The organism is Streptomyces sp. ISL-100 (genome assembly GCF_018614615.1).
Taxonomy (GTDB): domain Bacteria; phylum Actinomycetota; class Actinomycetes; order Streptomycetales; family Streptomycetaceae; genus Streptomyces.
In genome coordinates this window covers 1-53,231 of the sequence record NZ_JAGGOK010000077.1, presented here as the reverse complement: position 1 = coordinate 53,231, position 53,231 = coordinate 1, and the positions used below count along the sequence as shown (strand labels likewise).

General features: G+C 70.4%; 52 protein-coding genes and 1 pseudogene. 29 read left to right on the top strand and 24 right to left on the bottom strand.

What is annotated here, in order from left to right; all coding sequences use genetic code 11:
* The 4 genes from J7E89_RS32420 to J7E89_RS32405 form a co-directional block, all read left to right on the top strand.
* The coding region (locus tag J7E89_RS32420; protein ID WP_214978589.1) for a hypothetical protein at positions 1 to 371 on the top strand (371 nt) is incomplete at its 5' end.
* 85 nt (positions 372 to 456) lie between these two features.
* The gene (locus tag J7E89_RS32415) at positions 457 to 1,458 is read left to right on the top strand and encodes an SCO0930 family lipoprotein (protein ID WP_214978587.1); all 1,002 of its coding nucleotides are present in this window, start codon (positions 457 to 459) and stop codon (positions 1,456 to 1,458) included.
* A gap of 230 nt (positions 1,459 to 1,688) precedes the next feature.
* Entirely contained in the window at positions 1,689 to 2,501 is an 813-nt protein-coding gene (locus J7E89_RS32410) for an SAM-dependent methyltransferase (RefSeq protein ID WP_214978597.1), read from the top strand.
* Positions 2,498 to 4,645, top strand: a complete 2,148-nt coding sequence (locus J7E89_RS32405; RefSeq protein ID WP_374196939.1) for a putative bifunctional diguanylate cyclase/phosphodiesterase — start codon at positions 2,498 to 2,500, stop codon at positions 4,643 to 4,645. The genes J7E89_RS32410 and J7E89_RS32405 overlap by 4 nt, the downstream gene beginning before the upstream one ends.
* Here J7E89_RS32405 and J7E89_RS32400 read toward each other — a convergent pair.
* The gene (locus J7E89_RS32400) at positions 4,615 to 5,535 is read right to left on the bottom strand and encodes a LysR family transcriptional regulator (RefSeq protein WP_214978585.1); all 921 of its coding nucleotides are present in this window, start codon (positions 5,533 to 5,535) and stop codon (positions 4,615 to 4,617) included. The genes J7E89_RS32405 and J7E89_RS32400 overlap by 31 nt on opposite strands.
* A gap of 93 nt (positions 5,536 to 5,628) precedes the next feature.
* Between J7E89_RS32400 and J7E89_RS32395 the strand changes: the two genes are divergently transcribed.
* From J7E89_RS32395 to J7E89_RS32360, 9 genes are all read left to right on the top strand, one after another.
* Complete coding sequence (locus tag J7E89_RS32395) at positions 5,629 to 6,336, top strand: succinate dehydrogenase (RefSeq protein WP_214978583.1); 708 nt, start codon at positions 5,629 to 5,631, stop codon at positions 6,334 to 6,336.
* Between the two features lies 1 nt (position 6,337).
* Positions 6,338 to 8,305: a fumarate reductase/succinate dehydrogenase flavoprotein subunit gene (locus tag J7E89_RS32390; protein ID WP_214978582.1), complete on the top strand. Its 1,968-nt coding sequence runs from the start codon at positions 6,338 to 6,340 to the stop codon at positions 8,303 to 8,305.
* Entirely contained in the window at positions 8,302 to 9,051 is a 750-nt protein-coding gene (locus J7E89_RS32385) for a succinate dehydrogenase/fumarate reductase iron-sulfur subunit (RefSeq protein WP_214978574.1), read from the top strand. Before J7E89_RS32390 ends, J7E89_RS32385 begins: the two co-directional genes overlap by 4 nt.
* Before the next feature lie 83 nt (positions 9,052 to 9,134).
* The gene (locus tag J7E89_RS32380) at positions 9,135 to 9,575 is read left to right on the top strand and encodes a type VII secretion target (RefSeq protein ID WP_214978572.1); all 441 of its coding nucleotides are present in this window, start codon (positions 9,135 to 9,137) and stop codon (positions 9,573 to 9,575) included.
* A gap of 62 nt (positions 9,576 to 9,637) precedes the next feature.
* Positions 9,638 to 10,795 carry a WXG100 family type VII secretion target gene (locus J7E89_RS32375; RefSeq protein WP_251061392.1) on the top strand — a complete coding sequence of 386 codons (1,158 nt, stop codon included), beginning with the start codon at positions 9,638 to 9,640 and terminating at the stop codon, positions 10,793 to 10,795.
* Entirely contained in the window at positions 10,719 to 11,243 is a 525-nt protein-coding gene (locus J7E89_RS41340; RefSeq protein WP_251061391.1) for a hypothetical protein, read from the top strand. Before J7E89_RS32375 ends, J7E89_RS41340 begins: the two co-directional genes overlap by 77 nt.
* 11 nt (positions 11,244 to 11,254) lie before the next feature.
* Positions 11,255 to 11,722 carry a protease inhibitor I42 family protein gene (locus J7E89_RS32370; protein WP_214978570.1) on the top strand — a complete coding sequence of 156 codons (468 nt, stop codon included), beginning with the start codon at positions 11,255 to 11,257 and terminating at the stop codon, positions 11,720 to 11,722.
* Entirely contained in the window at positions 11,719 to 12,141 is a 423-nt protein-coding gene (locus tag J7E89_RS32365) for a hypothetical protein (protein WP_251061390.1), read from the top strand. Before J7E89_RS32370 ends, J7E89_RS32365 begins: the two co-directional genes overlap by 4 nt.
* Before the next feature lie 11 nt (positions 12,142 to 12,152).
* On the top strand, positions 12,153 to 12,638 hold the full coding sequence (locus J7E89_RS32360) for a protease inhibitor I42 family protein (RefSeq protein WP_214978568.1): 486 nt from the start codon (positions 12,153 to 12,155) through the stop codon (positions 12,636 to 12,638).
* 35 nt (positions 12,639 to 12,673) lie between these two features.
* Here the strand turns inward: J7E89_RS32360 and J7E89_RS32355 are convergent, their stop codons facing one another.
* Positions 12,674 to 15,076, bottom strand: a complete 2,403-nt coding sequence (locus tag J7E89_RS32355; protein WP_214978566.1) for an excinuclease ABC subunit UvrA — start codon at positions 15,074 to 15,076, stop codon at positions 12,674 to 12,676.
* Between the two features lie 857 nt (positions 15,077 to 15,933).
* Here J7E89_RS32355 and J7E89_RS32350 point away from each other — a divergent pair.
* On the top strand, positions 15,934 to 16,296 hold the full coding sequence (locus tag J7E89_RS32350) for a hypothetical protein (protein ID WP_214978564.1): 363 nt from the start codon (positions 15,934 to 15,936) through the stop codon (positions 16,294 to 16,296).
* Here J7E89_RS32350 and J7E89_RS32345 read toward each other — a convergent pair.
* Positions 16,293 to 17,345, bottom strand: coding sequence for an MsnO8 family LLM class oxidoreductase (locus J7E89_RS32345; RefSeq protein ID WP_374196938.1), 1,053 nt, complete (start codon positions 17,343 to 17,345; stop codon positions 16,293 to 16,295). The two genes, J7E89_RS32350 and J7E89_RS32345, sit on opposite strands and share 4 nt — an antisense overlap.
* 68 nt (positions 17,346 to 17,413) lie before the next feature.
* Here J7E89_RS32345 and J7E89_RS32340 point away from each other — a divergent pair, with 68 nt between their 5' ends.
* Positions 17,414 to 17,905, top strand: coding sequence for an HAD family acid phosphatase (locus J7E89_RS32340; protein ID WP_214978560.1), 492 nt, complete (start codon positions 17,414 to 17,416; stop codon positions 17,903 to 17,905).
* 12 nt (positions 17,906 to 17,917) lie between these two features.
* On the opposite strand, the gene J7E89_RS32335 is transcribed toward J7E89_RS32340, so the two are convergent.
* The 5 genes from J7E89_RS32335 to egtA all read right to left on the bottom strand — a co-directional run bounded on the left by J7E89_RS32335 (position 17,918) and on the right by egtA (position 22,848).
* On the bottom strand, positions 17,918 to 18,133 hold the full coding sequence (locus J7E89_RS32335; protein ID WP_214978558.1) for a dodecin: 216 nt from the start codon (positions 18,131 to 18,133) through the stop codon (positions 17,918 to 17,920).
* A gap of 365 nt (positions 18,134 to 18,498) precedes the next feature.
* Positions 18,499 to 19,464: an L-histidine N(alpha)-methyltransferase gene (gene egtD, locus J7E89_RS32330; protein ID WP_214978555.1), complete on the bottom strand. Its 966-nt coding sequence runs from the start codon at positions 19,462 to 19,464 to the stop codon at positions 18,499 to 18,501.
* Positions 19,461 to 20,216 (bottom strand): ergothioneine biosynthesis protein EgtC, encoded by a 756-nt coding sequence (gene egtC, locus J7E89_RS32325; protein ID WP_214978553.1) that lies wholly within the window; start codon positions 20,214 to 20,216, stop codon positions 19,461 to 19,463. Before egtC ends, egtD begins: the two co-directional genes overlap by 4 nt.
* On the bottom strand, positions 20,216 to 21,574 hold the full coding sequence (gene egtB, locus J7E89_RS32320) for an ergothioneine biosynthesis protein EgtB (RefSeq protein ID WP_214978551.1): 1,359 nt from the start codon (positions 21,572 to 21,574) through the stop codon (positions 20,216 to 20,218). The genes egtC and egtB overlap by 1 nt, the downstream gene beginning before the upstream one ends.
* Complete coding sequence (gene egtA / locus J7E89_RS32315; RefSeq protein ID WP_214978549.1) at positions 21,571 to 22,848, bottom strand: ergothioneine biosynthesis glutamate--cysteine ligase EgtA; 1,278 nt, start codon at positions 22,846 to 22,848, stop codon at positions 21,571 to 21,573. The genes egtB and egtA overlap by 4 nt, the downstream gene beginning before the upstream one ends.
* 160 nt (positions 22,849 to 23,008) lie before the next feature.
* Here egtA and J7E89_RS32310 point away from each other — a divergent pair, with 160 nt between their 5' ends.
* Positions 23,009 to 23,869, top strand: a complete 861-nt coding sequence (locus J7E89_RS32310; RefSeq protein WP_214978547.1) for a TIGR02452 family protein — start codon at positions 23,009 to 23,011, stop codon at positions 23,867 to 23,869.
* Between the two features lie 359 nt (positions 23,870 to 24,228).
* Entirely contained in the window at positions 24,229 to 24,459 is a 231-nt protein-coding gene (locus J7E89_RS32305; protein WP_214978545.1) for a hypothetical protein, read from the top strand.
* On the opposite strand, the gene J7E89_RS32300 is transcribed toward J7E89_RS32305, so the two are convergent.
* A complete protein-coding gene (locus J7E89_RS32300; RefSeq protein WP_214978543.1) occupies positions 24,444 to 24,899 on the bottom strand; it encodes a type II toxin-antitoxin system PemK/MazF family toxin in 456 nt (151 codons plus the stop codon). The two genes, J7E89_RS32305 and J7E89_RS32300, sit on opposite strands and share 16 nt — an antisense overlap.
* Positions 24,900 to 25,146: 247 nt before the next feature.
* Entirely contained in the window at positions 25,147 to 25,368 is a 222-nt protein-coding gene (locus tag J7E89_RS41335; protein WP_251061389.1) for a hypothetical protein, read from the bottom strand.
* Between J7E89_RS41335 and J7E89_RS41330 the strand changes: the two are divergent.
* A pseudogene (locus J7E89_RS41330) lies at positions 25,307 to 25,618 on the top strand (glycosyl hydrolase family 18 protein); the annotation flags it as partial. The gene J7E89_RS41335 and the pseudogene J7E89_RS41330 sit on opposite strands and share 62 nt — an antisense overlap.
* 455 nt (positions 25,619 to 26,073) lie before the next feature.
* Here J7E89_RS41330 and J7E89_RS32290 read toward each other — a convergent pair.
* The 4 genes from J7E89_RS32290 to J7E89_RS32275 all read right to left on the bottom strand — a co-directional run bounded on the left by J7E89_RS32290 (position 26,074) and on the right by J7E89_RS32275 (position 30,201).
* Positions 26,074 to 26,769, bottom strand: a complete 696-nt coding sequence (locus J7E89_RS32290) for an alpha/beta fold hydrolase (RefSeq protein ID WP_214978541.1) — start codon at positions 26,767 to 26,769, stop codon at positions 26,074 to 26,076.
* A 55-nt stretch (positions 26,770 to 26,824) separates the two neighbouring features.
* Positions 26,825 to 28,075: an MFS transporter gene (locus J7E89_RS32285; RefSeq protein ID WP_214978539.1), complete on the bottom strand. Its 1,251-nt coding sequence runs from the start codon at positions 28,073 to 28,075 to the stop codon at positions 26,825 to 26,827.
* A gap of 244 nt (positions 28,076 to 28,319) precedes the next feature.
* On the bottom strand, positions 28,320 to 29,504 hold the full coding sequence (locus J7E89_RS32280) for a cytochrome P450 (RefSeq protein WP_214978537.1): 1,185 nt from the start codon (positions 29,502 to 29,504) through the stop codon (positions 28,320 to 28,322).
* The gene (locus J7E89_RS32275; protein WP_308315673.1) at positions 29,494 to 30,201 is read right to left on the bottom strand and encodes a tRNA-dependent cyclodipeptide synthase; all 708 of its coding nucleotides are present in this window, start codon (positions 30,199 to 30,201) and stop codon (positions 29,494 to 29,496) included. Before J7E89_RS32275 ends, J7E89_RS32280 begins: the two co-directional genes overlap by 11 nt.
* Positions 30,202 to 30,550: 349 nt before the next feature.
* Between J7E89_RS32275 and J7E89_RS32270 the strand changes: the two genes are divergently transcribed.
* On the top strand, positions 30,551 to 31,573 hold the full coding sequence (locus J7E89_RS32270) for a LacI family DNA-binding transcriptional regulator (RefSeq protein ID WP_214978534.1): 1,023 nt from the start codon (positions 30,551 to 30,553) through the stop codon (positions 31,571 to 31,573).
* 142 nt (positions 31,574 to 31,715) lie between these two features.
* Here J7E89_RS32270 and J7E89_RS32265 read toward each other — a convergent pair whose 3' ends face one another.
* Positions 31,716 to 33,350, bottom strand: a complete 1,635-nt coding sequence (locus tag J7E89_RS32265; RefSeq protein WP_214978532.1) for an IclR family transcriptional regulator C-terminal domain-containing protein — start codon at positions 33,348 to 33,350, stop codon at positions 31,716 to 31,718.
* A 123-nt stretch (positions 33,351 to 33,473) separates the two neighbouring features.
* On the opposite strand from J7E89_RS32265, the gene J7E89_RS32260 reads away from it, so the two are divergent.
* The 3 genes from J7E89_RS32260 to J7E89_RS32250 are packed head-to-tail and all read left to right on the top strand — an operon-like array spanning position 33,474 to position 37,288.
* Positions 33,474 to 34,658, top strand: coding sequence for a thiolase family protein (locus J7E89_RS32260; RefSeq protein WP_214978530.1), 1,185 nt, complete (start codon positions 33,474 to 33,476; stop codon positions 34,656 to 34,658).
* Positions 34,659 to 34,662: 4 nt separating this feature from the next.
* Positions 34,663 to 35,838, top strand: a complete 1,176-nt coding sequence (locus tag J7E89_RS32255; RefSeq protein ID WP_214978528.1) for a 4-hydroxybenzoate 3-monooxygenase — start codon at positions 34,663 to 34,665, stop codon at positions 35,836 to 35,838.
* 13 nt (positions 35,839 to 35,851) lie between these two features.
* The gene (locus J7E89_RS32250; RefSeq protein WP_214978526.1) at positions 35,852 to 37,288 is read left to right on the top strand and encodes a benzaldehyde dehydrogenase; all 1,437 of its coding nucleotides are present in this window, start codon (positions 35,852 to 35,854) and stop codon (positions 37,286 to 37,288) included.
* A 55-nt stretch (positions 37,289 to 37,343) separates the two neighbouring features.
* Here J7E89_RS32250 and trxA read toward each other — a convergent pair whose 3' ends face one another.
* On the bottom strand, positions 37,344 to 37,733 hold the full coding sequence (gene trxA / locus J7E89_RS32245; RefSeq protein WP_214978524.1) for a thioredoxin: 390 nt from the start codon (positions 37,731 to 37,733) through the stop codon (positions 37,344 to 37,346).
* A 116-nt stretch (positions 37,734 to 37,849) separates the two neighbouring features.
* On the opposite strand from trxA, the gene J7E89_RS32240 reads away from it, so the two are divergent.
* Positions 37,850 to 39,298, top strand: a complete 1,449-nt coding sequence (locus J7E89_RS32240; protein WP_214978522.1) for an NAD(P)/FAD-dependent oxidoreductase — start codon at positions 37,850 to 37,852, stop codon at positions 39,296 to 39,298.
* Positions 39,299 to 39,561: 263 nt separating this feature from the next.
* Positions 39,562 to 39,768: a cold-shock protein gene (locus J7E89_RS32235; protein ID WP_214978515.1), complete on the top strand. Its 207-nt coding sequence runs from the start codon at positions 39,562 to 39,564 to the stop codon at positions 39,766 to 39,768.
* 107 nt (positions 39,769 to 39,875) lie between these two features.
* On the opposite strand, the gene J7E89_RS32230 is transcribed toward J7E89_RS32235, so the two are convergent.
* The 4 genes from J7E89_RS32230 to J7E89_RS32215 form a co-directional block, all read right to left on the bottom strand.
* Entirely contained in the window at positions 39,876 to 40,658 is a 783-nt protein-coding gene (locus J7E89_RS32230; protein ID WP_214978513.1) for a VOC family protein, read from the bottom strand.
* A gap of 217 nt (positions 40,659 to 40,875) precedes the next feature.
* Complete coding sequence (locus J7E89_RS32225; protein ID WP_214978511.1) at positions 40,876 to 41,220, bottom strand: hypothetical protein; 345 nt, start codon at positions 41,218 to 41,220, stop codon at positions 40,876 to 40,878.
* Between the two features lie 154 nt (positions 41,221 to 41,374).
* The gene (locus J7E89_RS32220; protein WP_214978509.1) at positions 41,375 to 42,358 is read right to left on the bottom strand and encodes a hypothetical protein; all 984 of its coding nucleotides are present in this window, start codon (positions 42,356 to 42,358) and stop codon (positions 41,375 to 41,377) included.
* Between the two features lie 117 nt (positions 42,359 to 42,475).
* Positions 42,476 to 43,414, bottom strand: a complete 939-nt coding sequence (locus J7E89_RS32215; RefSeq protein WP_214978507.1) for an alkylmercury lyase family protein — start codon at positions 43,412 to 43,414, stop codon at positions 42,476 to 42,478.
* 78 nt (positions 43,415 to 43,492) lie between these two features.
* Here J7E89_RS32215 and J7E89_RS32210 point away from each other — a divergent pair, with 78 nt between their 5' ends.
* On the top strand, positions 43,493 to 43,924 hold the full coding sequence (locus J7E89_RS32210; RefSeq protein ID WP_214978505.1) for a heavy metal-responsive transcriptional regulator: 432 nt from the start codon (positions 43,493 to 43,495) through the stop codon (positions 43,922 to 43,924).
* 152 nt (positions 43,925 to 44,076) lie between these two features.
* Here J7E89_RS32210 and clpX read toward each other — a convergent pair whose 3' ends face one another.
* Positions 44,077 to 45,396: an ATP-dependent Clp protease ATP-binding subunit ClpX gene (gene clpX / locus J7E89_RS32205; RefSeq protein ID WP_214978503.1), complete on the bottom strand. Its 1,320-nt coding sequence runs from the start codon at positions 45,394 to 45,396 to the stop codon at positions 44,077 to 44,079.
* A gap of 138 nt (positions 45,397 to 45,534) precedes the next feature.
* On the opposite strand from clpX, the gene J7E89_RS32200 reads away from it, so the two are divergent.
* Complete coding sequence (locus J7E89_RS32200; protein WP_214978501.1) at positions 45,535 to 46,677, top strand: TetR/AcrR family transcriptional regulator; 1,143 nt, start codon at positions 45,535 to 45,537, stop codon at positions 46,675 to 46,677.
* A 149-nt stretch (positions 46,678 to 46,826) separates the two neighbouring features.
* Here J7E89_RS32200 and J7E89_RS32195 read toward each other — a convergent pair whose 3' ends face one another.
* On the bottom strand, positions 46,827 to 47,717 hold the full coding sequence (locus J7E89_RS32195) for a GNAT family N-acetyltransferase (protein WP_214978499.1): 891 nt from the start codon (positions 47,715 to 47,717) through the stop codon (positions 46,827 to 46,829).
* Positions 47,718 to 47,855: 138 nt separating this feature from the next.
* On the opposite strand from J7E89_RS32195, the gene J7E89_RS32190 reads away from it, so the two are divergent.
* Complete coding sequence (locus tag J7E89_RS32190) at positions 47,856 to 48,830, top strand: zinc-binding dehydrogenase (protein WP_214978497.1); 975 nt, start codon at positions 47,856 to 47,858, stop codon at positions 48,828 to 48,830.
* A gap of 44 nt (positions 48,831 to 48,874) precedes the next feature.
* On the opposite strand, the gene J7E89_RS32185 is transcribed toward J7E89_RS32190, so the two are convergent.
* On the bottom strand, positions 48,875 to 50,227 hold the full coding sequence (locus J7E89_RS32185) for a phosphoribosyltransferase family protein (protein ID WP_214978495.1): 1,353 nt from the start codon (positions 50,225 to 50,227) through the stop codon (positions 48,875 to 48,877).
* Positions 50,228 to 50,517: 290 nt separating this feature from the next.
* Here J7E89_RS32185 and J7E89_RS32180 point away from each other — a divergent pair, with 290 nt between their 5' ends.
* Positions 50,518 to 51,039, top strand: coding sequence for an ATP-binding protein (locus J7E89_RS32180; protein WP_214978493.1), 522 nt, complete (start codon positions 50,518 to 50,520; stop codon positions 51,037 to 51,039).
* 127 nt (positions 51,040 to 51,166) lie between these two features.
* Positions 51,167 to 52,132, top strand: coding sequence for a pirin family protein (locus J7E89_RS32175; protein ID WP_214978491.1), 966 nt, complete (start codon positions 51,167 to 51,169; stop codon positions 52,130 to 52,132).
* Positions 52,133 to 52,442: 310 nt separating this feature from the next.
* Here J7E89_RS32175 and J7E89_RS32170 read toward each other — a convergent pair whose 3' ends face one another.
* Positions 52,443 to 53,180: a hypothetical protein gene (locus J7E89_RS32170; protein ID WP_214978489.1), complete on the bottom strand. Its 738-nt coding sequence runs from the start codon at positions 53,178 to 53,180 to the stop codon at positions 52,443 to 52,445.
* Positions 53,181 to 53,231 lie beyond the last annotated feature (51 nt).

Genomic DNA, 53,231 nt, shown 5'->3' with positions numbered 1-53,231 from the left:
GTGGTGGCGGTGGCGGTGGCGCCGGGGTGGGCGTCGGCGGGGGCTTCGGTTTCGGGCCCGCCGTGCAGGTCGCGCTTCCCGCGACGGCGACCGCCGAGCCCGACGACATCTCACTGCTGGGTAAAATGGAGGCGTACGAACAGTTGTCGGCGGCGGCCGGTACGGGGCTCAGCAGCAGCCAGACCAAGGTGGTGGCGGCCAACAGGCGTCCTGGGGACGGAGGGTGCACGTTCGGGATCATCGTCCGGGCGGACCACCGGCACGCTGCGGTCCCGCTCAATTCGCCTGATGGGTGGGACTTTCGCGGCTTTGCGTTTGAGATGGCCGGGCGCGCCGCGAAGGTCATTGGGAAATTTCTGCGAACGCGTTGAACACCGGGACACTCCCCGCCCGTACCTAGGGCCATGAGCGACGCACAACGGCGTCGCAACACACCCTCGGTGCACAGGAGTCCACATGAAGACCTGGCGGAACGTCTCGCTCGCGGTGACGGCGGCGGCTGTGATGGCGCTGACGACGGCGTGCGGTCAGGACACGGCGACCGAGTCCCCCAACGGCCAGGCGGTGGGAAATGCCAACCCGGCGCAGCAGCCCGCCGACACCGGCTACGGCTCCGACAAGGGCGGTTACGGCGACGACGCCGCCGGCGGGGCCGCCGCACCCAAGGCCGCGGGACAACTCGCCGTCTGGGACAGCAAGAAGCTCGGCGAGGTCCTCACCGACAGCGAGGGTTTCACGCTCTACCGGTTCGACAAGGACACCGCCAGCCCGCCGAAGTCGAATTGCGAGGGCGACTGTGCGAAGGCCTGGCCGGTCGTGCCGGCCGGCGACGCCACGGCCGCCCCTGGTACCGACGCCTCGATGCTCGGCGAGGTGGCCAGGGCCGACGGCACCAAACAGCTCACCATCGGCGGCTGGCCCATGTACCGCTTCGCCAAGGATGCCAAGCCCGGCGACGCCAAGGGCCAGGGCGTCGGCGGCACTTGGTTCGCCTCCGCCCCCGACGGCAAGAAGGCCGCACCGGGCGCGGCGGCCGGTGGCGCCGGTGACGAGGGAGATGCCGGTGACGCGGGCGAGGCCGAGAACCCCGCCGACCTCGCGGGCATGTCCGTACGCAAGGACGCCAAGCTCGGCGACGTCGTGGTCGACTCCAACGGCATGACGGTCTACCGGTTCAAGAAAGACTCCGCCTGGCCGATGAAGACCGCCTGCACCGGCGCCTGCCTCGACAAGTGGCCGGTCGTCCCGCCGGTCGAGAAGAACGACACCGAAGGCATCCTCAAGAAGGGCTTCGTCACCTTCGACCGCCCCGACGGAATCAAGCAGCAGACGATCGACTGCTGGCCCCTCTACACCTTCTCGGGCGACGCGAAGCCGGGTGACACCAACGGCCAGGGCGTCGGTGGCACTTGGTACGCGGTCTCGCCCGAGGGCAAGCTGGTCGGCGCGCCCAAGTAGCTCCGACAGCGTCCCCACGCTGTGGCGCCCGGCCCGGCCGGCCCGTCTCTCCGCCCCGCCGCGGAAGGGACGGGCCGGTCATTTATGCCGCACATGCCTGCGGCGTGTGACCGAGAACGGACCGCGAATTTCCGTTTTTGCTCGCTCTGATGCCTGCCGATCAGTAGCCTCGGCTCGAACACCGGTCTTGCTCATGACCGGATGTCCCGTGGCGATGAGTTGGAGACATGATGGAGCGACCCGCCTGGGCACCACAGGGCATCGACCTCACGGTGCCGAGCGTGTCCCGGATTTACGACTTCTACCTGGGCGGTTCGCACAACTTCGAGGTCGACAGGCAAGCAGCCCGCAAGGCAATGGAGTTCATGCCGGGCCTCCCGAAGATCATGCAGGCGAACCGGGCGTTCATGCGCCGCGCGGTGCGCTTCGCGGCCGACGAGGGCATCACCCAGTTCCTCGACATCGGATCGGGCATACCGACCTTCGGCAACGTCCACGAGGTTGCCCAGGCGGCCAACCCCGAGGCCCGCGTCGCGTACATCGACCACGACCCGGTCGCCGTCGCGCACAGCCAGGCCGTGCTCGCGGGCAACGACCGGGCCGGTGTGGCGGCTGCCGACCTGCGCAAGCCGCAGGAGATCCTCAACAGCCCCGTCGTCGGCGAACTCATCGATCTGGACCGGCCGGTGGCGCTGCTGCTCGTCGCCGTACTCCACTTCGTCGAGGACGCCGACGATCCGCAGGCCGCCGTCGACACCCTGCGCGACGCCCTCGCGCCCGGCAGCGTCCTGATCCTCACTCACGCCTCGTACGAAGGAATCCCGCTCACCCAGGAGCAGGCGGGCGGCACGGTCGGGGTCTACAAGAACATCAAGAACCCGCTGATCATGCGCTCGCGCGAGCAGGTCATGCGGTTCTTCGAGGGATTCGAGATGGTCGAGCCGGGACTGGTCGCGATGCCCGAGTGGCGGCCTCAGACCCCGCTCGCGCAGGAGGATCCATTCGCCTTCTCGGGCTTCGCAGGAGTGGGACGCAAGGCGTGAGCGTGCCATCGCAGGCACCGGTGGACGACAGACTCGGGCGGTTTGCCACCATCTGGAGCCGGGCGATCTTCCCCGTCACCGCAACCTCCATGACCCGGCCCGAGGTTGAGCGGCACCTGCTGCCACTCGCGCGGCAGTTGAGCGCCGCGCTGCACCGCCGGCCCTTCGACACGGCGCCGGCGCACGAGGTCGGTGCCGCTCTGGTCGCCGCCCACTGCACCGACCCGGAAGCCCTCGTCCGTACGCTCGGAGTCGTCGACTCCTACCTGGTGCTGTACTGCGCCGGGGAGGAGGACTCGCCCGCCGAGGCCGAGGAGCACCGGGCCCGCTGCGCCCGGCTCCAGCACGCCATCGCCGCCGGCTTCGCGCAGGCCCTGCGTGAGCGCACGCTCGCCGAGCAGGAGGCGGTCGCACGGTCGTCCCTGGTGGCGAGCAGCGAGGCGCAGAAGGCGCTGCACGACACCGAGACGCGCTTTCGCGCGGTCTTCGAGGGAGCGGCGGTCGGCATCGGCATCGCGGATCTCGAAGGCAACATCCTGGAGGTCAACGAAGCGCTCATGCGCATGTTCGGCGGGCTCGACCACTACATGCGCGGCCGGAAGGTCAGCGAGTGGGTGCACCCCGAGGACACGCCGCACGTCTGGAAGCTGTACGGCGAGCTGGTGCGCGGCGAGCGCGAGAACTACCGCGTGGAGAAGCCGTACTACCGCACTGACGGCACGGTCCTGTGGACCAATCTGACGGTCTCGCTGCTGCGCGACGCCGACGGCCGGCCGCAGTACCAGCTGGCGCTCATGGAGGACACCACCGAGCGGCGGCTGCTCAACCTGCGACTCCGCTACGAGGCGACTCATGATGCCCTGACCGGTCTGCCGAACCGCACGCTCTTCTTCGAGCGCCTGGAGAAGGCCCTGTCCGCGGGCGACGGCATGCGCTTCGGCCTGTGCTACCTCGATCTCGACGGCTTCAAGGCGGTCAACGACAGCCTCGGCCACTCGGCCGGCGACCGGCTGCTCGTCGAGGTCGCCGACCGCCTCCAGAGCTGCGCGACAGCGCCCGGCGAGATGGTGGCCAGGCTCGGCGGCGACGAGTTCGTGGCGCTCACCACCGGCCCCGACACCCGCCAGGAGGTCGACGAGCTCGCCGCCCGCATCCTGAACGCGCTGGCGGCCCCGATCCGCATCGAGGGCCGGGATCTGACCGTACGCGGCAGCATCGGCATCGTCGAAGGCCCGGCCGGCGAACGCGGCCCGGCGGAGGTGCTGCGGAGCGCCGACATCACCATGTACCGCGCCAAGTCGGCGGGCGGCAACCGCTTCGAGACCGCCGACGCCGAGGCGGACGCCCGCGCCATCACCCGGCACGGGCTCACCAACGCCCTGCCCGCCGCGCTGGAGCGCAACGAGTTCTTCATCGAGTACCAGCCGCTCGTGCACCTCGGCGACGGCAGTGTGCACGGCGCGGAGGCGCTGGTGCGCTGGTGCCATCCGCAGCACGGCGTTCTCGGCCCCGACCGGTTCATCCCGCTCGCCGAGCACACCGGGCTGATCGTCCCGCTCGGCCGCTGGGTGCTCGAAGAGTCCGTACGCCAGGCCAGATTCTGGCAGGAGCGGCACACGGACGGCGGTCCGCTGCGCATCAACGTGAACCTCTCACCGATGCAGCTCCACCACCCCCGTCTCGTCGCCGACACAGTGGACGTGCTGGAGCGCGCGGGTCTCGAACCGGGCGCTTTGTGTCTGGAAGTCACCGAGTCGGCGCTGATCGGCGCCGACGACGACCTGCTCAAGCCGCTGCGCCAGCTCGCCGAGATGGGAGTGGACATCGCGCTCGACGACTTCGGCACCGGATACTCCAACCTCGCCAATCTGCGCAGGCTGCCGGTGAGCGTGCTGAAGCTGGACCGTTCCTTCACCCGGTCCATGCAGCAGCACCCGGCCGACGACGTCGACCTGAAGATCGTCGAGGGCATCGTGTCCCTGGCGCACAGCCTGAAGCTGGCCGTCACGGTGGAGGGTGTGGAGACGGGCGCGCAGGCCGCGCAGTTGCGCGAGCTCGGCTGCGACACCGCGCAGGGCTGGTACTACGCCAGGCCCGGCGCACCGGACCGCATTCACACCTTGCTGCTGGCCGACGCCGTCTGACGGACCCGGGAAGCGAGGAGTACGTTCTGGAGCTCGCGCGCCGCGCGCGGCGGAGCCACGTCGCTGCGGTGCGCGAGTGCGATCGTACGGTGCAGGCCCGGCCGCGCCAGCGGCGTGACCCGCAGGTCGCGCCCCGCCCGCGCGGCCACCATGCGCGGTACGACGGCGAGCCCGAGCCCGGCCCGTACGAAGCCGAGAACGGCGTCCATCTCGCCGCCCTCCACCGTGAACGACGGCTCGAAGCCTTCGGCGCGGCAGGCGGCGACGGTCAGCTCGCGCAGGTCGTAGCCGTGCCGGAACATCACCAGCGGCTCGCCCTCAAGATCGGCGATGCGTACGGACCTGCCGCCTTTCCCTGGACGGGGCAGCGATGCCGAGGAGACCACGACCAGGTCCTCGTGCAGCAGCCCGACGGTGGTCAGGGCGGGCGACGGCGTCGGCAGCGGCAGCACGACCAGGGCGAGGTCGAGTGCGCCGCGCGCCAGCTCCCGTACGAGATCGTGCGAGCCGCTCTCCTCGATCAGCAGCTGGATGCCGGGATGCAGATCGTGGAAGGTCCGCAGTACGTCCGGGAGCAGCCCGGTGCACAGGCTCGGCGTCGCACCGAGCCGCACCCGGCCGCGCCGCAGCTGCGCCAGCTCCTGGACTTCATGCCGGGCGGTGTCGGCGTCGGCGAGGATGCGCCGGGCGAGCGGCAGCAGAGCCTCACCGGCGTCGGTGAGGGCGATGTTGCCGCGGGCCCGGGTGAACAGGTCGGCGCCCAGCTCCTTCTCCAGCGCGCGGATCTGCTGGGAGAGGGACGGCTGGGAGACGTGCACCTGCTCGGCGGCGTGGGTGAAGTGCAGGGTCTCGGCGACGGTCACGAAATAGAGGAGCTGCTGGAACTGCATGCGCCCAACGATATCGAGGATAGCCACAGCCTATGGACATGAGCTGGACCATGTCTTGGACCTCTGAGGTGCGACGGCCCTAACGTCAGCCCCATGGCACTGGCTACGCGGACGGAAGAACGGCAACCGTCACTCACGCGATCGTTCTGGGGATCGACCGTCGGCAAGAAGACGGTGATGGCCGTGAGCGGCCTGATCATGCTGATGTACCTGGTCGCCCACATGCTCGGCAACCTCAAGATCTTCTTCGGTTCCGGGGAGTTCAACGCGTACGCGCACTGGCTGCGGACCATGGGGGAGCCCCTCCTGCATTACGAGTGGGCACTGTGGGTCGTGCGCGTGGTGCTGCTCGCGGCGGTCGTGCTGCACGGCGTCGCGGCGTACCAGCTCAGCAGGCGGGACATCAAGGCGCGGCCGAGCAAGTACGTCCACAAGCGGCGGCGGGCGAGCTACGCGACGCGGACCATGCAGTGGGGCGGGATCATCCTCGCGCTGTTCATCGTGTGGCACCTGCTGGACCTGACGACGCTCACGGTGAACGAGAACGCCCAGCCGGGGCGCCCGTACGAGAACGTCGTCGCGACCTTCAGCACCTGGTACGGGAACGTCATCTACCTCGTGGCCATGCTGGCCGTGGGGCTGCACATCCGGCACGGCTTCTGGAGCGCCGCGCAGACGCTGGGCGTGGGGAACGCGCGGCGCGACCGGATTCTCAAGGCCGTGGCCAATGGCCTGGCGCTGGTGCTGACCGCCGGATTCATCTCCGTACCGGTCGCCGTGATGACTGGAGTGGTGAGCTGACATGAGCGATTACCCGGAATGCACCGACTACACGGTGTACGCGACCGGCGCGCCGGTCGTCGACACCAAGGCCCCCTCCGGCCCCATCGCCGAGCGCTGGGACACTCGCCGCTTCGAAGCCAAGCTGGTCAACCCGGCCAACCGCCGCAAGCACACCGTCATCGTCGTCGGCACTGGCCTCGCGGGCGGCGCGGCAGGCGCCACGCTCGCCGAACAGGGCTACCACGTCGTCCAGTTCTGCTACCAGGACTCACCGCGCCGCGCCCACTCCATCGCCGCGCAAGGCGGCATCAACGCCGCCAAGAACTACCGCAACGACGGCGACTCCATCCACCGCCTCTTCTACGACACCGTCAAGGGCGGCGACTTCCGCGCCCGCGAGTCCAACGTCCACCGGCTCGCGCAGATCTCCGTCGAGATCATCGACCAGTGCGTCGCGCAGGGCGTGCCCTTCGCGCGCGAGTACGGCGGCCTGCTCGACACCCGCTCCTTCGGCGGCGTACAGGTGTCGAGGACGTTCTACGCCCGAGGCCAGACGGGACAGCAGCTTTTGCTCGGCGCCTACCAGGCGCTGTCCCGGCAGATCGCCGCAGGCAACGTCGAGATGCACGCGCGCACCGAGATGCTGGACCTGATCGTCGTCGACGGGCGGGCGCGCGGCATCGTCGCGCGCGACCTGATCACCGGCCGGATCGACACGTACTTCGCGGACGCCGTGGTGCTCGCGAGCGGCGGCTACGGCAACGTCTTCTACCTCTCCACGAACGCCAAGAACTCCAACGCGACGGCGATCTGGCGGGCCCACCGGCGCGGCGCGTACTTCGCCAACCCGTGCTTCACCCAGATCCACCCCACCTGCATCCCGCGCTCCGGCGACCACCAGTCCAAGCTCACCCTGATGAGCGAGTCGCTGCGCAACGACGGCCGCATCTGGGTGCCCAGGGCACAGGGCGACAACCGCCCGCCGGCCGACATCCCCGAGGACGAGCGCGACTACTACCTGGAGCGCATCTACCCGTCCTTCGGCAACCTCGTTCCGCGCGACATCGCCTCGCGGGCCGCGAAGAACGTCTGCGACGAGGGGCGCGGCGTCGGCCCCGGCGGGCAGGGCGTCTACCTCGACTTCGCCGACGCGATCCGGCGTCTCGGCCGCAAGGCGGTCGAGGAGAAGTACGGCAACCTCTTCGAGATGTACGAGCGGATCACCGCCGAGAACCCGTACGAGGTGCCCATGCGCATCTACCCGGCGATCCACTACACGATGGGCGGCCTCTGGGTCGACTACGACCTCCAGACCACCGTCCCCGGCCTCTTCGCGATCGGCGAGGCCAACTTCTCCGACCACGGGGCAAACCGCCTCGGCGCCTCAGCGCTGATGCAGGGCCTGGCCGACGGCTACTTCGTCCTGCCGTCCACCATCAACGACTACCTCGCCCGCAACCCCCACCACGCCGACATCGACGCGAGCCACCCGGAGGCGGTGCGCGCGGTCGCGGAGACCAACGACCGTCTGGAGCGACTGCTCGCCGTCGACGGTGACCGCACCCCCGACTCCTTCCACAAGGAGATCGGTGAACTCCTGTGGGAGTACTGCGGGATGGCCCGCACCGAGGAGGGCCTGCGCAAGGCGCTCGGCCGCATCCCGGAGATCCGCGACGAGTTCTGGCGAAGGATCAAGGTGCCGGGTACGGGCGAGGAGCTCAACCAGTCGCTGGAGAAGGCCAACCGCGTCGTGGACTACCTGGAGCTCGCCGAGCTGCTCTGCCTCGACGCACTGCACCGCACCGAATCCTGCGGTGGCCACTTCCGCGAGGAGAGCCAAAGCGAGGGCGGTGAGGCGGAGCGCAGGGACGAGGAGTTCTCGTACGCCGCCGCCTGGGAGTTCGCGGGTACGGGCGCGGCGCCCGTCCTGCACAAGGAAACCCTCGAATTCGCCTACGTCCACCCCACCCAGCGGAGTTACGCATGAGGCTCACCCTGCGCGTCTGGCGCCAGCGCAATGCCGACGCCCCCGGCGAGATGGTCACGTACGACATCGACGACATCGCCGAGGACATGTCCTTCCTGGAGATGCTCGACACGCTCAACGAGACCCTGATCCTGCGCGGCGACGAGCCCATCGCCTTCGACCATGACTGCCGCGAGGGCATCTGCGGTGCGTGCGGTGTCGTCATCAACGGCGACGCGCACGGACCGGAGCGCACCACCACCTGCCAGCTGCACATGCGGCACTTCAACGACGGTGACACCGTCGACGTCGAGCCGTGGCGCGCGGGAGCCTTCCCGGTGGTCAAGGACCTGGTCGTGGACCGGTCGGCGTTCGACCGGATCATCGGCGCCGGCGGCTACATCAGCGTCCCGACGGGCGCCGCCCCCGAAGCGCACGCCACGCCCGTTCCCAAGGCGGACGCCGACTTCGCGTTCGAGCACGCCGAGTGCATCGGCTGCGGCGCGTGCGTCGCGGCCTGCCCGAACGGCTCGGCGATGCTTTTCACCTCCGCGAAGATCAACCACCTCAATGTTCTCCCGCAGGGCGCTCCGGAGCGCGAGACGCGTGTCCTGGACATGGTCGCGACCATGGACGAAGAGGGCTTCGGCGGCTGCACCCTGGCGGGCGAGTGCGCCACGGCCTGCCCGAAGGGCATCCCGCTGCCGTCCATCGCCGCGATGAACAAGGAGTGGCTGCGGGCCTCGCGGAAGGCGCCGCGCCGCTGAGCCGGCATCGTGGTTGTGGGCATGTCACCCCCTGCTGCTAATCTTTCGCCCCAAGATCGGGATCGGCTTGCAAGCGGGGGAAGATGGCCGGGCAGACGCAACAGGGTGGCTACCGCGTCCAGAAGAGCGGGATGGACGCCGAGGCGGACAAGCTCGACCGGGCGGGCGACGACGCCGGTGACATCGGCGCAGCTCTCCAGGAGCAGCTCTGCTACACGCCGGACGCCCTGGGCGGTTCGGACTCGGGCCCGGCGTTCAACAACTTCTCCGAAGCGTGGCAGGCCGAGGCCAAGGTCCTGGAGAGCGCGCTGCATGAGCTGGCCGACAAGGTCCGTATCTCAAAGGCGAATTACCACGGCGCCGACGTCCAAACGATGAATGACCTTCAGTCGAGCGGGGGCGGCGGCCTGACGACCATGCCGGCGCCCGCGCCTGCCGGGTCCGCACCCGGCATGCGCACCATGCCGGCTGCCGGCCCGCCTCCGCCCGGTTCGCCCCCCGTCGGCCTTGCCGACTTCGGCTGAGCGCTGCCTCCTCCCTCCACCTGTTGACCTCTCCGAACCGAAATGCCGGAGGCCGCAAAGCCATGCCCGACGCAGGCGAATCCACCACCGACCGCCGGGAGAAGCTCGCCGGTTACCAGCGGTCCATAGCCGGTGCAGGCGACAAGAACACCCTCATCGAGGCCATCCAGAACGCCCTGAACGTCTCGGCGCCCGTCGGCTCCCCCAGCACCCTCGACGACATCGCCAAGCGGTACGCCAAGCAGGCCGATGCGGCGAGGGACGTCCAGGACCGGGTCGAGCAGATCGCCCAGAAGGGCCTGCCCGACGCCTGGGTGGGCAGCACCGGCGCCAAGGCCCAGGAAGTGGTCTCGGCGGCGGCGCGAGCGGCCGCGCAGATGGACGAGGCAATCCGCGGCGCGCGAAGGGCCCTGATCCTCCTCTCCGACGCCCTGACCACCGCGCAGTCCGCGGACAAGGGCGGCCGCGAGCAGCTGCGCGAAGCGCTCGGCATGCTCGGGGGCGAGGACGGCTTCTTCGACGACATGGTCGAGAAGGACGCCGAGGAAGCGGAGCGGCTGCGCGCCCGCAACATCGCCTCCGCCGGAGCGAAGACCATGCACGCGGCGGCGGAGAAGGCCGACGACGCGGCCCGTGAGGCTGCCCGCGACCTGAACAAGTTCGCGGCCGAGGCCCGTGCGGGCAAGATGAAGACCGACAACATCTCCGCCGCCGACCGTCTCGTCCTGGCCGACATTTCAGGAACCGGCGGGCCGGCCGAGATGAACGAGCTGCTCACCGCCAACGACCTGGAGCGATCGGGCAAGGCCATGGAGCGCATGAACGCCCGCGACCAGGCGGAATTCGAGCGGATGCTCGCCGAATCCAAGAGCCCCCAGGAGCGCGCGTACCTGGTGAAGGCTCTCCGCCGCCGGATACGACCTGAACGAGGTCTCGGAGTTCCGCGACAAGATCCACGGCAAGGACCCGGCCTGGCTGCAGCGGCACCTGACGCCGGTCACCACGGCGGGCGACAGCATGAAGAACGAGGGCCTCAACTCCGACGGTTCGAACAAGAACAAGGACGACCAGGCATTCAACGGGGAGCGCTGGTCCCAGGACGGCAACACGTGTGTGCCGTCCACCGTCGTCAGCGGCCGTGCCATGGTCGACCCTGTGTACGCCCTCGAACTCACCGGCGGCCCGTCGGGCCAGGAGGACGACCCCGCCGCTTTCCGTGAGCGCCTGGGGAACGAACAGCTCCGCGTGCACGAAGAGGGCGACGGTGACAACGAGTACGACTTCCCGTTCGGCAGTACACCGGACGGCATGGACAACGACGGCAAGACCACCGTCGCCAACAAGGAGATCAGCCCGCACACCGGTAGCGAGTACGAGTTCCAGGAAACCAGGAGCGCCGACGCTCGTCGCGATGTGCTGCCGGACATCGAGAAGGCCGTCGCGGAGGGCAAGCCGGTCCCGATCGGCGTCGAAGGCACGGACGCCAACGGCGATCGTGCCGGCCACTCGATGATGATCGTCGGCCAGGAGGGGAACATGCTGCAGATCTACAACCCCTGGGGCACGACCACCTGGGTCAGCGAGGACGACTTCGTCAACGGCCAGATGGGCAAGGCCTCCGACAAGGATCTGCCCGACGCCTACGCCGTCCACCTTCCGGCAGAATGAGGAACTCCGTCATGCGCAATCGACTCGTAGCCGCCTTCGCCCTGCCGCTGTCCGCCTTGGCCCTGGCCGGCTGCGGCCTCTTCGGCCCCGAGACCTACGAGGTCGACGAGCGGAGCGTCGAGGTCGAAGCGGGCGACGAGTTCACGCTGTCCGTACCGGCCAGTCCCTCGCTCGGCGAGAACTGGTACGTGGCCGACCCCCGTCCCGACCGTGACGTCGTCCGGCTCCAGGGCCAGGACGAGGAGTACGAGGACGACGGCGGGAATGTGGGCGGAGGCGGCGGAACTCAGTCCTTCACCTTCCGGGCGGTCGAGCCGGGAACCACGAAGATCAAACTGCTCTACTGCAAGCTCGGCACCTGTGCAGCCAAGTTCGGCGACCCCGCGCCGTCGCCCTCCGGGTCACCGATCCCCGTCGCGAGCGGATCCCCCGGCGAGAACGACCGCGAGTACTTCATCTACACGGTCACCGTCCGATGACCGGATCCGAGGCACCCATGGACTCCACCCCGCGCCGCCCCACCAAGACCGACGACGACTGCGCCCGCCTCGACACCACCAGGATGCTGCGCTACGGCATCCCCGCCGAAGGCCCGCACCGTACGGCCCTGTTCGGCGACGGTGCGATCGGAGCCGCGGTCACCCTGGACCGGCTCGGTGTGCTGCCGCGATCGGTCTCGTTCCTCGCCAAGGTGGTGCGCAGTGGCGGCGTACGGTACGCGGCCCAGCTCCCCGAGCTGCTTCCAAGCCAGGACGCCACGGATACCGTCCGCGGCTGGCTGGAGGCTGCCGGCACCGTCGCCCGCCCGGTCCAGGGCGACGAAACCACCGCCCGCTGGCTGGAGTCCGTGGCCGAGCTGATCGGCCTGCGCCGTAACTCCCGCGCCAGGGGCCGGTGAACACCGGCCCTATGTCTGCCACGCGCAATCGGCTTGTCCCCGCACTCGCTCTGCCGCTGACCCTGGTGTCAGCCCTGGTGCTCTCCGGCTGCGGCCTGTTCGGCCCCACGACCTACGAGGTCGACGAGAGGTCCATCGAGGTCGGCGCGGGCGACGAGTTCACCCTGTCTGTCCCGGCCAGCCCCGGGCAGGGACAGAGTTGGTTTTTGGCCACTCCTCACCCCGACCGTGCCGTAGTGCGGCTCACGGCGCAGGACGAGGAGGTGGAGGGCAGCGAATTGGACGGTGGAGCCGACGGCACACAGTTCTTCGACTTCAAGGCGGTCGAGCCGGGCACCACGAAGATCAAGCTCCTCCACTGCCCGCTGGGCAGCTGCGACGCCGACGTGGGCGACCCCGCGCCGTTGCCTTCCCACTCCGAGTCGCCCTTCCCCACCGCGACCGCAACCCCGGGACTCGACCCCGAGTACTTCATCTACACGGTCACCGTCCGATAACCGGAAGCCGAGGCCGCGGCCTCCTTGCGGGCCGCCTACCGGGAGGACAGCTCCCGCGCCAAGTAGGGCGCCGTACGGCTTTCGGCCGCTCGTGCCACCTCGGCGGGCGGCCCCGCCGCGACGATGCTGCCGCCCTCGTCGCCGCCGCCGGGCCCCAGGTCGATCACCCAGTCGGCGCCCGCCACCACGGCCATGTCGTGCTCGACCACCACCACTGAGTGCCCCTGATCCACGAGCCCGTGCAACTGCCGCATCAGCACCTCGACATCGGCGGGATGCAGCCCGGTCGTCGGTTCGTCCAGTACGTACAGGGTGTGGCCGCGGCGCGTGCCCTGAAGCTCGCTCGCCAGCTTGATGCGCTGCGCCTCGCCGCCCGACAGCTCGGTCGCGGGCTGCCCGAGCCGGAGGTAGCCGAGCCCGACATCGAGCAGCGCCCGGAGACTGCGTACGGCGGCGGGGGTGCCCGCGAAGAACTCGGCCGCCGCCTCGACGGTCAGGTCGAGCACCTCGGCGATGCTGAGGCCCTGGAAGGTGACTTCCAGCGTCTCGGGGTTGTAGCGCGCGCCGTGGCAGTCGGGGCACGGAGTGTACGTACTCGGCAGGAAGAGCAGCTCCACCGAGACGAATCCCTCGCCCTGGCAGGTCTCGCACCGCCCACCCGCCACATTGAAGGAGAACCTGCCCGCCTTGTACCCGCGCGCCCGCGCCTCGTGCGTGCCGGTGAACAGCTTGCGTACGACGTCGAAGAGACCGGTGTACGTCGCCAGATTCGAGCGGGGCGTACGCCCGATGGGGCGCTGGTCGACCTGCACCAGCCGGTCCACGGCCTCCAGCCCCTCGGCCGAGGCGCAGCCCATCCCCGCGCCCGTCCCGTCCGCCAGGACACCCGCCAGCACCTGCCCGACCAGCGTTGACTTCCCGGACCCCGAAACACCTGTCACAGCCGTGAACACCCCGAGGGGGAACTCGGCGTCCACGCCCCGCACATTGTGCCGCTCGACACCGTTCAGCCTCAGCCTGCCCGAGGGCTTGCGGACCTCGCGCGGCGGAGCCGGTTCGCGGTCGAAGAGGAAACGGCGCGTAGCCGACTCCGCGACCTCCGCCAGCGCGGCGGGCGGCCCGCTGTGCAGCACCCGGCCGCCGTGCTCTCCCGCGTGCGGCCCGACATCGACGAGCCAGTCCGCACTGCGCACCACGTCCAGATGGTGCTCCACGACGAAGACCGAGTTGCCCGCCGCCTTCAGCCGGCCGAGGACGACCAGCAGGGCCTCGGTGTCGGCCGGGTGCAGCCCCGCGGAGGGCTCGTCCAGTACGTACACGACACCGAACAGCCCCGAGCGCAGCTGCGTCGCCAGCCGGAGGCGCTGCAGCTCGCCGGAGGAGAGGGTCGGCGTCGTACGGTCGAGACTCAGACAGCCGAGCCCCAGCTCGGTGTCGACCGCGATCCGCGCCAGTAGGTCACCCGTCAGGACCCGCGACGTTTCGCCGGTGTCCCTCGCCGAGCCCAGCAAGCGGGCGAGCGCCGACAGCGGAAGTCCCGCCAGTTCGGCGATCGTACGGCCGCCGAACGTGACCGCGAGCGCCTCGGGACGCAGCCGGCTGCCGCCGCACACCGGGCGCGGCTCGGCGGCCAGGAAGCGCTCGGCCCTCGCCCGCAGGGTCTGGCTCTTGGAGTCCGCGAAAGTGTGCATGACGTAGCGGCGGGCGCTCATGTACGTGCCCTGGTACGGGCGTTGAATGCGACCGGCGTCGCGCACCGGATGCACGGTGACGACCGGCTGCTCGTCGGTGAAGAGGATCCAGTCGCGGTCCCGCTGCTCCAGCTCGCGCCAGGGCCGGTCCACGTCGTAGCCGAGCGTGTCCAGCACATCGCGCAGGTTCTTGCCCTGCCAGGCACCCGGCCAGGCCTCGATCGCGCCTTCGCGGATGGAGAGCGAGGGGTCCGGTACGAGCAATTCCTCGCTGGTGCGGTGGATGCGGCCGAGGCCGTGGCATTCGGGGCAGGCGCCGGCGGCCGTGTTCGGCGAGAACGCGTCCGAGTCGAGGCGCTCGGCGCCGGGCGGATAGGTCCCTGCGCGGGAGAACAGCATGCGCAGTGAGTTGGAGAGCGTGGTGACCGTCCCGACCGAGGACCGCGAAGTCGGCGCCGACCTGCGCTGCTCCAGCGACACGGCGGGCGGCAGACCACTGATCTCGCCGACCTTGGGGGCGCCGACCTGGTGGATCAGACGGCGGGCGTACGGCGCGACGGACTCGAAGTAGCGGCGCTGGGCCTCGGCGTAGATCGTCCCGAAGGCCAGCGACGACTTTCCGGAGCCCGAGACGCCGGTGAAGACGACGAGCGCGTCGCGCGGAATGTCGACGTCGACGTGCCGCAGGTTGTGCTCGTCGGCGCCGCGCACGCGCACATAGGGGTCGTGGGCGCTGACACTGGGCATCGGGCGGGCTCCGTACGGCGGGGGTTGTCGCGACAAACGGTCCGATACTAGCGGGAGGAACCTCACCGCCCGGTTGGGGACAATCGTGCGATGGACGACGCGGGGCGATCGGTGAATTGTTTCGCTGTCTACAACCGCCTTCATGGGTAACGTGATTCAAGAGGACGGGAGCAGGCGTACCGTCGGCCGCTCCGCGCCGCTGCGGCCCGGGCTGTGACTGCTGCGTCACCGCCAGTGGAGTCGCCATGTTCAACCATCGAAGCGATAATGAACGCGGTTTGACCGCACCCCTGCCTGCTCCCCGCTTCATCGCTTGGTGGGTGTGGAGCCTGGCAGGACTTGCAGGACTGATTGTTGTGCTTTGGTGGACAGGGCGCGGCCGTCCAGCCTGGGAGGGCGGAGGGCCTCTTGTGTTCCTGGCGCAAGTCTGCGGGGGCCTCGGAGCAATGTTCCGAGCGGAGAAAGGGAGTCGCGACAGGCGCACGACTCGCATTCTTCCTTGCTTTGCTACAACTGCTCTATTTGTTTTGGAGAGCGACCCGGGCGGCGCTGGCTTACAGGCCGGGCCGGGTCGATGTGCAGCAGCTTGAGGATGCCACGCCACCGGGTACCGACAAACCGTCTGACGCCGACCTCACGGCCAAACTTCGGCAGCGATTGTCGGAAATATCAGGGAGGGCGTTGATATTCATGTCGCGATTGAATGGCTCCAAGTTGAGCGCGATATCTGGGAATCGATATGCCAGATTGTTGACCCTGACCGCAGAGATAAGTGGCGAGATCGTGTAGATCTCATACATCGAATCCAGGCCAACTGTCGTCCGGCTTCCTATTCGACCCCAGGTTTTCCGCCGCCTATGCTGCCGGACGACGCAATCTACGCAGACAGAGACCTGACCATTTCGCAGATAGACGGCCGGCTCAAGGCCTTGGACAGTGACGTCAGATCCGGCGCTTCCCTTTCTCTGGACGCCCCGTACCCAAACAGTCTGGAGGGTCAGAGAATCCTCAGAAATGCCGCAGCAGATGGTGTGGCGCGGCTGGATGTGATGGCGGTACGCAGGCTGTCCACGGGATACGCTGCCGCCTGGCAAACGCTCGGCGACTGGCTGGCATCCGAAGTGAGCGAACGGCTCTTCCGCCAGGCTTTGGGCAAGGTCCCTCAACTGACGCGACGTTTTTTCTGGGAAGTTACCGATGGAAGAAAGGTGCAAGTCTAGGGATTGCTCTTGTCGCAGCCGTCCTGTTCGGTCGGGCCGGCTTGCGTATCCGTGAGGCCCACCAGGCGGGCCAGCCGCCGGTACGAGTCCAGCAGTGCCCCGCGGTCGTACGTACTCGTCGCGACCAGGTACTCGTCGGCGCCGCTGCGGCCCAGCACCTTCTCCAAGCCGTCCGCGACCTCATCCTGCGTGCCGTGGATGTGCCCGCGCCGGGCGTCGTCGAAGAGGCCGCGCTCGCGGTCGCTCATGGGGCGGGCCAGGATCTCGTCGGCGGGTGCGAGTGGCGGGAAGGAGCCGTGTGTGCGGGAGTACGCCGATGCCCAGGCCTCCGGCACCAGGAGCCGCGCGGCCTCGTCCGACGTACCGGCCACGGCCACCGTGCCCGACAGCACGACGTACGGCCGCTCGCCCCACGCGGAGGGCCGGAACGCCTCCCGGTAGCCCTCGATCGCCCGCAGCATCTCGTCCTCGCCGCGCGCCGCCGCGATCACCAGCGGCAGCCCCGCCGCCGCGGCGACCTGGGCCCCGGCGCCGGTGGCCAACACGAACGCGGGAATCCGCAGCCCCTCGGCGGGGTGGGCGTGGACCTGGGGATGGGCGCTCTGGTCGCCGGTGAAATAGCCCAGCAGCTCGCCGAGCTGCGTGGCGAAACTTCCTGCGTCCTTCTTGTCGCGGCCCAGGGCCCGGCGTATCCCGTCGGTGAACCCCACCGAGCGGCCGAGACCCATGTCGATCCGGCCGGGGAACAGCGACTCCAGTACGCCGAACTGCTCCGCGACGACGAGCGGCTGATGATTCGGCAGCATTACGCCGCCCGTGCCGACCCGGATCGAGGATGTCGCGGCGGCGACGGCCGAGGCGAGCACGGTCGGCGCGGAGCCGGCGACCCCCGGCACGCTGTGGTGCTCCGACACCCAGAAGCGGTGATACCCCAGCGCCTCGATCCGACGGGCGAGGTCCACGGTGTCCCGCAGCGCCTGCGGACCGTTCCCGTGCGCCTCGCGCGTACGGGAACGGTCGAGTACGGAGAACCGGGTCTGCGCGATCACTGAGCTCACACCCACTTCAACGCCTGATCCGCGTGGGGATTCCCGGCCGCGCGCCCTATGGTGCCGGGATGACGCAGAGCAGCAGGCCACTGGCCGTATTCGACCTGGACGGGACACTCGCGGACACGGCGCACCGCCAGCGCTTCCTGGAGCGGCAGCCGCGGGACTGGGACGCCTTCTTCGGCGCGGCGCCGCAGGATCCGCCGCTGCCCGAGGGGGTGCGGATGCTGCGGGAGAGCGCGGAGGAATGCGAAGTCGTCTATCTGACCGGCCGCCCCGAACGGTGCCGGCGCGACACGCTCGACTGGCTCGCCGCACAGGACCTGCCCGAGGGGCGGATCTGGATGCGCCGCGACAACGACCGGCGTCCCGCCCGCCACACGAAACTGGAGATCCTGAAACGGCTGTCCGAGCAGGGCCGGGAGATCCGGATGCTGGTCGACGACGATGAGCTGGTGTGTGTGGCGGCGGAGCAGGCGGGGTTCACGGTCGTACGGGCCCGTTGGGCGGTTACGTCGGTGGCGCTCAAGGACGCGCAGGAGCGCGAGGGCCGTACCTGATGGGCAGGGGTGTCACGGGGTGCCTTCGATGCGGAAGCCGACCTTGAGGCCCACCTGGAAGTGCTCGATCCGGCCTTCGACGATGTGGCCGCGTACCTGGGTCATCTCGAACCAGTCGAGGCCGCGCAGCGTCTGGGAGGCGCGGTCGATGCCGTTGCGGATGGCCTGGTCGAGGCCCTCGGTCGAGGTGCCGACGATCTCGGTGACGCGGTAGGTGTGGTCGGACATGCGGCGCTCCCTCTCTGCTCCTTGCGGCGCGGGGGCGTCCCGGCGCGCGCTTCTACCACCGTGCCCCACAGGACCCCGGGTCGCACGTCCGGACTGCGGCGCTGCGCGCCGTGCGGAGATGCCCTGCGGGCTTTCCGGACGCCCTACGGGCGTGTCCTCGAACGCCGGACGGCTTGATATTGCGGGCTGAGCGTGGATGTCCCGCTCAGCGGAACATCCACGCTCAGCGGCACCATCCAGCCTCTCCGGCGTTCGAGGAGCGGGGTCCGGGGCGGAGCCCCACGCGCGGCGGAGCCGCAAGATGTCACAGCGGGAAGGGGCGGGGGTGGGGGTGGGGAAAAGGCCCGCCGCAGGCGTCGGCCGGCCTACACCGCTACCGCCAGCGACAGCGCGAAACGCTCCTCCTCGTCCGTCCACCACTCCCGCAGATCCAGCCCCGCACCGGCGACCTCGCGGCGTACCCCTTCCTTCCGGAACTTCGCCGAGATCTCCGTGCGTATCTCCTCGCCCGCCTCGAACGACACCGCGATGTCCAGCTCCCGGATCTTCACCGTCAGCGCCGCCCGCGCCCGCAGCCGCATTTCGATCCACTCGTGGCCGCGGTCCCACACCGCGACATGGTCGAAGTCGTCGGGATCGAAGTCCGCGCCCAGCGCGCGGTCGATGACGGACAGGACGTTCTTGTTGAACGCGGCGGTGACGCCCTGCGCGTCGTCGTACGCCGCCACCAGCGTCGCCTCCTCCTTCACGAGGTCCGTCCCGAGCAGCAGCGCGTCACCGGGGGCGAGGATCGACCGTACCGACTTCAGAAAGACCGCGCGCTCGTCCGGCAGCAGATTCCCGATCGTGCCGCCCAGGAACGCGACCAGGCGAGGACCCGGCGTTCCCGGCAGGGCCAGGCCGCGCGTGAAGTCCGCGATCAGTGCGTGTACGGACAGGGCGGGCCGCTCGTGCAGGAGCGACGACGCGGCCGCGGTCAGGGCGCTCTCGCTGACGTCCACCGGGACGTAACTGCTCAGCTCCGGCAGCAGCGCGTCCAGCAGGTGGCGGGTCTTCTCCGAGGAGCCCGAGCCGAGCTCCACCAGTGTGCGCGCCCGCGTCGCGGCCGCGATCTCGGGCGCGCGGGCGATCAGGATCTCTCGCTCCGCCCGGGTGGGGTAGTACTCGGGCAGGCGGGTGATCTCCTCGAAGAGTTCGCTGCCGCGCGCGTCGTAGAACCACTTCGGCGGCAGCACCTTCGGCGTGCGGGTCAGCCCGTGCAGTACGTCGGCGCGCAGATCGGCGTCCGTCGCGTCCTCGGGCAGGGTGCGGGTCAGCAGAAACGGGCTCACGCAGTGGGCTCCTTGAGCGGGGTCAGCAGGACATCGGTGCGGGTGGCGGCAAGGAGCGTGTGGTCCGGGACCTCGCGCCAGTGCGGATCGTCGTCGTACGGCTCGGAGGCCACGATCGTGCGACGGCCCGGCTCCGCGTGGTACCAGAGGGTGTCGCCCCAGGCGGTCGCGGCGACCGTCTCGCCGTCCGTGAGGAGGAGGTTCAGCCGCGAACCCGGCGCCGCCTCGGCCAGCTCCAGGACCGTGTCGGCGAGCGCCTGCCCCAGCTCGTCGCCGTCGCGCAACCGGTGCAGTACGAGCGCCCAGATCAGCGCCGAGTCGCATCGCGCCTCCAGGGCGAGCAGTTCCGCGGCGGGCAGCGCGCCGGCGAGCGACGCGGCCGACCCGGGCCAGCCCTTGAGCGCGCCGTTGTGGCTGAACAGCCACGGCCCGGCGGCGAACGGCGCCGCCGCCGCCTCCCCGTCCGCGCCCGCCTCCGTGGCGTCGCGGACCGCTGCGAGTACGGCTGTGGAGCGTACGACCCGGGCCAGGTCGGCGAAGGAGCCGTCGGCCCACATCGGCCCCGAGCGGCGGTAGCGGGCCGGCACCGGGTCGCCGTCGGCGTACCAGCCGACCCCGAAGCCGTCGGCGTTGACGGTCCCGTACCGCTGGAGCCGCGGCGCCCACGCCTGGCGGTACAGGCCGTGGGCGGGCTTCACCAGGAGGTCGCCGAGGGGCACAGCAGGCCCCAGGCATGCCAGATGACGGCACATCAGCTGCCACCCCCACCGCGTACGTCCCGGGTGTCCGGCGCGTCCCGTGCCGTACGGAACCCCGAGAAGATCTGACGGCGTACGGGCAGGTCCCAATTGCGGAACGTGCCACGGCAGGCCACCGCGTCGACAGCGAACGAACCGCCGCGCAGCACCTTGTGCGCACTGCCGAAGAAGACCTCGGAGTACTCCCGGTACGGGAAGGCCGCGAAGCCCGGATAGGGCAGGAAGTCGCTGGACGTCCACTCCCACACATCACCGATCAACTGACGTACGCCCAAAGGTGATTCACCGGCGGCGTACGCTCCCACCGGCGCCGGCCGCAGATGCCGCTGGCCCAGGTTGGCGCGCTCCGGGGTGGGGTCGGCGTCGCCCCACGGGTAGCGCAGGGAGCGCCCGGACGCCGGATCGTGCCGGGCCGCCTTCTCCCACTCGTCCTCCGTGGGCAGTCGCCGGCCCGCCCACCGTGCGTAGGCGTCCGCCTCGTACCAGCTCACATGCAGGACCGGCTCGTCCTCGGGAACGGGTTCCACAACCCCGAAGTGCCGGCGCAGCCACTGGCCGCCCTCGCGGCGCCAGAACAACGGGGCGCGGAGGTCGTGCTTGCGTATCTGCGCCCAGCCCTCGGCCGCCCACCATCGCTCGTCGGTGTAGCCGCCGTCCTCCATGAAGCGCAGGTACGCGCCGTTGCTCACCGGCACCGTGTCGATGAAGAACGCCGGGACGAAACGGTGATGCGCGGGCCGCTCGTTGTCGAGCGCCCACGGTTCGGTGGAAGTGCCCATGGTGAACGGGCCGCCGGGGACAAGGACTTCCTGCGGCAGATCCTTCGTCGCGGCCGTGGGGCGCGGCGGCAGGGGAGCGGTGAGAGCCGCCGGGCCTTGCCGCAGCTGATGGGTGATCAGCATGGTCTCGTCGTGCTGCTGCTCGTGCTGCGCGACCATCCCGAAGGCGAAGGCCGAGTCCAGCAGCGGGGTGCCGTACAGCGGGCTTCGTTCGAGTACGTCGAGGGCCCGGCCGCGTACATCGGCGGCGTACACCCGCGCCTCGGCGGGGGCGAGCAGCGGCAACGAGGGGCGCTCGGCGCGCGGGTGCTCGAAGGCGTCGTACACCGAGTCGATCTCGGGGCGCATCGCGTCCCGCCCGGCGACCGTCCGCAGGAGCCACAGCTCCTCCTGGTTGCCGATGTGTGCCAGGTCCCAGACCAGCGGTGACATCAACGGCGAGTGCTGGGCGGTCAGTTCGCCGTCGACCACGCAGTCGGTGAGGACGGCGGTGCGCTCGCGCGCCCGGAGCAGCGCGTCGACGGCGAGGGTGCGCAGCGATTCGGGGTCCGTGGTGCCCGTGGGGTCGCTCATGTACGGAGGTCCTTCCCGTGTCCGGGGTCGAGCAGATCGTCGGCGGGGCATCGCCCGTGTATGACGTACCGCTCGGTGAACGCGGCGACGGCGCACTGCACGGCAGTGGACGCGCCGAGGCGGGGCAGCGCGTCGAGCGCCGCTTCGAAGCAGATCTCGGCGGCCGCCCGCAGCTCGGCATCGGCCAGCCCGTACCGTGCGGCATTGATCCACAGCGGATTGCGGGGCGCCGGCAGGGAACCCGCGGTGTCCGCAAGCGGCTTGACGGTCCGGTACGCGATTTCCGACGCCGCCGGGTCGTCGAAGAGCGCGGTGGTCACGGCGAGCGGAACGATCCAGCCGTTGTCGCCCGGCTGCGCGTCGATCATGCGCAGTTCGAGGTGGCCGCGCGGCCGTACCGGCGGAAAGAGCGTGGTCAGGTGGTAGTCGAGGTCCGCGGTGGTCGGCGGTCGGGGTGCCCCGGAGCGTATCCAGGAACGGAAGGACAGCTCGTCCGGTACGTCCCACGGCTGGTCGGCCGCACCTCTCACGCACATCACGGGAGCGTCCAGCACGCGGTCCGTCCACGCACCGCGCGGCTCGGCGTCGAGGGGCGGGGCGCAGGAGCGGCCGGGGTCGATCTCCGTCCAGATGGCCTGGCGCGTGGAGCGCCAGCCGGTACGACGCCGGTGGTGGAAGGGGGAGTTGGCGAACGCAGCCGACAGTACGGCGCCGAGGAGGTGGGCGAGTAGCCAGCGCCGCCCGTAGCCGAGCGGGCCCGGTTCCTCGTTGCCCGCGTCCAGACAGACCTGGACGGACGCCGACGAGCACATCATGGCCCGGCCTGCCGGACCCGCGCGGTCGAGATACGCCTCCATCGCGTCGTAACGCGGCTCGTGCAGGAGGCGCTTCGGGGGGTGCCAGGGGTCCGTACCGATGCCGGTGAGGCCGAGGTCCCGGGAGCGCAGAACGGCGCGTACGGCGTCCAGGTCCGCGGAGACGGAGTCGATGCACTCCGTCAGGGAGGGGGCCGGTAGGGAGCTGAGTTCGAGCTGGCCGCCTGGCTCGACGGTGAGGGCCGAGAGCAGTGGCAGGGCCCGCAGAGCGGTCATGGCCGCTTCGAGGCGGGCGGGTCCGACGGGGAGTTCGGGGAGGTGGAGCTCGTGGACGAACCATTCGAGTTCGACGCCGACGGTGCTCGGTGGACCTGTCTTGAAACAGATACCGCGCAGTAATGCTTCCGCGCCGGCCTCGGTGACCGGCGCGCCTTCCTGTACGAAGTCGCCTGGGGGCATGGCCTGTTTCCTCCTGCGCGGATCGTGCCGGAGCCCGCCCCGGGACCGGGACGGGCATCGCCCTCCAGCTAAGCCACTGGCAGCGAATCGCACAAGAGTGTCCTGGGCGGCGCGAAAACTCCGTTGCGCCGGTGAGCGCCGGTCGCCGACGATCTCACCTGTGAGTGCACGACTGCGGGGAATCGCGAAAGAGACCGAAGAGATCGTCCGGGCGGGCCGGTACGCTGCCCCGGGCGGCCGCGGCGTGCCGATCGGCGAGGAACTGGCCGCGGCCCTGGCGGGGACCAGGGTGTACGGCCCCGACCCGGTCGCCGTCACGCCGGACACGGACCGTACGACGGCCTTCGAGGTCACGGGGGAGAGCAGCCTGGAGGCCGCGCGCAGGCTGGCCGGCGGGGGCCGCGCGGAATCCGGCCAGGTCGCGGTGCTCAACTTCGCCTCCGCGCGCAATCCGGGTGGTGGCTACCTGAACGGCGCACAGGCGCAGGAGGAAGCGCTGTGCCGAGGCTCGGCGCTGTACGCGACCCTGCTGCGCGCCCCGGAGTTCTACGCCCACCACCGGGCGGACCGCAGCCCGTTCTACACCGACCGGGTGATTCACTCGCCCGGCGTCCCGGTCTTCCGCGACGACCGCGGCGCGTTGCTCGCCGCGCCGTACACCGTGGGTTTCCTGACCTCGCCCGCGCCCAACGCGGGAGTGATCCGCAGCCGCGAGCCGGCGCAGGCGCACCGCATCCCCGCCGCGCTCGCGTCCCGGGCCGGGCGGGTCCTGGAGACGGCAGCGGCGTGCGGCTACCGGCGGCTGGTGCTGGGCGCGTGGGGCTGCGGCGTCTTCATGAACGAACCGGCAGTTGTAGCAGGCGCGTTCCACGAGCACCTCACCGGGAAAGGCCGCTTCTCGGGCCACTTCGACGAGGTGGTCTTCGGCGTACTGGACCGCACGCGGGGCACACCGGTCCTGGCGGCCTTCCACGCAACGTTCGCCCGGCAACTGGCGCCCAAGCCACAACCACAGCCGTAGCCCAAGCCGTAGCCCGTAGCCCGTAGCCCGGAGCCAAGCCCGAGCCGGGACGGGAGCCCAAGCCCGGGGCCCGAGCTGGAGCCGGGCAAGCCGGGGCTGGAATCCAAGCCCAAGCCCGAGCCCGAGCCCGGGGCGGGAGCCGGGGCCGGGCCCCAAGCCCGGGCGTGGGCTGGAGCCCGTGCCGAAGTCCGGGCCGGGGCTAGAGCCCGAGGCCAAGCCCAAGCCGGAGCCCAGGCCCAGGGACAAGCCCGAGCCCGAGCCCGAGCCCGAGCCCGAGCCCGAGCCCGGGGCCGGGGCCGGGGCCGGGCCCCAAGCCCGGGCGTGGGCTGGAGCCGAAGCCCGGGCGTGGGCTGGAGCCCGTGCCGAAGTCCGGGCCGAGGCTGGAGCCCGGGCCCGAGGCCAAGCTCGAGCCGGAGCCGGAGCCGGAGCCGGAGCCGGAGCCGGAGCCGGAGCCGGAGCCCAAGCCCGAGCACGAGCCCGAGCTGGAGCCCAAGCCCAGGGCCAAGCCCGAGCACGAGCCGGGGCCGGAGCCCAAGCGGGCACGGGGCACGGGGAACGGGGCGGCCCCGGGCCGTCAGGTCCAGCCGTAGCGTTCGCGCAGGCGGTGTACGACTCGGTCGAAGCGTGGGCGGTCCAGGGCGCATGCCTCGCGCCGCATCCCGGCCTCGTGCACCCGCAGGACCCGGTCGAGGTCGACCCAGGACTCGCGCCCCGCCCTGTCCCACGGACCCGAACCGATCGCCGCCCACTCGCGGTCGTGGTCGTGCCGCTTGCTGGACAGCCTTACGGCGAGCAGCGTGCCCGCCGCCTCGCGGGCGACCACGAGCACCGGGCGGTCCTTGCCCCGCCCGTCGTTCTCCTCGAAGGGCACCCAGGTCCAGACGATCTCGCCCGGGTCGGGATCGCCGTCGCGGTCCGGCGCGTACGAGGTCCGTACCGGACCGATCACACGCGGGTCGGCCTCCGCGGTCGCGGCGGGGCCGCCCTGACCGGGCAGCAGTTCGGTGATGTCGTCGGAAGAAGTCGTCACCCGGGTGAGGTTAGGGCCTGGACGGCCCAGCCCGGAGAGCGGGCCCGGTGACCGGGCCACAGGCTCGGTCCATGGCCACCAGAATCCTGAGCGTTCTCGTCGCAGCCGGACTCATAGGCAGCTCGGCGGCCGCGTCACCGCCGACGCGCCCCGCCGGACCCGTGGGCTCCGTTTCCGGCTCCGTCCCCGCGCCGGCCCCGCCCCGCAACGTCTCCGCCTGGCTCCCCTACTGGGACCAGAAAGCCGCCTACCGCGACGCCCTGCGCCACGCCGCGCAGCTGCACACCGTCAGCCCCTTCTGGTACCAGGCCTTTTCGGCCGGACAGGTCGACGGACATCCGGGCGCGGGCGAGCGCGGCATCATCGACGGGCTGCGCGCGGCCGGCATCAGCGTCGTACCGACCGTGATGGAGACGATGAAGCCCGGTGCGCTCGGCGAGATCCTCACCAGCCCCACAAGCCGTGCCACTCACATCAGCACCCTCGTCGGCATTACCAAGAGCCGCCCGTACGACGGCCTCGACATCGACTACGAGACCATCGCCGCGACCGGCGACGCCTCGTACGAACAAGTGCGCGCCGGATACGCGGCCTTCGTCACCGACCTGTGCCGTGCCCTGCACGACGCCCGCAAGAAGTGCGTCATCACGGTGTCTCCGCAGACGGCGAAGACCGGGCGTATCTGGGACTATGCCGCGATTGGCCGGGCGGCCGACCGGGTGCGGATCATGGCGTACGACCTCCACTGGAGGGCCGGGCCGCCCGGACCGCTCTCCACACCGAGCTGGTACGACGAAATCCTGCGCAATGCCACCGCCCTGATCCCGGAAGGAGGCGGAGGCACTGCGCGTCAAGAAGGGCGCCCCGTACCGGCTCGACGCGGAGTCGGGCTCGCCGACGTTCACCTATCAGGAAGGGGAGCAGACGCGAACGGTCTGGTACCAGGACGCGCGCGGGGTCGCCGCGCATCTGCCGACGGTGCGGAAGTACAACATCGCGGGCACCGGGCTGTGGGCGCTGAACTTCGAGGACCCGGGGCTGTGGCCAGTGCTGGCGGGCGGCTGAACCGGTGTACGGGCCGACCCGGCGACCCGGCGACCCGGCGACCCGGCGACCCGGCGGCCCGGCGCCCCTGCGACCTCGCCCGGTCAGCCCGTACGCGCTGGACGCGATGTCAGATCCAGCCGTCCAGCGACGTCATGAACGCGTCGAAGTCGTCCCGGTGGATGGTGTGGCCCGCGCCCTTGACCGTACGGACCTCGAAACCACGCTCCGCCAGCACGGCCGCCTTGGCCGCGTCGATGAGGAAGCTCGGGTCGGCGAGCTGCACCAGCGACGGCACGACGGGCCCGGCGGGCAGCAGATCGACGCCGGACAGCGCGGCCAGTCCGAGCGCCGACGCCTCGTCCCAGACCCGGAGTGTCTCCAGCTCGATGTCGATGTCCGCCGCGGCCCAGCGCGGATTCATCGCCGCTATCCTCTCCCGGGTTGCTGCCTTGAACTGCGCGAACATCTCAGGACCGAAGCCGTCCTCCGACGTGGCGAGGTGCCACGCCGGGTCGGAGAAGACCGCACGCTCCGGCCGCAGGCGGTCCACGGCGAGCGAGAGGGTGAGGCCGCCGAGGGAGTGGCCGATGGCCAGTTCGGCGCCCGCCGGAAGAGTCTCGACGACATCGTCGGCGAAGACCTCCGGGGTGTACTCGCCACGCGCGCTGGCGCCGTGGCCGCGCAGGTCGACGGCGATGACCTTGTAACCCTTGCCGGCGAGAGCGGGACCGACCCGCCGCCAGGTGCGGTGGTCGGCCATGATGCCGTGGATCAGGAGCGCGAGGCGGTCGCCCTCGCCCCAGGTCTGGGTGTGAAGCTGCACGGTGCTGCCCTTCTGACGGCGATGGCGATAGCGATAGCGATGGTGGTGGCGATGGTCAGCGCACGGAGCGGATCGGGCGTACGGCAAGCGCGCCCAGCACAGCGAGCGCTGCCGCGACGAGGAAGAGGGTGGTGTAGCCGCCGACGCCGACGATGAGCGAGGCGATGAAGGGGGCGACGATCTGCGGTCCCGCGTTGGCGATGTTCAGTACGCCCATGTCGCGGGCGGCGTCCTCGGCCTTCGGCAGCACCATCGTCACGAGCGCGGTGTCCACGGCCATGTAGCAGCCGAAGGCGAGGCCGTTGACGGTGGCGAAGGCGAGCATCGCGGCCCAGCTCGTCGACACCGCGGGGATGAGGAGGGCGACGGCCGACAGCGCGGCCGACGCGCCGACGAACAGCCTGCGCCGGTCGAAACGGTCCGACAGGTATCCGCCGAGCACCGTCGAGACGATCATGGCCACGCTGGTGACCGGCATCAGGACCGCCACCGCGTCCTCGGGCTTCAGCCCGGCGGGCAGGACGGTGTGGTCCTTGATGATGTAGAGGAGGAAGCCGTTCACCGCGAAGTATCCGAGGATCAGCAGTGCGCGGCCGATGAAGGCCCAGCGGAAGTCGTGCGACTTCAAGGCCCCGGCGAATGCGGCCAGTTGTTCCCGTACGGGCAGCGGCTGACGGGCCGGCATCCGCTGCTCACGGGCGCAGGAGGTGAAGAGGACCGCCGAGGCGGCGACCAGCGCGCCGAAGATGAGGTAGCCGGTGCGGTAGTCGTCCGAGAACGCGGCGCCGATCAGCGCGCCGAGGGTGCTGCCGAAGGGCAGGCCGAGGCCCACGGCGGCGGAGGCCTTGCCGCGCGCGGTCACCGGGACGCGGTCGGGGACGACGGAGGTGATGGCGGCCTGGTAGACGTTCATCACGGCCTGGCCGAGACACCAGGCGATGGTGATCAGCAGGACCGTGTGCACGCTGCCGAGCAGGAACATCGCGGGGACGGCGAGCAGACCGCCGCCGAGTATCCAGGGGTTCCGGCGCCCGGAGCGGTCGGAGAGGGCGCCGGCCACGGGGTTGAAGACGGTCGCGAAGATCGCGGAGACACCGGCCACGAGGCCGAGGTTGGCCACCTTGTTCGCCGGGTCGACGTCCTCGACCTGGAGGGCGAGGAGTACGCCGCCGACGCCGATGTACAGCGCGTACATGGTGGTGTTGCCGACAAGGAGCAGAGGCAGCAGCCCGCGTCTTGCCGCGGACGGGGCCGACGGACCGGCGACGGTCGCGTCGGTGCCGGTCCCGGGGGAGGAAGTGGCCACGGTTGCCCTCCTGGGCAGGGGTGAGCGGACGAGGGGACGCACCAGGTGGCACGTTCGTGCTTACACGTGTCAGTGCCTTGCGTGCCCACTGTTTAGCTCACCTCCTCGGCCATCCGCTAGACCTCTGCCGGGACTGTTATGACGGCGGCGTGCTCAACTCCGCCGCTGCGACGTCGGTACGTACAGCTGTGCCCGCCGAGAAGGAGACCGATCGGCGGGCACAGCTGAGTCCGGAGGCGGACGGTTACCAGGTGACGGGCAGGCGCTCGGGAATTCGCTTCATGAACCGGGTGCGCCATACGAGTTGGTCGACCGGCACAGCGAGCTGGAGGCCCGGCATCTTGTCGAGCAGTACCTCCAGCGCGATCTCGGTGTGCCGCTTCCCGAGGGCGGTGGCGGGGCAGTAGTGGGCGCCGCCGCCGAACGACAGGTGCGTGCCCGCGTTCGGCCGGTCGATGTCGACCGCGTGCGGATCGGTGAACACGTCCGGGTCGGTGTTCGCCGCCTCGACCAGGACGAGAACCAGTTCGCCCTTCTTCACCTCGACGTCGCCGAGGGTGACGTCCTCAAGGGCGAGGCGGGGCAGGCCGTCGGCAATGGACAGGTTGACGCGCAGCAGCTCGTCCACGGCCGCCGGGATCTTGCCCGGCTCCGCCCGCAACCGGTCCCACACGCCGGGGTTCTGGAGCAGGGAGAAGACCGCCATGGTGAAGAACCCCATGGTGGAGATGACCCCGGCGCCGAACATGGTGACGCCGACGGTCGCAAGCATCTCGTCGGTGAGGTGCGCGTACTCGGGGTTGCCCCGCAGGGCGGCGAGCTCGCGCATGAGGCCGCCCGTCGCCGGGTCGTCGAGCCGTTCCACCATGTACGCGATGTCACGGTCCCAGTTGAGCCGGGCCCCGGTGACCGGGCACGCGGAGTTCATGAACGCGATGTCGAGGCTGGCGGCGAGGCGGGGTGCGTCGGCTTGCGGTATGCCGAGGATGCGGCAGTGGAGGTTCTCGGCGTAGGGGTTGGCGAACCGGCCGCGCAGGTCGGCCGGCGGGCCGTAGTCCAGGAGGTCGTCGACCAGGGCGGTGGCGTGGTCGCGCATCCATTCCGTGAGGCCGTCGGTCTTGGGGTTGATGGCCTTGAGGACCGCTTTACGCAGGCCCGCACCGGTGATGTTGCCCATGTTGTTGACGACTTCGGGGGGGATGGTGAGCGCGTACTGGCGGGGCACGCCGGGGGCGGAGGTGTCTTTGAGGCTGAACCGGGGATCTTCGAGAACCTGCTTGCACAGGGTGTACGAGGAGACGAGCCACGCCGGGTCACCCGCGATGGTGCGCACCCGCTTGACCGGCTCGCCTCGCAGTCGCTCCACCTCCGGGGGGAGCTGGTCGCCGCGAGGGGAGAACGGGAAGTCGAGGAGAGTGTCAGTGCTCATGGTCGTGTCCTTCGGCGGGGGTGACGATGGCGTGTCCCTGGTTGCGGGACGCGCGCAGCCCTGAGCCGCGCGAGTACAGCAGTTCGGCCATCGGCAGAAGCTGGTGGTAGCAGTTCAGGGACGACGGCACGCCGAGGATGGCGGGGGTGTCGAGGAACAACGGTGCTTCCGCGCAGATGTACTTGAGACACACCGCGCGTTGCTGCTCGGTGGCGGTCTTGCCGTTGAGCACCTTCGAGGACAGGAAGCTGTCGACGAGGGCGGTGCAGGTGGCGTGGAATTCGGCGTCAGTGGCCAGCAGGTCGTTCAGGCTCTTGTGGATGTGCTGGTACGTGGGGATGTCCAGGAGCGCGGACATCGGCCGGCCGCGGAGCCGGTCGCCGTGGGGATCGATCTCGGCGGCGGCGTTGGTGACCTTGGCCCGTACGCCGCGGAGATTCTTGACGGCTTTGCGGCGGGCTTCGTCGGCGGGATAGCCGAGGGCCTCGTACATGTCAGCTATGTGGAGGTCTGTGTATATGAGGTCAACCTGTCGGAAGTTGTCCAGTCCCCAGCGCGCCAGGTCGGTGACGCGCCTGGCTGAGAAGTAGCTGTTTCCCGGAGATATTCCTATGACGGCGTGGTCGCCCTCGTCGCAAATGACTTGGCAATGCGGGGTGTAGGGCTGGGCAGTGAATGCAACAGTCGGTGTGGTCACGTAGGTGATGCACCCTTTGGCGCCGCGAGTCCCGGTGGGGCCCTGTGCCCCTGGTGTGGCGGCGCGACATGAAGTTACCGGCGATCTTCATAGAGTCACGATGACGGTCGCTATATGGCCGAAAATAGTTGATCAGAGGCGCAAAACCGACTGCCGATCCGCTCGAAATGGTTGAACTCCTGACAAGTTACGGCGCGGAACTCGCCACCTGCCCCTCGTGGTGGTCTGGCCGGAACTGTGCGCTGCTGACAGATGACACGTGCCATGAAGCGGTGAGTGTTGCGCGGTACTCATTTCCGGCCATCCGCCAGACCCTGCTCCATGCCGATCTGGAAAGATGCCGAACGCGATGAGCCAGACACCGAAGCAGTCCGCCGATAGCCCCGTCCCGACCAGCACCGATGTCGCGCGCCTGGCCGGAGTCTCGCGCGCCACGGTCTCGTACGTACTCAACAACACCTCGGCGGTGCGGATCAGCGAACCGACCCGCCGCCGGGTGCGCGAGGCCGCCGAGGAGCTGGGTTACGTCCCGCACGCGGCCGCGCGAAGCCTGCGGGCCGGGCACAGCCGCATCGTGCTGCTTCCGACGGCGCACATTCCCGTCGGCCCTCTCTACGGCCGGTTTCTGAACGAAGTCCAGTGGGCCCTGCGGGCGCTGGACTACACGGTCGTGCAGTACGGCAGCCTGGGGCTCGGCGCCGACGAGGCGGCCCGGGCGTGGGCGGAACTGCGACCGGTCGCGGTCCTGTCCCTCGGTGAGATCGCGCTCAGTCCGCACGGTGTGCAGGTGCTGAAGCGCTCCGGCGCCAAGGCCGTAATCACGCTCGGCCCGCAACGGGTGGAGGGCGCGCACGCCCTGGTCATGGACCAGCGGGCGATCGGCGCCGCGGCGGCGGCGCACCTGCTGGAGCGGGGCCGGCGGGCGATCGGTGTTGTGGTCCCCGCCGAGGAGGGGCTGGACATGTTCTCCCGGCCGCGACTCGCGGGTGTGCGCAAGGCGGTGGCGGCGGCCGGTGCCCAGGTCGAGCCGTTGCCGATGGCGTACGACGAGGAATCCGCCGCGGCGCTCGCCAGGCGCTGGCGCGAGCTCGGTCTCGACGCGGTCTACGCGTACAACGACGAGTACGCGCAGCTGCTGATGCGGGCGCTTCAGGACGCGGGGGTCGACGTACCGGGGGAGTGCGCGGTGGTCGGCGCGGACGACTTGCTGCTGGGGAAGCTGCTGCGGCCGCGGCTGAGTACGGTGCACATTGAGCTGCCGACGGGGCGGGAGATAGCGGAGCTGGTGGACCGGGCGGTTCGCGACCCGGACGGCGAGGTGGAACGCCACGACCTGATGGCGGCGCGCACAGTCCCGCGAGAGTCCAGCTGATCACTGTCCAGCCCCTCCGGCATCTGAGGAGCGGGGTCTGGGGCGGAGCCCCGGTTCACGCCACCCGCAGGACGCCCACCCGCGTCACGCCACCCGCAGGACGCCCACCCGCGTCACGCCACCTGCAGGACGCCCACCTGCGTCACACCGGCCGGGGTCGCCCCGCCGTGCCCAGCGCCCGCAGGTCCGCCTCGATCAGCGTCGCCGCCTCTCGCAGCGCCGGCAACAGCGCCGCCCGCATCTCACCCGGCGTACCGTCCCCCGCATGCCGGGCCACATTCACCGCCGCCACCACACGCCCGTGCGCGCCCCGCACCGGCACGGCCAGTGAGCGCAACCCCACCTCCAACTCCTCGTCCACCAGGGCGCATTCGTCCGACGCGGCCCGCTCAATGATCTTCTCGAGCTCGACCGGCGAGGTCACCGTACGCCGGGTCAGCGCCGGCAGTACCTCCGGCAGCGGCGGCCGCTCCTCCCGCGCCAGGCCTGCCAGCAGCACCCGGCCCATCGACGTCGCGTACGCCGGAAAACGCGTACCCACCGTGATGTTGACGCTCATGATGCGCACTGTGGGAACACGCGCCACGTACCGGATGTCGGCGCCGTCGAGTACCGCCAGCGACGCCGACTCGTGCACGCGCCGTACCAGCGCCGCCAGATGAGGCTGGGCGATCTCCGCGAGCCCCAGCTCGGACAGCCGCGCGCAGCCCAGTTCGAGCACGCGAGGCAGCAGCCGCCACACGCGCCCCTCCGCTGCCACGTACCCCAGCTGCTCCAGCGTCAGCAGCGAGCGCCGCGCCGTAGCCCTGGCCAGCCCGGTCGCCTCGGCGACCGCCGTCAGCGCCATCCCGTCACCCCGGTCGGCGCCGAGCGAGCCGAGGACGGCGAGCCCCCGCGCCAGGGACTGCAGAAAGCCCGGCCCGAGCTCGCGCTTGGCCTCCAGCGAGGTGTCCCGTACGGGCGCGGCCTGCGGCGCGGGGCGTGGCGCCGCCAGTGATGCCTCCAACTCGCCCCGTACCGCGTGCAGTCGGGGCAGTACGGACTCCCGCAGTGACCCGACAGTGTGCCGACTGGTGTGGCTCACCACGCTCACCGCACACACCACCCGCCCCGCCCCGTCGCGCACGGGCACGGCAACCGCCACCAGCCCCGGCTCGATCAGCTGGTCGTCGCCCGCCCAGCCGTCCACGCCCGCCCGCGCCGCCCGCCGCTCGAAGCCATCCGCATCCAGCGGCCTGCCCAGCGGCGGCACCGCCGCGAACCCCGCGTCCAGCGGATCGGCGTCCCGCCGCCCACGCCACGCCCGCCACGCCTCCCCGTCCCACTCCGCCGCGAACAGCGCCCCGGGCGCGCACCGCTCGGCGGGCAGCAGATCACCGATGCGGAAGGCCGGCGACATGGTGCGCTGCCGCGTCGTCTGGAGTACGAACCGCACCCCCGCCACCCCGTCGTCCGGCACCGCCACCGACACCGATTCGTCGAACTCGTCCGCGAGCCGCTCCGCCGCCGGCCCGAGCGCCGCCGGAATCCCGCAGGCCGTCAGGTACGCGCCGGACAGTCCCATCAGCCGGGGCGCGAGCGCCACCTCCCGCCCGTCGCTGCGCGCGAGGCCGAGCCGGTCGAGGGTGCACACCACCCGGTCGACCGTGGAGCGGGCCAGGCCGGTCGACCGTACGAGATCGCTGTGCCGAACCCGGTCTTGTCCGCCGGGAGCGGACAGGGCCCGAATCACGGTGAGCCCGCGCTCCAGTGGCCCGACAGATTCGGCGCTCGACATGGCATTCCTCCTGGCAGGCCGTTGACAGCGGACAGCGCTCGGCAGAGACTCGGGGCGAGATCAGATATGAACGATAGTTCATTGCGCGAACACTGAAAACTCTACGACTGCGGGAGAGACCCGATGAGCATCCGCGACGTCTACATCGTCGACGCCGTCCGCACCCCGATCGGCAAGTTCGGGGGTGCCCTCTCCTCCGTACGCCCCGACGACCTCGCCGCCCACGTCGTCAAGTCGCTCGTCGCCCGTACGCCCGACCTCGACCCCGCCAGGATCGACGACGTCTACTTCGGCGACGCCAACGGAGCCGGCGAGGACAACAGGGACGTCGCCCGGATGGCCGTGCTGCTCGCCGGACTCCCCGTTTCCGTCCCCGGTGTCACCGTCAACCGCCTCTGCGGCTCCGGCCTGGAGGCCGTCATCCAGGCGGCCCGCGCCGTAGCCCTCGGTGACGCGTCCGTCGCCATCGCCGGCGGCGTGGAGTCGATGTCCCGCGCCCCCTGGGTGCTCCAGAAGCCCGAGCGCGCCTTCCCCGCCGGCCACCAGGAGCTGCACTCGACCACGCTCGGCTGGCGCATGACCAACCCGCGCATGCCCGACGAGTGGACCGTCCCCCTCGGCGAGGGCGCGGAGCTCATCGCCGACAAGCACGGCATCACCCGCGAGCAGCAGGACGCCTTCGCGCTCGCGAGCCACCAAAAGGCAGCGAAGGCCTGGTCGGACGGCCTGTATGCCGCCGAGGTCGTCCCGTACGACGGCGTGGATCTCACCCGCGACGAGTGCATCCGTGAGGGCTCGACCATGGCGGCCCTGGCCAAACTGAAGCCCGTCTTCCGCGAGAGCGGCAGCGTCACGGCCGGCAATGCCTCGCCGCTCAACGACGGCGCCGCCGCGCTCCTGATCGTCGACGAGGAAGGCCTGCGCGCCACCGGCCGCGAGCCGCTCGCCCGTATCCGCACCTCCGCCGTAACCGGCATCGAGCCGCAGCTGTTCGGCCTCGGCCCGGTCGAGGCGGTCCAGCGGGCGCTCGCCAAGGCAGGCAAGTCCTTCGCCGACCTCACCACCTTCGAGCTCAACGAGGCCTTCGCCGCCCAGTCGCTCGGCTGCCTCGCCGAGTGGCCGGATCTCGACCCCGCCGTCGTGAACCCGCGCGGTGGCGCCATCGCCATCGGCCACCCGCTCGGTGCCTCGGGCGCCCGCCTCGCCGGATCCGTCGCCCACCAGCTCGCCGCCGCGGGCTCGGGCACGGGCCTCGCCGCCCTGTGCATCGGCGTCGGCCAGGGCCTCGCGCTCGTACTGGAGCGCTGACCGCATGCGTACAACCGTAGGGATCATCGGGGCGGGTCCCGCCGGCCTTCTCCTCGCGCGCCTCCTCCACAACGCAGGCATCGACTGCGTCGTCCTGGAGAACAGGACCCGCGCGTACGTCGAACAGCGCCAGCGCGCCGGAATCCTCGAACAGGGCACAGTCGACGCACTGCGCGCCTGCGGGGCGGGCGCCCGCATGGACGCCGAAGGACTCGTGCATCACGGCATCGAGCTCCGCTTCGACCGCCAGAGCCACCGCATCGACTTCCCGGAGCTCACCGGCGGACGCTCCGTCATGGTCTACGCGCAGACGGAGGTCGTGAAGGACCTCGTCGCCCTCCAACTCACCGAAGGCCCGCCCCTGTTCTTTGAGGCACAGGCCCTCGCCATCGAGAAGCCCGAATCAGAACACCCAATGGTCCGCTTCACCCACGAAGGCCGCGAACAGACCCTCGACTGCGATTACGTCGTCGGCTGCGACGGCTTCCACGGCATCGCGCGCGCCGCGATCCCTACCGGCATCCGCCGCACGTACGAGCGCACGTACCCCTACTCCTGGCTGGGCATCCTCGCCGATGTCCCCCCGTCCTGCGATGAGTTGATCTACGCACGCGGCGAGGAAGGCTTCGCCCTCCACAGCATGCGCTCGCCCACCGTCTCGCGCCTCTACCTCCAGGTCCCGAACGGCACCGACCCCGCCAACTGGTCCGACGACCGCATCTGGGACGAACTCGACCGCCGCTTCGCCATCGACGAAGGCGACTGGAGGCTGGCCCGCGGCCCGATCACCTCCAAGTCGGTGACTCCGATGCGCAGTTACGTCACAGAGCCGATGCGGTACGGACGGGTCTTCCTGGCCGGGGACGCGGCGCACATCGTCCCTCCCACCGGAGCCAAGGGCCTCAACCTGGCGGTCTCCGACGTACGGATCCTGGCCCGCGCCTTCGAGCACCACCACCGCACCGGATCGGACGAACTCCTCACCTGCTACTCGGACTTGTGTCTGCGACGCGTGTGGCAAGCCACCCGTTTCTCGTACGACATGACTACGATGTTGCACAGTCAACCAAGCGAAAGCGCGTTCGACGGCCGAGTGCATCTCGCAAGGCTGCACCGTCTCGCGTCCTCCCGGCCCGCCGCCGCCGAACTGGCCGGGAACTACACAGGACTTCCTCTCTGACTGGAGATCCCACATGCCACTGCTCGACTCCAAGACCTGGCAGCCCGTCCGGCTCTCGGGCGGTGAGTCGGACGTCGTCGAGCCCGCCACAGGCGAATCGCTCGGCAGCGTCACGCTCGCCACGGCCGACGACGTCGCCACGGCCGCGCAGACTTCCGGGGCCGTGCAGTCGGCATGGGCCCGTACGCCGCACTTCGTACGGGCCGCCGTGCTCCGCCGCGCCGGCGACCTCTTCGCCGCGCACGCCGACGAGCTGCGGGAATGGCTCGTACGGGAATCCGGCTCCATCCCCGGCAAGGCCGACTTCGAGCTCCATGTCGCCGCCCAGGAGTGCTACGAGGCCGCCGCCCTGGCCTCCCGCCCCACCGGACAGGTGCTGCCGAGCGAGGCGCCCCGCCTTTCGTACACCCGGCGGGTACCGGCCGGCGTGGTCGGCGTCATCGCCCCGTTCAACGCCCCACTGATCCTCTCCATACGCTCGGTGGCCCCCGCTCTCGCGCTCGGCAACGGCGTACTGCTCAAGCCCGATCCCCGTACCGCGATCTGCGGCGGCCTGTCCCTACTCGCCGTATTCGCCGAGGCTGGCCTGCCGGAGGGCCTGCTGCACGTCCTGCCGGGCGGCGTCGAGGCCGGCCAGGCGCTCGTCGCCGACCCGGACGTCCCGGTGGTCTCCTTCACCGGGTCAACAGCCGCGGGCCGCGCGGTGGGTGAGGCCGCGGGTCGCGCACTCAAGCGCGTACACCTGGAGCTGGGCGGCAACTCGGCCCTGGTCGTACTGGAGGACGCCGACCTCGAAGGCGCTGTCGGGCAGGCGTCCTGGGGTTCCTTCTTCCACCAGGGCCAGATCTGCATGACGACGGGCCGCCACCTCGTACACGCCTCGCTCTACGACGAGTACGTCGAACGGCTCGCGGCCAAGGCCGAATCACTCACCGTCGGTGACCCGCACCGCGATCAGGTACACCTGGGCCCGATCATTGACAAACACCAACTGGCCAAAATCCACGCCCTGGTGGAAGCCAGTACGGCAAGCGGCGCGAAGCTGGCGGCGGGCGGCACACACCGCGACCTGTTCTACCGGCCGACCGTGCTCGCGGGAGTGGACGACGACACTCCCGCGTACGCCGAGGAGGTGTTCGGCCCGGTGGCCCCGGTCCGCTCCTTCACCACTCTCGAGGAGGTGGCGACTCTCGCGTCATCGAGCCCGTACGGCCTCTCCCTGGGCATAGTCACCCGCGACACCGCTCTCGGCCTGGACCTCGCGGACCGCATACCCACCGGCATCGTCCACATCAACGACCAGACGGTGAACGACGAGGCGGTCGCACCCTTCGGCGGTGTAGCGGCCTCCGGCACGGGTGCGCGCTTCGGCGGCGAGGCGAACCTGGAGGCCTTCACCGAACTGCGCTGGACGACGGTACGCCGCGAACCGGCGGACCACCCTTTCTAGAACGCACAACAGGGGAGCCCGGCAGCACCCAGCCGGGCTCCCCTGCGCGCTGCTCTCAGCCCGCTTCCCGCTGGTCCGTCGAGGAGCCCTTGGCCTCCTCGACGGACTTACGGACCTCGTCCATGTCGAGCTTGCGAGCCTGCCCGATGACATCCTCGAGCGCCGCCTCGGGCAGCGCGCCGGGCTGGGCGAACACCGCCACGTTCTCGCGCACGATCATCAGCGTCGGAATCGAGCGGATCTCGAAGGCAGCGGCCAGCTCCTGCTGGGCCTCGGTGTCGACCTTGGCGAACACAAGGTCGTCGTGACGCTCGGACGCGCTCTCGAAGACCGGCGCGAACTGCCGGCAGGGACCGCACCAGGAAGCCCAAAAGTCGATCAGGATGAAGTCGTTGTCCGACACAACCTGATCGAAGTTTTCCTTGGTGAGCTCGACGGTGGACATGGTGTGCTCCTCTTCCTGGCATAACGGGCGAAGCCGTCCCGCACAACGGCATGCGGGCTCGCGCTATTCCGCCTGCCCGGCTGGCCACGGCGCACACCCCCGACCAAACTGCCCGTATGACGAATGCAGCGAAGACGGCGATCTACGACGTCGTAGTGGTGGGAGCCGGGCCGGTAGGCGAGAACGTGGCGGACCGCACCAGGGCGGCCGGACTGACCACAGCAGTGGTGGAGAACGAGCTGATCGGCGGCGAGTGCTCCTACTGGGCGTGCATGCCCAGTAAGGCACTGCTGCGCCCGGTCACCGCACGCGCCGACGCGCGCCGCGTCCCGGGCCTGCGCGAGTCGGTGCAGGGCCCCCTGGACGTCGCGGAGGTCTTCGCGCACCGCGACTACTACGCGTCGAACTGGAAGGACGACGGCCAGGTGCGCTGGCTGGAGTCGATCGGAGTGGACATCCACCGGGGCAGGGGCCGGCTCGCGGGCCCCAGGCAGGTCACCGTGGAGACCCCGTCGGCCGAGCGCTACACCCTCACCGCGCGGCACGCGGTCGTGGTGTCCACCGGCAGCCGCGCCGTCGTGCCCGACCTGCCGGGAGCGGCCGGGGCCAACCCCTGGACCAGCCGTGAGGCGACCAGCGCCGGCAAGGTGCCGGACCGGCTCGTGGTGGTCGGCGGGGGAGTGGTCGCCGTGGAGATGGCCACGGCGTGGCAGGCGCTCGGCTCCCGGGTCACCGTGCTCGTACGCGGAAAGGGCCTGCTCGCGAAGATGGAGCCCTTCGCGGGCGAGCTGATCGCCGAAGCACTCACAGAAGCGGGCGCCACCGTACGCACCGGAACCTCCGTCGCGGCCGTGGAGCGCCGCGAGGGCGGCAGCGGCCCGGTGACGGTCGTCCTTGACGGAGGCGAACGGATCGAGGCCGACGAGATCCTCTTCGCCACGGGCCGCGCCCCGCGCACCGACGACATCGGCCTGGACACGGTCGGCCTGAAGCCGGGCTCGTGGCTGACCGTCGACGAAACCTGCCGCGTAGAGGGCAACGACTGGCTCTACGCCGTGGGAGACGTCAACCACAGGGCACTGATGACGCACCAGGGCAAGTACCAGGCACGTATCGCGGGCGCGGCCATCGCCGCCAGGGCCCACGGCGACCCCCGGCAAACACTCGACGGCGCCCGCTGGGGCACCCACTCCGCCACCGCCGACCACGCCGCCGTACCCCAGGTGGTCTTCACGGACCCCGAGGCGGCGGCGGTCGGCCTCACGCTCGCGGAGGCGGAGGCGGCGGGGCACCGGGTGCGTGCGGTCGACTACGACATGGCATCGGTCTCGGGCTCCGGCCTGTACGCCGACGGCTACCGGGGCCACGCCCGCATGGTCGTCGACCTGGACCGCGAGACCGTACTGGGCGCCACTTTCGTGGGCCCGGGCGTCGCCGAACTGCTGCACTCGGCCACGGTGGCGGTAGCGGGCGAGGTCCCGATCGCGCGCCTGTGGCACGCGGTCCCGGCGTACCCGACGATCAGCGAGGTATGGCTGCGCCTCCTGGAGACGTACCGCGGCTGAGCAGCCCTTGCGCGTCCGCGCACGCAACCACCGCCCCGGGCCCGCCAACGCCCCGCCGCTCGTAGCCCCGTGATCGTCGCGACCCCGACTCCTGACCCCGACCCGGACCCGGACCCGCGAGTCGGGAGGAGTTCCACCGACACGGAAATCAGGACGATTGGGAAGCCGGGTCGGGATGGCAAGGTGCAGGAGCCGCAGTTGCGACATGGCTGCGGCCGGCGCGGCGATGGTCGGGCCGTGGCACGGAACAAAGGAACGAACTGATGGCAACAGGCACTGTGAAGTGGTTCAACGCGGACAAGGGCTTCGGGTTCATTCAGCAGGACAGCGGTGACCCGGACGTGTTCGTCCACTTCTCCGCCATCCAGTCCCAGGGCTACAAGGAGCTCCGGGAGGGTGACAAGGTCGAATTCGACGTCACCCAGGGTCCCAAGGGGCCGCAGGCGGAGCAGGTCACTGTTCTCACGTAGCTCTCAAGCGGCTCGCAAGTAGCGCCGTCAGGCAGCGCACTTCCGGGGTACCCGGTCCCCGCCCACGGCCTGACGGCGGGGACCGGGCACCCGCGCAGCCCGAGGCGTCAAGCCTGAGGCGCGGGCTTCAGCACGGCGAACGTTGCGCCGAAGGGGTCGGCGAGCCAGGCGATCCTGCCGACGTCCGGGATGTCCGCGGCGGGCATGACGACCGATCCACCGTTCCCCTGAGTCTTGGCGACCATCTCGTCGGCGTCCTCCACGGCGAAGTACGGAACCCAGCGCGATTCCTCGGAGGCGCTCCGGAGCGGGGCGATACCGCCGAACGAGGCCTCCTGCTGGTCGCCTTCGGCGGTCGAGAGCACCGTGTACGTCATGCCCGGCGCAGCCTCCATCTCCTGCGCACGCCAGCCGAACAGCGAGCCGTAGAAGCGCAGTGCCGCCGCCGGATCGCCGATGTGCAGCTCGGCCCAGCACAGGGTGTTGTTGTCCGAGGCCTTCTCCAGTCCCTTGACGGCGGTCGGCTGCCATACGGCGAACTCCGCGCCGCCCGGGTCGGTGAGGCAGGCCATCCGCCCGGCATCCATGACATCGAAGGCCTCGACGCGGACGGTTCCGCCACCTTGCTCGGCCGCCTTGACCGTGGCATCCGCGTCGGGCGTCTGGAAGTACACCGTCCATGCTGAACGGGCGCCCTCCTCCGTCAGCGGCCCGAGGGCGGCGACCGTCTTGCCGTCCAGCTGGAAGAAGCCGTATCCGCCCGCCTCGGGGCCCGCCGACAGGAAGTCCCAGCCGAAGACGCTGCCGTAGAACGCGGCGGCGGCCGAGGTGTTGGGGCTGCCGAGGTCGAGCCAGTTGGGGGATCCGGTGACGAAGTCGGTGCTGAGCATGGTGGTACGCCCTGCCTCTCTGGAGGTTTCCCGCGGGGTGGTCGACGCAGCACCTGCCACCCTTGCCGATCGCCTCCATGCGGGCGTCAGCCATCGCAGTGGCAGGGACCCGGTTTCATCCTCATGGACCAGCGGCCGCCCACGGTCCACCGGCCACCGCCCCCCGCGCGGGCCTGACTGGCTCGGCCGGGGGCGAGGGCAAGGTTGGGCGATCGAATCAGTGGAAGATCACCGAGCGCACCTTCAGCCGCTCGGAGCCGTACCCGGTGTGGGCCCGGAGGTTGAACTCGGGACCCGTGCAGTCGGCACCGGCGTAAACAGTTGCGGGCCTGTCGGTGGCGTTCCTCGGCGTGTGCGCGGGCGGCACGAAGTCGTCGGCCACTTCGGGGAGGGTGATGCAGGGTCCGCTCGGGGGATCGATCAGTTCGGCGGTGATCCGCTCGCCGGACATGTCGTCGTACTGGTAAGTGAACGCGCCGACGGCCGCGCCTGCCGGGGTGGGCATGGTCAGGACGAGCGTGAGGGCACCGACAGCGGCGGCAACGGTGTGACGAAAGCGCATGAGTGCTTCCTTCTGCGGTAGGCGATACCGGACGCCGTGTCCTTCCCGATGCGGCACCCCGGAATGCGCCGGGTCATTCGTACGAGGGCCGCAAAAACGATCCATCACCCGCTGTTCGGGCAGTGTTCCACTGCCTGACCAGGCTGACGTCCGGTCAGTGCTTGTGCCCGGGGGACTCCTGCTCCTGCTTCGCTACGTCCGCCTCTGTGCCCGCCTTCGCCTTGCCGGCTTCGACGGTGAAGGCGGCGGTGCGGACCTTGCCGTTGTGCTGGAAGTCGAGGAAGAGGCGGTACGTCCCGGGGCTGGGGGCGGTGGCGGTGAAGGAGATGTCGGGGCCGGGCTTGGTGGTGCCGTCGTCGGGTTCGCCGTTGGGGTGGACGTGGAGGTAGGCGAGGTCGCCGGAGCGCAGCGCGACGAGGTGACCGTAGGCGCCGAGGTACGGCTGGAGGTCGGTGACGGGCTTGCCATTCTTCGCGACGTTGAGCTGAAGCTCGCTGCTCTTCCCCGGGAGCAGTCCGCCGGTGAGGGTGACGTCGTATCCGTCGACGTTGGTGGTGGCGGCGGGAGCGGGCAGCTCGGCCGGGGTGTAGTTGCCTGAGACAGCCAGGTCGGCGCCGAGGGTTATCGCGCCGGCGTCCTTCTTCGCGGGCTTGAAGTCCGCGAAGGCGCGGTAGGCGCCGGCGGCCGGCAGGTCGGCGGTGGTGCTCCAAGTGCCGTCGGCGGCGCGGGTGGGGTGGAGGTGGCGGTAGACGGTCAGGTCGCGCGAGGCGACGATGAAGTGCAGTTCCTTGCCGTGTTCGCGCTCGTAGGCGGTGATCTTGCGGCCGTTGTCGTCCTGGATGGAGAAGCGGAGTTGGGTACGGTCGCCGGTGGTGACGCGGGGGTTTTCGAGGGCGAGGGTGTAGCCGCCTTCTGAGATCTGCAGGCCCCCGGCGGCCGGTGCGCTCTTGTCGTCGCCGTGCCCGCCGTGCCCGCCGCCCGCGGCGGCCTCCGCCTCCTTCGCCTCTCCGTGCGCGGCGTGTTCCGCCGGCTGCTTGTCGGCGACGACGGGGCCGATGCCCTTGCCGACGCCGTACGCCGTGCCGAATGTCGCGGTAATCGCCGCGGCGAAGGCTGTGATCTTCAGTCCCGTGTTCATGACGCTCCCCTGGCGGTATGAGCCGCTGCAGAAGTGGCGGCCGATGCACCACCAAACATACCCCTAGGGGGTATAAGGTCAAGGGCAAGGCTGATCGGTACAAGCACAAGCTCGCGTTCAGGCTTCGCCGAGCAGCGGGCCGAAGGTTTCGCGGCCGAGCACCTCCGCCTGTCGGCGGCCGAGAATCTGGCCCCGTACCTCCGGGTGATCTGCCGCCCAGCGCAGCGCCGACGCTCTGTCGGTGAAGAAGTTCAGGGAGGAGCAGCAGACGTCCACCGCAGGTCCCGAACACGCACCGGTGGAAACGAGGACCACTGCGGACTCGGGCTCCCATGCGGCGGCCCCGTCGCGGAAGGCGACCGTGATCTCCCGCCCGTTGTGCGGGTCGGCCGAGTGGATCTCGACGTCGCGGCCGAGCATCGGTGCGATGCCGAGCGCGTCCACCGCGCACATCGCCCACACCTGCGGGCCGCCCGCGATCTCCACGCGATGCACCGTCGGTACGGGCGAGAAGGGGTAGGCCGCGCGAATCCGGCCGTCCGCGCCCAGGGACAGATAGTCGGCGGCGGAGAGCCGTGCGAGCACATCGGCCGGCGGAAGGCCGAAGGGGGCGGCGGCTTCGGCAAGCTCGTCATCCGTGGGTGGCCGCCCATGCATGGCGAAGGCGCACAGAACCGCCTGCTGTACGGCACGCTGCCCGCCCTCGACCGGCGCCAGTCGCCCCCGCCCGCCACGAGCCAGTACGTCGGCCGCGAAGTGCTCGCCGAGAGTCGCGCGCAGGCGCTCGACCGAGGGCACTCCGGCGACCGCGTCCTGTTCCGGTCCGTACAGCCGGCACGACACGCTCGCCGTCTCCCTCTCCCGCGCGAAGGGATCGACGCCATTGACCAGCAGGGTCGGAGATCCGTGCATCCCCAGTCGCAGTGCCTCGCTCTCCCCGCTCACCTCACGCCATGCCACCTGTACGTCGCCCCGCCCGGCGAGCACCTCGGCCAGCCGTCCGCGCAGTACCTCGGCCAGGGGACACTCCGGCACCGCCAGCACCGTCAGTTCCATGACTGCCTCCTCGTCGGTCCGTACTGGCGACGCTAGACGTTCCAGTGCGGTGGAAGGTCAAGGGCGTACGGTGAAGGCATGCGCATCGGAACCCTCGCGGCCGAAGCCGGCGTGAGCACCAAGGCCATCCGCTTCTACGAGGAGGCGGGACTGATGCCCGCGCCGCCGCGTACCCCTGGCGGTTACCGCGACTATCCGCCACAGGCCGCCGACCGGCTGAGCTTCATCCGCAACGCCCAGGCCGCCGGGCTCACGCTCGCCGAGATCCGTGACGTGCTGGCCGTCAGGGACGGTGGGCAGGCGCCGTGCGAGCACGTCGGCGCACTGATCTCCGAGCATCTGCGGCAGGCCGAGGAGCGCATCGCCGACCTCACGCGCGCCCGTTCCGCACTGCTCGAACTGGAAGCGGCGGCCGCCGCGACCGACCCCGCCACCTGCCCGGACGGGCCGATCTGTCGCATTCTCAACGCCACCGCGCGGCCGTCCGCCGACGGGTCACAGGCTCACTGACGCCTCGGTTCTCTCGCACCGGCCAGATCGTTGACGGTTGTCACCACTCGCCCAACGAGGCAGGTGACGTTGGGGAAGGGGGTGTGCAGGTCGCGGCTGTGTCGACGCGGAGCATCCGCCGCCTTCGCGTAGGCGGGCGGGGGCCGCCTCGCTCAGGCGGTCCGGTCGCGACGGTCGCGGCGGTCCGGTTCCTGGTCCGGACTGTGGCCGGGACGTATGCGCGGCACCAACGCGGGGGCGACGTTGCCCAGCACGGTGTCGCGGCCGACCACGACGCGGGCCACGTCGTCCCGGCTCGGCACCTCGTACATCACGTTGAGCAGGATCTCCTCGAGGATCGTGCGCGCCGCCCGGGCCCCGGTGCGGCGCAAAAGCGCCTGGTCGGCGATCGCTCCGAGGGCGTCCTCGGTGAACTCCAGCTCCACGCCGTCGATTTCGAACAGCCGCTGGTACTGCTGGATCAGCGCATTGCGCGGCTCGGTGAGGATCCGCACCAACGCCGCCCGGTCGAGCGGCCGTACGGTCGACATCATCGGCAGCCGGCCGACGATCTCCGGGATGAGCCCGAACTTCAGCAAGTCCTGGGGCATGACCCCGGCGAAGCAGTCTTGTTCTTCCTTGCCCGCTTTGCCCGCCGGGATCGTGGCGCCGAACCCGATGCCCTGGCGAGTGGCCCGCTGCTCGATGATCCGCTCCAGACCGGCGAATGCCCCGCCGACGATGAACAGCACGTTGCTCGTGTCGAAGGGGATGAGCTCCTGCTGCGGATGCTTGCGGCCGCCCTGCGGCGGAATGCTCGCGGTCGTGCCCTCAAGGATCTTCAGAAGCGCCTGCTGTACGCCCTCACCACTCACGTCGCGCGTGATCGACGAGTTCTCACTCTTGCGGGCGATCTTGTCGATCTCGTCGATGTAGATGATCCCGGTCTCGGCCTTCCTGACGTCGAAGTCGGCGGCCTGGACCAGCTTGAGCAGGATGTTCTCGACGTCCTCGCCGACGTACCCGGCCTCCGTCAGAGCCGTCGCGTCGGCGATGGCGAACGGGACGTCGAGCATTCGGGCGAGGGTCTGGACGAGGTACGTCTTGCCGCAGCCGGTGGGGCCGAGCAGCAGGACGTTGGACTTGCCGAGTTCCACTTCCTCCTCTCCCCTCCGTCGGCCGGCAACCGCTCCGATGCGCTTGTAGTGGTTGTAGACCGCCACGGCGAGCGCCTTCTTTGCACCGTCCTGCCCGACGACGTACTCGTCGAGGAAGGCGCGGATCTCCCGCGGCGTCGGCAGCTTCTTCGTCCGGCCCGAGGCCGGCCCGTCCGGCCCGTCCGGTTCCTCCGCGATGAGTTCGTTGCACAGGCCGACACATTCGTCGCAGATGCAGATGCCGCCGGGGCCCGCGATGAGCTTGCCGACCTGCTTCTGGCTCTTCCCGCAGAACGTGCACTTCAGCAGGTCACCGCTGTCACCGATACGTGCCACCCGGAAACGTCCTCACTCATCGAAACTCATCGAACTTCAAATACGCCAGCCGAATGCTTACACCATATGACGTCACCATCTGGATGCCGACGGTATCTTGAACCGACACGGACGGCAACGCGCAGGCAAGTGAGGACCATGGGCCGGCTCAGCAGGGCGGAGCTGCAGGAGCACAACCGCGCCAGGGTGCTCGACGCGGCCAGGAGCGAGTTCACCGAGCGTGGTTTCCCCGGAGCGAAGGTGGACGCCATCGCCGAGCGCGCCGGGCTTACCCGGGGTGCGGTGTACTCCAACTTCCCCGGCAAGCGGGCGTTGTACTTCGCCGTACTGGCCGACCTGGCCGAGCGCGTACCCGAGCCTCCGCACCCCGAACCCGGCCACACCGCCCGCCAGGCGCTCGGCGCACTCGCCCGCGCCTGGATCGCCGGGCTGCCACTCGTCGGCGCCGACACCGGCGAACGGCACGGAGCCGCCCGGCTGGGCCGGCACCTGATGTCCGAGGTCCTCTCCGAGGAGCGGATCCGTCGCCCTTTCGCACAGCTGATGAAGCTGGACGCGATCCTGCTCGGTCTGGCCCTTGAGGAACTGCGGCCCTCCAACGTGCCGCCGGGCCGCCTGGTACGCACGGCGGAGGCGGTCCTCACGACGCTCCACGGCGCCAGTCAGATGGCCGACGCCGCGCCGGGCTTCATCGAGCCCTTCAACGTCGTCAGCGCCTGCGAGCGGCTGGCGGACCTCGACCTCCAGGACGTATGGCCCCCGCCGCACCTGCCCTACATCCCGCAGGCACGCCCCGCCGACGAGCCGTGGTCCCCGCCGCCCGCGGTGGACGCCGTACGCGGCGAGCCGGCGCGGGCGGCGGGGGACGGCGTGGTCGCGATCCTCGGACTGCACCGGCTGGAAGCCGCGGAGGAAGCGGTACGGGCAGCACCGCCCGGCGCCACGGTCACCGCCGTCCTGGTCACCGGCCAACCGGCCGAACTGCTGCCGCTGGCAAGGCTGACCGTCGCCGGCCTTTGCGGCTGCCTGCGCCAGGCGTTCCCGCCGTCGGCGTGGCCACGGCTGCAGGTGGTGTACGACGCGTCGGGCGCCCTCGCGCAGGCGGCGGGCGTGGCGGCGGTCAGCGACGGCACCGAGGCGGCCGTCCGTATCGAGGGAGGCCGGATCGTCGCCCGCGCGGACGGCCGCGGCGCATGCCACGCGGCTGCCGCGTCCACCGCGACCGCCGGAGCCACGCGGGCACATCACGCTCGCCCGGACGACGGGAGCCGCTATTCATGATTGATGACGGAGGAAGACCGGGCCGCCGCAGCCGTGGTGAAGCCGCCTGGCCGGAGTTGCCTGGCGACGGCGCGGATTACGTGAGTGGTCGTCGTGCGGCTTCCGGAGGGTGTAGTCCGGCGTCGCCCGGGACTCCGGAGGAATGGGCGTCAGCCCAGCTCCAGGCTCGTGATGCCGAACAGGCCTGAGCGGTCTATCCGCGGGACCGGTCCCGTGTACATCCGCGCGGTCTCGAACGACGGTGTCAGACCGAGCCGTTCCATGAGGCGCGCGGCCTCCGGGTGGGTGTCCGGCACGTCGAGAGCCACCGGCTTTCCCGGGGTGGTGGCCCCGAGCGCGCCGACCAGTGCGGCGGCCACGCCGGTCGACTCGGCGTAGAGGGGGCCGATGCGCGAGGCCGCGCGGCAGGCTCGCAGGACGGCGAAGCCCCGCAGTTCACCACCCTGGACCGCCGCCAGCGCGGTGCGCTGCGGTCCGGTGATCCAGGACGCCAGGAAGTAGTCGCGAGCCGCTGGGAAGAACCGGCGGTCGTACGCGGCGAGTTGGGTGAACGGCAGAGTCCGGGCATCCACCAGGGTGACACCGGCGGGCGTCGCGGCGCCCCCATGTTTGCCGCCATCTCCCCCCGCATCTCCGTCCCGGCTCCCGTACGGCACACCTTCGTACCGGATGTTGTTCCAGGCGGACCGGAACCCGGACTTGCGGTAGTTGTCCTGCTGTTCCACCACGCCGTCGAGCCCGACATTGCGCCCGTCGAGCCGCGCCATCCCCGCCCGCCACAGCTGGATGCCATAACCCCGGCCGCGCAGCGGCGGGCGGGTGATGTAGAAGCCAAGAGACCCGAAATCGGTTCCGTAGCGCACGACCGAAACGGACGCCGCCGGTTCGCCGTCGAGCCGGCCGATCAGAAAGCCGTGCGGGTCGGTGGCGAAGAAGGCGCCGCCGTCACTGAGGCCCGGATTCCAGCCCTCGGCGCCGGCCCAGTCGCCCAGCAGCGCGATGTCGTCGGCGCTCGCGACCCCGATCTCAAATGCAGGCACGTATCGCTCCCCGGAACGTCGTTGGCCCGGGGGAGAGTCCTCGTGAACAGTCCTCTTGACCCCAAGCGCGGTTGATGTTCAAAAGTGATCCCTGAACCCGGCAAGCCTGCGCCGGCGAACCGATCAGGAGCGTATGACATGCACGCGATACGGCTGCACGCTTTCGGCCCCGCCCAGAACCTGCGCTACGAGGAGGTGCCCGGCCCGGTTCCGGGCGAGGGGCAGGTGAGGATCGATGTGCGGGCGAGTGGAGTTCACCTGATCGAGACCACTCTGCGCCGCGGCCTCCCCGTCGGCCCTCATGAGCCGCCGGCCCTCCCTGTCATTCCCGGAGCCGAGGTCGCCGGTGTGGTGGGAGCGGTCGGCCCGGGCGTGAGCGGGGACTGGCTCGGCCGCCGGGTGGTGGCTCAACTGGAGCTGGGCGGAGGGTACGCGGAGCAGGCCGTCGCCACCGTCGACTCGCTGCACCGGATTCCCGACCACCTGGACGACGGAACCGCCGTAGCGGTGATCACGACGGGCTCCACGGCCCAGGGCATACTCGCCGTCGCGCAACTCACCCCACACGACGTGGTGTTGGTGATGTCGGCGGCTGGTGGTCTCGGCAGCCTCTTCATGCAGGAGGCACGCCACGCCGGCGCCGTCGCCGTGGGAGTGGCCGGGGGCCCCGCGAAGGCGGAGCGGGTCCGTGAGCTCGGCGCCGATGTCGCCGTGGACTACCGCGAAGCCGACTGGCCCGCACGCGTCCGCAAGGCGCTGGACGGCCGTGACGTGAGCGTGGTCCTCGATGGCGTGGGCGGGCGGCTCGGCCGCCAGGCCCTGGAACTGCTGGGCCCCGGCGGACGGTTCCTGCTGCACGGCTGGGCGGCGGGGGAGCCGACCGAGATCACGACGCGCGATCTGGTCGAGCGGCAGCTCACAGCCACCTGGGCGATCGGGCCGAATATGATCCCCGCCGGCGGCCCGCGCGAACTGGCGGCACGCGCGCTGGACGAGGCGGCGGCAGGCCGTCTCGTCCCGTTGATCACTCGTTTCCCGCTCGAGCGGGCCGCTGACGCCCACGCCGCCCTGGAAGCCCGTGAGACCGAGGGCAAAGTGGTCCTGACGGTATGACGCCGGGTATGACGGGTCGTATGACGCCGCCTACTCGACGCCGCCTACTCGGGACGCGACGCTCCGGGCGTCAGGTGCGTGGCGAACCAGTCCTTGGCGAGGTCGGCGACCTTCTCCAGCGCCCCTGGTTCCTCGAAGAGGTGCGTGGCGCCCGGTACGACTTCGAGGCGGTTCTCGCAGCGCAGCTCCGCCTGGGCCTGCCGGTTGAGGTCGAGCACCAGGGTGTCGCGGCCGCCGACGATGAGCAGCGTGGGTGCTCGTACGTCGCCGAGTCGCGGCCGGGCGAGGTCGGGCCGACCGCCGCGCGAGACGACGGCGCCGACGTCCGTTCTCCCGCTCGTTCCCCTGTCCGTTTCCCCGCCCGTACTGGCGGACGCACCGGCGGACGCGGCGGCCCGTAGCGCTGCCGCGGCTCCCGTGCTCGCCCCGAAGTAGCCGATCGGGACGGACGTGCGGCGACGCAGCCAGCGGGTGGCGTCCCCGAGCCTCCCGGCCAGGGTTTCGATGTCGAAGACGTTCGCCCGGTGGGCTTCCTCGGCGGGCGTGAGCAGATCGAAGAGCAGCGTGCCCAGACCCGCACGGTTCAGGGCCTCGGCCACCGACCGATTGCGCGGGCTGCGGCGGCTGCTGCCGGAGCCGTGGGCGAACATCACGACCGCCGTGGCGCCCGTGGGCATGGTGAGATCCCCGGCGAGCCGGACGCCGCCGGCGTCCACCTCGACCGCCTCCTCGACGCCCTCCTCGACCTTCTCCTCGGCCTCCCGCGCGGCCATCTGCCCCAGAAGTGCGATGACTTCCTCGTCGGAGGTCTGCGCGAAGTTGTCGTACCACTCGCCGACCGCGCGGAACATCTGCGGAACGGACAGACACACGACCTCGTCCACCTCGCTGCTCAGCCGGGCGACCGCGTCCGGCGCGGCCACCGGAACGGCAAGCACCACGCGAGCCGCACCCTGCGCCCGTACGACCTGGCACGCGGCCGCCGCCGTGGCACCGGTCGCGATCCCGTCGTCGACCACCACGACGGTCCGCCCTTCGAGCGCAAGCCGCGGCCGGTCACCGCGGAACCGCCCCGCCCGCCGTTCCAGCTCCGCCTTCTCGGCACGCTCGACCGCCGCGACATCGTCGGGCCCGACCCCGGCGCGGCGGACGATGTCGTCGCTGATGACGCGCGCCCCGCCCTCGCCGATGGCTCCGAACCCCAGCTCACGGTGGTACGGGACGCCGAGTTTGCGTACGACGACTACATCGAGAGGGGCGTCGAGCGCCCGCGCCACTTCGAATGCGACCGGAACTCCGCCCCTGGGGAGGCCCAGCACGACGGGCTTTTCGCCCTCCAGATGCCGCAGGGCCGGCGCAAGCCGCTGTCCCGCGTCGGCGCGATCGGTGAACAGCACAGTGGTTCACCCCCAAACCAGGGGAGACAGAAACCACGTCCACACTCTCTTCGAAAGAACCCTATTTGGCACTGTTTGGCAAGTCGGCGGATTCCGGCAGTCGGCGTACTCGTGTACGGCAGTCGGGTGCGGCCGCGACGCCAGGACCTTGGGCCGCAGCGGTTGCGGTTCTCGCTTCCCGGAGCCACGATGTCCCTGACCCAATGGTGACTATCGCTCACTCTTCGTGTTCGGGGGTCGTTGCTGCAACGAGGTGAAGCATGTGAGCCTCGCGGTAAGGAGCCACGGCCATGACACTTCCCAGCGGCCGGTATTACGCGGTCGAACTGCACGTATCGGCGGAGCGCGTCTCGCAGATCCGGCGCATCGTAGCCGCACACCTGCGGCACTGGAATCTCGAGCTGCACATCCAGCCTGTGTGCAGGGGTGTCGAGGAACTTCTGACCAATGTCCACCGACATGTCGGCGACGACAACTGGTGCGTGGTCGAACTGCGCTGGACCGGCAGGCACCTGACGGCTTCGGTGGCCGACAACGGCCCACCGATGCCACGCCTCGCCTCCGCCGGTGGAGGCGGTCTCGCCGTTGTTGCCCGGCTGTGCGACAGCTGGGGGACCTGCGGTACCGCTGACGGCAAGGTTGTGTGGTTCACGCGACGCGTGGAGGACGCGCGCAACAGCCCGCTGATGCCGCGCCCGCCCGTTCCGAGCGTGGGCGACGCCAAGGGCCAGCCGGCCCCGGCCCCGCCGCCCGTCGAGGCTCCGTCCCCCGCACCCGCTCCTCTCCCGGCCCCGGTCCCCGTACTCGCCTAGTCGCAGTCGGAGGGAGTCGGAGGCAGTACGCGACCGGGCTGCGCTCCACGAAGGAGCGCAGCCCGGTCTGCCTATTTCGTACGCGGGGTACTGACGGCACGCCCGCGCACAGGACTAGGTTGTGGTCATGAGCAATCTCGAGCGCCAGGCCGTGCCCTCCGTCTGCGGCGGCCGAGGCTTCGTCGTAGGCGAGCCGGTACGTGAACTCCTGACCGCCCGCAAGGTCCAGCTCGGCGAGTCCACCCAGGTACGCAGGCTGCTGCCGAACCTCGGCCGCCGCATGATCGGCGCATGGTGTTTCGTCGACCACTACGGCCCGGATGACATCGCCGACGAGCCCGGCATGCAGGTCGCGCCGCACCCCCACTTCGGGCTGCAGACGGTCAGCTGGCTGCACGACGGCGAAGTCCTGCACCGCGACAGCCTGGGCAGCCTCCAGACGATCCGGCCGCGCGAGCTGGGCCTGATGACCTCGGGCCGGGCGATCAGCCACTCCGAGGAAAGCCCGAAACCGCACGCACGCTGGCTGCACGGTGCTCAGCTGTGGGTCGCGCTGCCCGAGGCCCACCGCGACATCGAGCCGCACTTCCAGCACCACGCGGACCTCCCGGTCGTCACGGCGCCCGGCCTCACCGCCACCGTCATCCTCGGCTCCCTCGACAGCGCCGCGTCGCCAGGTGCGACGTACACGCCGATCGTCGGCGCCGACCTCGCGTTGGCACGAGGCACCGAGACCCGGCTCCCACTGGACCCGGACTTCGAGTACGCCGTCCTCTCCATGTCCGGCGAGGCGCACGTCGACGGCGTGCCCGTACTCCCCGGCTCGATGCTCTACCTCGGCTGCGGCCGCACCGAACTGCCCCTGCGCGCCGAGTCCGACGCGGGCCTGATGCTCCTCGGCGGCGAGCCCTTCGAGGAGGAGTTGGTCATGTGGTGGAACTTCGTAGGCCGTTCCCACGAGGAAATCGAGCAGGCCCGGAGGGACTGGCTGGAAGGCACCCGCTTCGGCGAGGTCCACGGCTACGCTGGCGACCGCCTCCCCGCCCCTGATCTCCCGCCGGTGGTTCTGAAACCGCGCGGACGAGTGCGCTGACCTGGGGTTACAGGAATCGGCACGCAGCCGCATCGGTGGACGCTCAACCATGTAGCCGGGAACCTGGGGCATGGATGACGACGATCAACGTCCTGCGTCGGATGGTCGCGAACCTGGGCGGCAACGGCATCCTGCACGACCGAAGGGTGCCGGGAGGCCCCTGGGACACCTCACCGAGCAGCAGGTAAGGGCTCGTTTCTGTTTGCGTTTGCGCCAGGTGAGCGTGACCGAAGTTGGCCCGATTAGCTGTGCATGCCGCGCCGGCGCCGGCTGGCTTCGGGCTGCCTGGTCGGCATGTGCCTGGAGGCGGTCAGCGCACCGGCGTCAGGCACAGCGCCGACCCATCCCTGGTGTATTCCGGATAGAGGAGGTACGCGCCGGCGGGACAGTCCCCGTTCGGCGACACGCGGTACTGACTGTCACTGTCGGAGCAGCTGACGCGTTCGATGTCCTGCTCGGGCCAGGCTGCGTTGTTGCGGACGCAGTCACCGACCGACACCTGTGCCGCCTTGCCACCGCTCGCCACCAGGCCGATGACCGTCAGAACGGTCACCATGGCGAGCGCCAGCCCGACGGCGAGGAGTGGGATGAGGGCCGGGGGCCGGGCCAGGACACGTTTACCGGGATCGAGAGGACGGCGCACGGCGCCGACCGGCGCCGTCAGGCGGCGGAAGACGGCGCGCGGCCCGAGATTGAGGAGCACGGTGAAGGGCGTGATGATCATCGACAAGGGTCCCCACCAGCCTTGCCACAGCGTGTCGGAGGTCATCCGACGGTAGAACGCCGTGCCGCAGTCGCGGCAGAAGTCACCTTCCCGCTTGAGGAAGCGCATGATCACCAAGAAGCCCTGGTGGCCACGTATGACTGCGTGCGCGGCCGGCCGCGCACCACACACCTGGCACGAGGGGCCGGCGGGGAGCCCGTACGGAGCACCCCACTGGGGCGTCGCATGCTGTGCGTACGGCGAGGAGCTTCCGTGCGGTGCACCGCCATAAGGGGCACCGTGATGGGCGGAGGAGTACGAGCCGAGCGGCGGCGGGGTGGACACGGCGATCTCCTGGTGGTTGACGACGGATCACCCTAGAAGTGCACTGAAAAT

Bases quoted from the DNA above. Each gene is read 5' to 3' on its own strand.
- J7E89_RS32415 (WP_214978587.1), top strand. From the start codon at position 457: ATGAAGACCTGGCGGAACGTCTCGCTCGCGGTGACGGCGGCGGCTGTG.
- J7E89_RS32410 (WP_214978597.1), top strand. From the start codon at position 1,689: ATGGAGCGACCCGCCTGGGCACCACAGGGCATCGACCTCACGGTGCCG.
- J7E89_RS32400 (WP_214978585.1), bottom strand. From the start codon at position 5,535: ATGCAGTTCCAGCAGCTCCTCTATTTCGTGACCGTCGCCGAGACCCTG.
- J7E89_RS32395 (WP_214978583.1), top strand. From the start codon at position 5,629: ATGGCACTGGCTACGCGGACGGAAGAACGGCAACCGTCACTCACGCGA.
- J7E89_RS32390 (WP_214978582.1), top strand. From the start codon at position 6,338: ATGAGCGATTACCCGGAATGCACCGACTACACGGTGTACGCGACCGGC.
- J7E89_RS32385 (WP_214978574.1), top strand. From the start codon at position 8,302: ATGAGGCTCACCCTGCGCGTCTGGCGCCAGCGCAATGCCGACGCCCCC.
- J7E89_RS32380 (WP_214978572.1), top strand. From the start codon at position 9,135: ATGGCCGGGCAGACGCAACAGGGTGGCTACCGCGTCCAGAAGAGCGGG.
- J7E89_RS32375 (WP_251061392.1), top strand. From the start codon at position 9,638: ATGCCCGACGCAGGCGAATCCACCACCGACCGCCGGGAGAAGCTCGCC.
- J7E89_RS41340 (WP_251061391.1), top strand. From the start codon at position 10,719: ATGGTCGACCCTGTGTACGCCCTCGAACTCACCGGCGGCCCGTCGGGC.
- J7E89_RS32370 (WP_214978570.1), top strand. From the start codon at position 11,255: ATGCGCAATCGACTCGTAGCCGCCTTCGCCCTGCCGCTGTCCGCCTTG.
- J7E89_RS32365 (WP_251061390.1), top strand. From the start codon at position 11,719: ATGACCGGATCCGAGGCACCCATGGACTCCACCCCGCGCCGCCCCACC.
- J7E89_RS32360 (WP_214978568.1), top strand. From the start codon at position 12,153: ATGTCTGCCACGCGCAATCGGCTTGTCCCCGCACTCGCTCTGCCGCTG.
- J7E89_RS32355 (WP_214978566.1), bottom strand. From the start codon at position 15,076: ATGCCCAGTGTCAGCGCCCACGACCCCTATGTGCGCGTGCGCGGCGCC.
- J7E89_RS32350 (WP_214978564.1), top strand. From the start codon at position 15,934: ATGCTGCCGGACGACGCAATCTACGCAGACAGAGACCTGACCATTTCG.
- J7E89_RS32340 (WP_214978560.1), top strand. From the start codon at position 17,414: ATGACGCAGAGCAGCAGGCCACTGGCCGTATTCGACCTGGACGGGACA.
- J7E89_RS32335 (WP_214978558.1), bottom strand. From the start codon at position 18,133: ATGTCCGACCACACCTACCGCGTCACCGAGATCGTCGGCACCTCGACC.
- egtC (WP_214978553.1), bottom strand. From the start codon at position 20,216: ATGTGCCGTCATCTGGCATGCCTGGGGCCTGCTGTGCCCCTCGGCGAC.
- egtB (WP_214978551.1), bottom strand. From the start codon at position 21,574: ATGAGCGACCCCACGGGCACCACGGACCCCGAATCGCTGCGCACCCTC.
- egtA (WP_214978549.1), bottom strand. From the start codon at position 22,848: ATGCCCCCAGGCGACTTCGTACAGGAAGGCGCGCCGGTCACCGAGGCC.
- J7E89_RS32280 (WP_214978537.1), bottom strand. From the start codon at position 29,504: ATGAGCACTGACACTCTCCTCGACTTCCCGTTCTCCCCTCGCGGCGAC.
- J7E89_RS32270 (WP_214978534.1), top strand. From the start codon at position 30,551: ATGAGCCAGACACCGAAGCAGTCCGCCGATAGCCCCGTCCCGACCAGC.
- J7E89_RS32265 (WP_214978532.1), bottom strand. From the start codon at position 33,350: ATGTCGAGCGCCGAATCTGTCGGGCCACTGGAGCGCGGGCTCACCGTG.
- J7E89_RS32260 (WP_214978530.1), top strand. From the start codon at position 33,474: ATGAGCATCCGCGACGTCTACATCGTCGACGCCGTCCGCACCCCGATC.
- J7E89_RS32255 (WP_214978528.1), top strand. From the start codon at position 34,663: ATGCGTACAACCGTAGGGATCATCGGGGCGGGTCCCGCCGGCCTTCTC.
- J7E89_RS32250 (WP_214978526.1), top strand. From the start codon at position 35,852: ATGCCACTGCTCGACTCCAAGACCTGGCAGCCCGTCCGGCTCTCGGGC.
- trxA (WP_214978524.1), bottom strand. From the start codon at position 37,733: ATGTCCACCGTCGAGCTCACCAAGGAAAACTTCGATCAGGTTGTGTCG.
- J7E89_RS32240 (WP_214978522.1), top strand. From the start codon at position 37,850: ATGACGAATGCAGCGAAGACGGCGATCTACGACGTCGTAGTGGTGGGA.
- J7E89_RS32235 (WP_214978515.1), top strand. From the start codon at position 39,562: ATGGCAACAGGCACTGTGAAGTGGTTCAACGCGGACAAGGGCTTCGGG.
- J7E89_RS32230 (WP_214978513.1), bottom strand. From the start codon at position 40,658: ATGCTCAGCACCGACTTCGTCACCGGATCCCCCAACTGGCTCGACCTC.
- J7E89_RS32225 (WP_214978511.1), bottom strand. From the start codon at position 41,220: ATGCGCTTTCGTCACACCGTTGCCGCCGCTGTCGGTGCCCTCACGCTC.
- J7E89_RS32220 (WP_214978509.1), bottom strand. From the start codon at position 42,358: ATGAACACGGGACTGAAGATCACAGCCTTCGCCGCGGCGATTACCGCG.
- J7E89_RS32215 (WP_214978507.1), bottom strand. From the start codon at position 43,414: ATGGAACTGACGGTGCTGGCGGTGCCGGAGTGTCCCCTGGCCGAGGTA.
- J7E89_RS32210 (WP_214978505.1), top strand. From the start codon at position 43,493: ATGCGCATCGGAACCCTCGCGGCCGAAGCCGGCGTGAGCACCAAGGCC.
- J7E89_RS32200 (WP_214978501.1), top strand. From the start codon at position 45,535: ATGGGCCGGCTCAGCAGGGCGGAGCTGCAGGAGCACAACCGCGCCAGG.
- J7E89_RS32190 (WP_214978497.1), top strand. From the start codon at position 47,856: ATGCACGCGATACGGCTGCACGCTTTCGGCCCCGCCCAGAACCTGCGC.
- J7E89_RS32180 (WP_214978493.1), top strand. From the start codon at position 50,518: ATGACACTTCCCAGCGGCCGGTATTACGCGGTCGAACTGCACGTATCG.
- J7E89_RS32175 (WP_214978491.1), top strand. From the start codon at position 51,167: ATGAGCAATCTCGAGCGCCAGGCCGTGCCCTCCGTCTGCGGCGGCCGA.